Origin of the sequence: Streptomyces rimosus subsp. rimosus, from assembly GCF_000720725.1 — a bacterium.
Lineage (GTDB): Bacteria > Actinomycetota > Actinomycetes > Streptomycetales > Streptomycetaceae > Streptomyces > Streptomyces rimosus_A.
The window spans coordinates 1-56,711 of the sequence record NZ_JOCQ01000029.1 but is presented as its reverse complement, the minus strand read 5'-3'; the positions used below and the strand labels follow the sequence as shown (position 1 = coordinate 56,711).

The window sequence follows — 56,711 nt, the reverse complement described above, 5'->3', positions numbered from 1 at the left end:
GGTCGAGCGGTGCCGCGCGAACTCGTCCAGCTCGACGAACGAGCCCTCGTCGAGCAGCAGCTCCACGCGCTCACGCGCCGTCAGCTTGCCCTTCGCGTGCTGCTTTTCCACGGCCCGCGCGGACCCGGCGTGGGTGGCCTCCTCGATCCTGCGCTGAAGATCGGCCAGCTTGCCCGCGGTCGTGGTGATGTGTGCTTCCGGCTCGGACATCGGGATGCGGCTCCTGCTCGTCCTGGACTGGTGCTCGTACGGGGGTGATACGGAGGGGGGTACGGGAGGTGGTACGGGGGTTGAACGGGATGGGCTACCGATTCGTAGCGTATCGGCGGGACTGCTCAGCGGCACTGCGTCGTTGACCACACCTAGGCTGGGGCCATGACGCCTCAACCACCGGAAAACCAGGACAAAGACCACTCGGGGGCCGGCGCCGGAGGGCGCTGGTCCGACCTGGAGCGGCCACCGCTGAACCGGACGGCGCTGCGGCGTGCCCTGCTGCGGCCCGGCTCGCTGTGGACCGATGTCGACGTCGTGCCCGCGACCGGCTCGACCAACACCGACCTCATCGCGCGGGCCGCGGCCGGACTGCCGGAAGGGGCGGTCCTCGTCGCCGAGGAGCAGTCCGCCGCGCGCGGGCGGCTGGACCGGCGGTGGTCCGCGCCGCCGCGCTCGGGCCTCTACTTCTCCTTCTACCTGACACCCAAGGTGCCCGTGGAGCGCTGGGGCTGGCTGCCCCTGCTCGCCGGGGTGGCGACCGCCAGCGCGGTGGCCCGTACCGCCGGCGTGGACACCGCCCTGAAGTGGCCCAACGACCTGCTGGTCACGGTCGGCGACGAGGAACGCAAGGCCGGCGGCATCCTCGCCGAGCGCGCCGGGGACGGCGTGGTGATCGGCATCGGCCTCAACGTCACGCTGCGCGCCGAGGAGCTGCCCGTACCCGGCGCCGGTTCGCTGACCCTGGCCGGCGCCAAGGTCACCGACCGCGACCCGGTGCTGCGGGCGGTGCTGCGGTCGGTCGAGGACTGGTACGGGCAGTGGACCGCGGCGGACGGCGACGCGGCGGCCTGCCGCCTCCAGGACGCGTACGCCGCCGGGTGCGCCACGCTCGGCCGGACCGTACGGGCCCAGCTGCCCGGTGACCGGGAGCTGCGCGGTGAGGCGGTGGCCATCGACGGGGACGGGCGGCTGGTGCTCGCGACGGAGGAGGGGATGCAGCGTCCGGTCGACGCGGGCGACATCGTGCACCTGCGGCCGGCGGGGCAGGACTAGCGGAGCGGGGTGGCAGGGAGGGGGCCGACGGGGACCGGCTGGCGGGGCTGACCGGGCCTGTGTCCACGCATGCGTCCGTATAGCGGTCAAGAACGATCAGATCCTGGTCAAGAAACCTCGGGAGCAATCGCACTTATGTGCCGTTGGGGGCGAAAGCGACGAGGTGGGAGAGTGAGCCAGAGCACACCTGCCGTATCGTTGAGGCGGTCCGCCGTGCAGCGGACGACGAGCGAGCAGTGATCGGAAGGGCAGTGCGCAGGGAACGGACAGGGAGCGAGCGGTGACCGCCGACGACTCGGGCGCCGGCCCGCGCGAAGCGGACATCGCTCCTCGTGAGACGGGGGCTGCTCGCAGTGAGGGGGATCCGGCGCGGACGGACGGCGGCGCGTCCGCCGACGGCGCCGCCACGCGTACCGGCGGCCGTACGGCGGGCGCCGCGGCCGCGGACGGCGCGGTGAACGGCGTGGCGCGGGCCGACGGCGCCGGTGACGCGGGTGACGACGGTGACGACGACACCATCGCCATCCGCCTGGAACAGCTCATCCTCGGCGCCGACCGCCGCTACACCCCCTTCCAGGCCGCCCGCAGCGCCGGCGTCTCCATGGAGCTGGCCTCCCGCTTCTGGCGCGCCATGGGCTTCGCCGACATCGGCCAGGTCAAGGCACTGACCGAGGCCGATGTGCTGGCGCTGCGGCGGCTGGCGGGCCTGGTGGAGGCCGGTCTGCTCAGCGAGGCCATGGCCGTCCAGGTGGCCCGCTCCACCGGACAGACCACGGCCCGGCTCGCCGACTGGCAGATCGACTCGTTCCTGGAGGGCCTGACCGAGCCCCAGGACTCCGGCCTGACCCGTACGGAGATCACGTATCCGCTCGTCGAACTGCTCCTGCCCGAGCTGGAGGAGTTCCTGGTCTACGTCTGGCGCCGCCAGCTCGCCGCCGCGACCGGCCGCGTCGTGCAGGCCCAGGACGACGCGGAGATGGTCGACCGGCGGCTCGCGGTGGGCTTCGCCGACCTCGTCGGCTTCACGCGGCTGACCCGCCGCCTGGAGGAGGAGGAACTGGGCGAACTGGTCGAGGCGTTCGAGACCACCGCCGCCGACCTGGTCGCCGCGCACGGCGGCCGGCTCATCAAGACGCTCGGCGACGAGGTCCTGTTCGCGGCCGACGACGCGGGCACCGCGGCCGAGATCGGCCTGCGCCTCATCGAGACCATGGCCAACGACGAGACGATGCCGGAGCTGCGCGTCGGCATCGCGTTCGGCACGGTCACGACGCGGATGGGCGACGTCTTCGGTACGACCGTGAACCTGGCCAGCCGGCTCACGTCGATAGCGCCGAAGGACACGGTGCTGGTGGACGAGGCGTTCGCGGAGGAGCTGGGGCGGATGGGCGAGGCGCCGGTCTCCGAGGCCGACGCGAAGGCCGCCGCCGAGGCCGCAGAGAGCGGCGACGGGCCGCTGCCCGAGTACCGCTTCGCGCTCCAGCCGATGTGGCAGCGGCCGGTGCGCGGCCTGGGCGTCGTGGAGCCGTGGCTGCTGAACCGGCGTACCTGAACTTCCGGCCTGTCGGCGCTTCCGGCCTGTCGGCACTTCCGGCCTGCCGGAACCTCCGGCCTGTCGGCACTTCCGGGCTGCCTGAACCTCCGGAGTGCATGATCCGTGCCGTTCCCGCCGCGGCACCCCCTGGCTAGAGTGGCGAACGATCGTTAACGAGCCACCGTTGACCAGGGAGGGTGCTGCATGGACACGCAACGCTTCGGGGAGTTCGTCGGCGTACACCGCCACGGCCACGTCGCCGAGCTGCGGCTCGACCGGCCCAAGGCGATGAACGCGGTGTCCACGGCCATGGCGGACGCCGTCACCGCCGCCTGCGACGCCCTCGCGGCCGACCGCGACGTCCGCGTCACCGTGCTGACCTCCACCCACGAGCGCGCGTTCTGCGTGGGTGCCGACCTCAAGGAGCGCAACTCCTTCAGCGACGCCGACCTGATGCGGCAGCGCCCGCGCGCCCGGGCCGCCTACACCGGCGTACTGGAGCTGCCGATGCCCACCATCGCCGCCGTCCACGGCTTCGCGCTCGGCGGCGGTTACGAGCTGGCGCTCGCCTGCGACCTGATCGTGGCGGACCGTACGGCCGTGGTCGGCCTGCCGGAGGTGTCGGTGGGCGTGATCCCGGGCGGCGGCGGTACGCAGCTGCTGCCGCGGCGCGTCGGCGCGGCCCGCGCGGCGGAGCTGATCTTCACGGCGCGGCGGGTGGAGGCGGCCGAGGCCCGCGACCTGGGCCTCGTGGACCAGCTGGTCGACGAGGGCAAGGACACCGAAGAGGCCCTGGCCCTGGCCGGGCGCATCGCCGGGAACTCCCCGGTCGGCCTCCGCGCCGCCAAGCGCGCCCTGCGCCTGGGGCACGGCCTGGACCTGCGGACCGGCCTGGACCTGGAGGACGGCGCGTGGCGCAGCGTGGCGTTCTCGGGCGACCGGGCCGAGGGCGTGGCCGCCTTCAACGAGAAGCGGCGTCCGGAGTGGCCGGGGGAGTGAGGCCCGCCACCGGCCTCGCGTGACGGCCGGGCCCGGCCTCGCCCCCCGCGGCCCGGCCCGCCCGACGGCCGTGTGACGCAGCGTGTCCATCCGGAAAAGGCGAACGGCCCCGAACATTCCTACGCTGTAGTGATACGAAGCGCGCGCGGTGACGGAATGTGAGGTGCGGTGACGGACGAGGGTGACGACAGGCTCCGGGCCGTGGTGGCGCTGGCACAGGCGATGGCCGCCGCGTACACCCCCCGCGAATCGGTGCGCGCCGCCGCGGAGGGGGTGCGGGCGGCCCTGGGGGGCTCCTTCGCGGCGATCTCGGCCTGGGAGCGCGAGCTGGGCCGGCTCAAGGTGCTGGTCAACGTCGGTGAACTGGCCGAGGGCGAGGAGGAGTTCCCCCGCGGCGAGGCGTACCCGGTGCACGAGTTCCCGGAGATCGTCGGCTTCCTGCACGAGCGGTGGGCCGGGGGCGGCCGGCCCGACGCGTGGGTCGAGACCGCCGAGGGCCTGGTGCGGGAGGGCCCGTACAACCACCAGCGGGTGGCCGCGCTGCGCCGCCGCGGCCGGGGCTGCTGCGTGGTCGCGCCGATCGTGCTGCACGGGCGCGCGTGGGGCGAGCTGTACGTGGCCCGCTCGGCCGGGGAGCCGGTCTTCACGCGGGCGGACGCGGATTTCGCCACCGTACTGGCGGCGGTGGCGGCCGCCGGGATCGCGCAGACGGAGCGGCTGGCGGAGGCGCGCCGGCTGGCGTTCACGGACTCCCTGACCGGCCTCGCCAACCGTCGCGCGGTGGACATGCGGCTCGACGAGGCGCTGGAGCGGCACCGCCGGGACGGTGCGGTGGTGAGCCTGGTGGTGTGCGATCTGAACGGGCTCAAGCGGGTCAACGACTCGTGCGGGCACGCCGTCGGCGACCGGCTGCTGGAACGTTTCGGTTCGGTGCTCTCCCTGTGCGGCGCCATACTGCCGGGCGCCCTCGCGGCCCGGCTCGGCGGTGACGAGTTCTGCCTGCTCACGGTGGGTCCGTCGGCCGACGAGGTGGCCAAGGTGGCCGCCGAGCTGTGCGACCGGGCCGCGGAGCTGGAGCTGGGCGAGGGGGTCGCGGTCGGCGTCGCCTCGACCGGCGACCCGATCGGCCCGGTGCGCTCCGCCCGGCGCCTGTTCCGGCTGGCCGACGCCGCCCAGTACCGGGCGAAGGGCGCCGGATCGCGCGGCCCGGTCGTGGCGGGCCGGGACGGCGGAACGGACGACCCGGTGGTACGCCTGGCGGACGCCCCGGAGCGCGCCTCGACGACGGAACGGCGCCGGTTCCGGCGGTGAGATGCCCGTACGGTGGCCGGAGAGCCGGCCGGTGACGGGGTCGGGCGGCGGCCATGGCCGGGGCCGCTGCGAATCCAGTGGTGACATCCAGGGATTCAGCTTCTAGGGTGCCTGAATATGGATATGCACACTGTGATGCTGGGGACGTCCGGCACGACCGCAGAGGACGTCATCGCCGTCGCCCGCGGCGCCGCCCGTATCGAGCTGTCCGAGGAGGCCACGGCCGCGGTCGCCGCCGCCCGCGCGGTCATCGACGACCTCGCCGCCAAACCGGACCCGGTCTACGGCGTCTCCACGGGCTTCGGCGCCCTGGCCGTCCGCCACATCAGCCCGGACCTGCGGGCCCAGCTCCAGCGCAACATCGTGCGCTCGCACGCCGCCGGCATGGGGCCGCGGGTGGAGCGCGAGGTGGTGCGCGCGCTGATGTTCCTGCGCCTGAAGACCCTGGCCTCCGGACACACCGGCGTGCGGCCGCTGGTCGTCGCCACCATGGCCGAGATCCTCAACGCCGGGATCACCCCGGTCGTCCACGAGTACGGCTCGCTCGGCTGCTCCGGCGACCTCGCGCCGCTGTCGCACTGCGCGCTGACGCTGATGGGCGAGGGCGAGGCGGAGGGCCCGGACGGCGTCGTACGGCCGGCCGGCGAGCTGCTCGCCGAACACGGCATCGCGCCGGTCGAGCTGCGCGAGAAGGAGGGCCTGGCCCTCCTGAACGGCACCGACGGCATGCTCGGCATGCTGATCATGGCCTGTGCCGACCTGGCCCGGCTGTTCACCACCGCCGACATCACCGCGGCGCTCTCCCTGGAGGCGCTGCTCGGTACGGACAAGGTGCTCGCGCCCGAGCTGCACGCCATCCGCCCGCACCCCGGGCAGGCTGCCTCGGCCGCCAACATGCTGAAGGTGCTGGCCGGTTCGGGACTCACCGGCCACCACCAGGACGACGCGCCGCGCGTCCAGGACGCGTACTCCGTGCGCTGCGCCCCGCAGGTCGCGGGCGCGGGCCGGGACACCCTGGACCACGCCCGCCTGGTCGCGAGCCGCGAGCTGGCCGCCGCCGTCGACAACCCGGTGGTCCTGGCGGACGGCCGGGTCGAGTCGAACGGCAACTTCCACGGCGCGCCGGTCGCCTACGTCCTGGACTTCCTCGCCGTCGCCACGGCCGACCTCGGCTCGATCGCCGAGCGCCGTACGGACCGCCTGCTGGACAAGAACCGTTCGCACGGCCTGCCCGCGTTCCTGGCCGCCGACCCGGGCGTCGACTCCGGCCTGATGATCGCTCAGTACACGCAGGCCGCACTGGTCAGCGAGCTGAAGCGGCTGGCCGCGCCCGCTTCGGTGGACTCCATCCCTTCCTCCGCCATGCAGGAGGACCACGTCTCCATGGGCTGGTCGGCGGCGCGCAAGCTGCGTACGGCCGTGGACAACCTGACCCGGGTGCTCGCCGTCGAGCTGTACGCGGCGACCCGGGCGGTGGAGATGCGCGACGGCCTGACCCCGGCACCCGCCACCCGCGCGGTGCTGGACGCCGTGCGCGCCGCGGGCGTCCAGGGCCCGGGGGAGGACCGTTTCCTCGCACCGGACCTGGAGGCGGCGTACGACTTCGTGCGCAGCGGCCGGCTGGTGGAGACGGTGGAGCAGGTCACCGGCGAGCTGGCCTGAGGGGCGGAGCCGCGCGCGGTTCGGTCCGCGCGCGGTCCGGCGCCTCCCGCGCTAACCGCGCGTGGTCCGGCACTTCCCGGGTCCGGCGCTTCTTAGCCATGTCTCTTCGTCAAGTCTCTTTGCCGGGCTCATCGCAGCCTGAGCTGCGCGAACGCCCCTGGGCTCCGCTCGGGCCCCGATCGGTCTCCGCTCGGGCCCCGCTCAGACCTCGCTGCCGCGCGTACGGCGGACGGAGAAGCCGACCAGGCCGGCGCCGATGCCGAGGAAGGCTGCGCCGCCGATGGCGTACGGCGTGGTGTCGAAGGCGCCGGTGTCCGCGAGCAGATCATCCGGCCGCTGTTCCGGACCCTGCTGCGCCTGGCCGGCGGACTGCGGCTGGATGGCCGGGTCCTGCTGGGCCGGGCGGGGGGTGTGCGTCGTCCGTTCGCCGTGTTCGACGGTGGCGTTCGCGGACGGGACGAACCACAGGGCGAGCAGTACCGATCCCGCGGCTGCGGCGGTCAGCAGTGGTCGACGTGCGGTCACGGGCACGGAAACGATCCCCCTTGTGGGCTCGGCAAATTGACCGTTGACAACAGATGTTAGTGACAGCCGCGGGTCGTGGGGAAGTCAGGACCGGCTGGTGCTTACGCTCCCAGACATGAGCAATGACGAGACATCACGGTTTGTCCGGCTCCATGTCGAACTGGTCATGGAGGTCACGGACTCGGACCGGCTGACCGGCGCCGCACTCGACCACATCAACGCCGACCCGTCCCTGCCCGCCGAGGAGCGCGGGCATGCGCGGGAGACGGTACAGGGCGATCCGGCGGAGGCCCTGGCGTACCTCGTGGACCCCTTCGACCTGGTCGAGGACGTGCCCGGGGTGGAGCTGACCCAGGCGTCGTGGAGCAGTGAGGAGATCGACTACGACGCGGACGCGGAGTGGGTCCTCGGCGACGACGCGGAGGACGAGGACTATCCGGAGGACGACGAGCCGGAGGGCGCGGAGACCGCGGACGGGGTGCGGGTCCGCTTCTGAGCGGGACGCGCACGCCGGGGCTCTTCGCCACCGGCGGCGCCCATCCCGCCGCGCACTCCTGCCGCGCGCCCCCGGACGACGTCCCGCCCCGTCCGGGGGTTGCGTGGCATTTGCCACAGCTGTCCTACGTATGGAACGGACGAAACGGAACAGACGTTCCTGAGGTGTCGCCCGGCAGTCTGCGGTGCGACGCCCGGCTCGGGGGTTTCCGGGTTCGGCAGCAAGGCAATGGAGAGTCGTGTGATGACGGACAGCAAGCGTCGCAAGGGCCTGATAGCCACTGCCGCGCTGCTCGGGGGTGTGCTGACCCTCGGAGCGTGCGGTGGTGGCGACGGCGGTGACGATGGCGGCCACGACAACACGAAGAAGGTCGACGAGGCGGCGGCGAAGGACGCCTCCGAAGCCAAGATCAAGATATCGCCGGCGAACGGTGCGGCCGACGCGGGCATCAACAGCGACGCCAAGGTCAGCGTCACCAGCGGCAAGCTGACCGACGTCCGGATGACCGCGGGCGAGGACAAGAAGCCCGTCGAGGGCACGCTCGCCGCCGACGGCTCCTCCTGGAAGCCGAAGAAGCAGCTGGAGCGGTCGACCAAGTACACGATCACCGCCCAAGCCGCCGACTCCGAGGGCCGCAAGGCGGTGGAGCACTCGACCTTCACCACGGTCTCCCCGAAGAACAGCTTCATAGGGAACTACACGCCGGAGGACGGCTCGACCGTCGGCGTCGGCATGCCGGTGTCGGTCAACTTCGACAAGCCGGTGAAGAACAAGAAGGACGTCCAGTCCGCGATCAAGGTGGCGTCCAGCAGCAACCAGGAGATCGTCGGCCACTGGTTCGGCGACCAGCGCCTGGACTTCCGTCCGAAGGACTACTGGAAGCCGAATTCCAAGGTCAGCGTGGACCTGAAGCTGGACGGCGTCGAGGCCGCGCCCGGCGTCAAGGGCGTCCAGAACAAGAAGTTCAGCTTCCAGATCGGCCGTTCCCAGATCAGCACCGTCGATGCCAAGACGCATCGGATGACGGTGGTACGGGACGGCAGGACCATCCGTACGATCCCGATCTCCGCGGGCAGCACGGACCACCCGACGTACAACGGCAAGATGGTCGTCTCGGAGAAGTACCAGCAGACCCGCATGGACGGCTCCACGGTCGGCTTCACGAACAACGACGGCAAGGGCGAGTACGACATCCCCGACGTGCCGCACGCCATGCGCCTGTCCAGCTCCGGCACGTTCCTGCACGGCAACTACTGGGGCAAGGGCATCTTCGGCAACGCCAACACCAGCCACGGCTGCATCGGCCTGGAGGACGTCAAGGGCGCCGGCGACCCGGGCACGGACGGCGCCTGGTTCTACCAGAACTCGCTGGTCGGCGACGTTGTCCACATGGTCAACTCCCCCGACAAGACGATCAAGCCGGACAACGGCCTCAACGGCTGGAACATGGACTGGAACGAGTGGGTCGCGGGCAGCGCAGTGAAGTAGCGCACCCCTGACCTCTTAAGGGCGGGCCCCCGCCGGTGCCTAGGCGGGGGCCCGCCCTCCGTATCGTGACCATGTGAGCAAGCGCAAGGACGGACAGCGGCAGCAGGACCGGGCCGCGGCCCGCGAACTGGTCGGCACGGTGCTCGGCAGCGTCCGGTACGCCGAGGACGGGCCGCCCGCCGAGGACGCCCTGGAGGCCGGTGCCTCGATGCTGGCGGCCGCCCCCGCGGGCCCGGAGGCCGTCGGCGCCGCGCTGCTGGCGGCGGCGGAGGACGCCGTACGCCGCTGCTGGCAGGGCGGCTGGCAGCCCGCCGACCTGGAGCGGATCGTACGGAGGGAAACGGGCGGCGGCCCGCGTACGGCAGTCGTCGTGGATGCGATGGCCGTCGAGTCACAGCGCGCGGGCCGGGCGGCGGAACGGGCCCGGGGCCCCCGCTGGGCGGACCAGCTGCGCGACCTCGGAGCTGAGATCTGGTGGTCGTCCGAGACCGCCTACCTGGAAGACCTGACACGCCGCCGCCGCAGTTCACGCTTCGAGACGACCTACGACGTACTGGCGGCGCTGCGCGTGCTGGCACGCCTGCCCCGCATCACCCCCCTCCCGACCGCTCAGCCCGTACGCGGGGGCGGCACCTCCACCCAGCCGCGACTCCTCGGTCGTATCCGCGGCCTGCTGGCCAAGGCCGAGGCGACGGACTACCCGGAGGAGGCGGAGGCGCTGTCGGCCAAGGCCCAGGAGCTGATGGCGCGGCACAGCATCGACGAGGCGCTGCTCGACCACCACGCCGGGGCCGACGCGGGGTCCGGCTCCGGCCGGACCGCCGCCCCCGCCGCCATCCGCATCGGCATCGAGGGCCCGTACGAGCAGGCGAAAGCGCTGCTGCTCGACGCGGTCGCCGCCGCCAACCGCTGCCAGGCCGTCTGGTCCGGCGACGTGGGCTTCTCGACGCTCATCGGCTTCAAAGCCGACCTGGAGGCCGCCGAACTGCTCTACACCTCCTTGCTCCTCCAGGCCACCACCGCCATGCACCGCGCGGGCGACGCCCACCACAGCCACGGCCGCTCCCGCCGCACCCGCGACTTCCGCCAGACCTTCCTCGTCGCCTACGCCGACCGCATCCGCACCCGCCTGACGACAGCCACGAAGGAAGCAACCACCGAGGCCGCGACCAGCACCCCGGACCTCCTCCCGGTCCTGGCCGCCCGCGAGGTCGCGGTGGCGCAAACCGCCGGCGAACTCTTCCCCGAGACCGCTGCCGTCCGCATGCGCGGCGTACGCGACGCGGCGGGCTGGGAGCAGGGCAGGGCGGCGGCGGACCGGGCGCGGCTGGGGAGGCGGGGAGAGGCGTAGGCCCTTACCCCGCCTGGGCGGCCGCGGCCGGGTGACGTGTTCGAGCCGTACCGCATCGGCCGGATCTTGCTCCTGCTCACGGAGGATGGCGGGCCCCGCCGCGCCCGCGAGAATCATGGTCCGCACTCGCCGCGGCCGGACAACGGCCGCGGCTGACCGTTGTCCGGGCCTGGCCACGTGTGTCCGATTCCGCCCGGCCCGCACACCGGGCCCGCAGACGCTCCACAGGAGGCCGGCTCCATGCCCTTACCCATACCTGCCCCACTCCGCCGCTTCGGCCGCCACCGCGGCAGATGGCGCTCCGCGGGAGCCGCAGTGGCAGTCGCCCTCGCGCTGACCGCCACGGCGGCGGCCCCGGCGTCCGCGGCGACACCCGCCCCCGCATCGCACAACCCGGTCACCAAGGGCCTCGACCGCAAGGACCTCGACCGGTCCCTCGCCGCGATCCACTCGGCAGGCATGTACGGCGTCTACTCGGCCGTACGCGACGGCAAGGACGAATGGCGCGGAGCCGCCGGCGTCGCCGACATCGACACCGGACGCCCGGTCCGTTCCCAGATGGAACACCGCATAGGCAGCATCACCAAGACCTTCGCCGCCGTCGGCATCCTCCAGCAGGTCGCGCGGGACCGCATCGAACTCGACGCGCCGATCGCCCGCTACCTCCCCGGCGTCGTCCCCGGTGACCTGGGCCGCCGGATCACCGTACGGATGCTGCTCAACCACACCAGCGGCATCGGCGACTACATACCGGGAGCTTTCCCGTCTCTGCGCCGACTGGACCCGCAGAGCATCGACGACAACCGTTTCCGCCACTTCAGCCCCCTGGAACTCGTCCGGTACGGCCTGGCGGAACCGCGGACCGGGGAACCCGGCGCCGTGCACGTGTACTCCAACACCAACTACGTGCTCGCCGGGCTGATCCTGACCAAGGTCACCGGCCAGGACGCGGAGAAGTACCTGACGCGGCACGTCATCCGCGCGGCCGGACTGCGCCACACCTACTTCCCGCGCACCCCGTACATCGAGGGTCCGCACGCGAAGATGTACGAGTCCCTGTACGGCCGGATCGATCCGCCACGTGACTACAGCGTCTACGACATGTCCTGGGCCTGGGCCCTCGGCTCGCTGGTCTCGACCACCGCCGACCTGAACCAGTTCTACCGCGCGCTGCTCACCGGAAAGCTCCTGGCGCCCGCGGAACTGCGGGAAATGCAGACCACCGTCCCGGTCCGGGACGCCACGGGCCGGGTGCAGGGCTACTACGGACTCGGGCTGGCCGCGCAGGACCTGCCGTGCGGCCGGTTCTGGGGCCACAGCGGTGCAGTGTTCGGCGCCGGCACCTACGCGCTGACGAGCCAGGACGGCCGACGCCAGGTGTCGCTGGGCATCAACCTGATGAAATACCAGCGGCTGGACGCCGATCCGTCACAGTCCCACCCGGTCGACGCCGCTCTGAACACACACATCGTCCAGGCGCTGTGCGGCAAGGCCACGGCGGGAGCCGGCGCCACCGGCGCTCTCCTCAGCCCCATGGAAACAGCAGTACCGGCAGCAGCGGCACAGCACTGAGCCAAGGGCGCGCGGCCCCGCAACGGTCCGCGCGCCCCTTCGCCCTACAACCCCAGCACCCCTGCATCCCCCGCCAACGCCCGGAAGTACTCCACCGGATCGACGACCAGCTTGCGCGCTTCCAGGTCCATCAACCCGCCCACCGCCGTCACCCGGGCCGCCACGCTGCCGTCATCAACCCGCCGGACCTCCTGCTCCATCCGGAACGTCTTGCCCTCACCCCACACGAAGCCGCAGGTCACCTCGACCTCATCCCCGGCCCGCAGCTCCCGCAGATACCGGACGGTGGTCTCCAGCGTGACCGGCCCGACCCCCTTCGCCAGCAGATCACCCTGCCGTATCCCGGCCGCCTGCAACACCGACCACCGGGCATGCTCCGCGTACTGCAGATACACACTCCCGTTCAAGTGCCCCTGAGAATCCGTCTCGTACCCCCGCACGGACACCCGCACAGCAAATGCCTCACGCCCCGCACCCACGCGCCCTCCTCCACCCTTCTGCCCTGGCCTTCGGCCTGTCCCGGCCTACCCCCGGGTGATCGCCTCCAGCCCTCTGCCCCGCCACAGTGACAACAACAAGCAACTCCCACAAGTCACTTACGGGGGCCCCGCACCCGCTTACGCCCCCGCCCGAGGGCCTCAATGAACGACGACACCGGGAACGAGAGCTGCGAGCCCGGAAATGAAGCTCCCCACACCGGCCAGCGTGACGACTGTCGCCTTGCCGTCCGAGAACAGACCGGCACAGAAGGCGCGCACCTGCCGGCGGACGATCAGCATCTTCAGCTTCTGCCAGCGGTGTTGACGGATGTGGCAGCCGAGCAGCAGACCTGATGCGTTGTTGCGGCAGCCGTCCGCACGCCCTCGTACGGGAGCGCCACACGTCACCGGTGCCTGGAAGAAGCTCCACAGGAGCACGACGGCGGACAGGGTGATCACCAAGGCCGGTCCGGCGGCGGAATCGACCCACGCCGCGATCAGCAAGCCACCGGCCAGAACGCCCCACCATTGACCCAACCCGCCCAGCCGACCGCCGCGTGCCCCCGAAGATGCCATGGACAAGATGGTGGCGCTCCAGGGCCGCGGCCACACTGCCAAGAGGCTTCTCGTCCAAAAGTGAGACTCGCCGCATGGCAGTGGAGAGACGTGAGTTCCTCGTGCGGCCAGTCGCACCGGGCATCAGCGTTTGCCGTACACAGACCGGCCGTCATTCGCCGGCCGGCGCTACCCCCACCGGGCACGAAACCCCCGTCCCCCCGATCCCGCAGTACCCTGCCGGATTCTTGTCGAGGTACTGCTGGTGGTAGTCCTCAGCCGCATAGAAGGGCCGGTCCGGGGCGGCCGGAAGAATCTCCGTGGTGATGTCGCCGTAGCCCGAGGCGCGGAGGACAGCCTGGTAGGCCGCGCGTGAGGTCTCGGCCGTCTGCTGGTCGGCGGGGGAGTGGGTGTAGATCGCGGAGCGGTACTGGGTGCCGGTGTCGTTGCCCTGGCGGAAGCCCTGGGTGGGGTCGTGGGATTCCCAGAAGAGCTTCAGGAGGGCGTCGTAGGAGGTCTTGGCGGGGTCGTAGACGACGCGGACCGCTTCGGTGTGGCCGGTGAAGCCGCTGCACACCTCTTCGTAGGTGGGGTTCGGGGTGTGGCCGCCCTGGTAGCCGGCCAGGGTCGTCCAGACGCCCTCGGCCTGCCAGAACTTGCGCTCGGCGCCCCAGAAGCAGCCCAGGCCGAAGTCGGCGACGCGCAGGTGCTCGGGGTACGGGCCGAGCAGCGGGGTGCCGAGGACGGTGTGGCGGTCGGGGACGGTGAAGGCGGGCTCGGGGCGGCCCTTCAGGGCCTCGTCGGGGGAGGGGAGGGCGGTCTTGAAGCGGTTGAAGAGCATGGCGGCGGGCTCCAATGGCAGGAGGAGGGGAAACCGTACGGGGGTAGGGCGGCCGACCGGTTCAACGTCGGGCGGGCGCGTGAGCATTCCGGTGCGGGCGTTCGGCGCCCCACCTGCTACGACCGCGACCGGAAGCCCGCCGATGTCCCCCCGCCCTGCTCCCACCCCGCCACGGCCCGGGCCCGGTATGCGGCGTATTCGGCGGCGGGGCTGGGGCCGTACGACCACGGGACCGCGCCGACGTGGCCGTCCACCAGGCTCAGCTGCTCCATCGCTTCCTCGTAGCGCTCCGCGTGGACGAGGAACCAGATGAGCAGGTGCCGGACGTGCGGGGCCATGGGGTGGTCCGCCGGGGCCTCCCGCAGGGCGAAGTGCGCGCCTTCTATCGCGCGTTCCACGACCGCGCTCTGGAACAGGCCGCGCACCATGTTGGCCTCAGGGAGGTGGTCGTGGACGGCGAACAGCGGGAGGGCCGGGAGCAGGCTCTTGGCGGGGGCGGCCGCCGCGGCGGCCTCGGTGAAGGCGGCGGCCTCCTCCTTGGAGCCGTGCCACTTCTGCGACCAGTAGGGCAGCGCGGCGAGGTGGGCGCCCATGTGGTGCGGGGCGCGCTGGGTGACCTTCGACCACAGCGCGTCGTAGTCGGCGCGGCGCTCGCCGAGGCCGCGGACTACGGCCAGCTCGGTGATGTACGGAATGGGGCTGCCGGGGGCCAGCAGGGCCGCCTCGTGGCAGACCGTACGGGCCTCCTCCAGGATCATGCGGAAGTCCTGCGAGCCGGGGTCGCGCAGCGCCTGGATGACCAGGAACTGGGCGTGCGTCTGCGCGCCGCCCGGGTCCTTGGGCGCCTCGGAGCGCCACGTACGCAGCCAGATGCCGCCCTGTCCCGGCCGTTCCGCCAGCTCGAACGCCGCGGCCCCGGCGAGCGTCTGCACGCGCTGCCAGCGCCGCTCCCAGTCCTCTCCGGTCGCGCTCAGCAGCTGCGCGGCCGGGCGCCAGTCGTGCGCCCGCCGGATCTCGTCGAGGGCCTCCTCCAGCTCCGGGTCGGGTCCTGGCAGCCGTACGTCCAGCTCCGGGGCCGGTACGAAGCCGTAACCCGCCATGGGGTCGGCGGCCACCGCCATGCCCTGCTCGGCCTGCTGCGCGGCCTGCCTGCGCCGCAGCCACGGCAACAGGACGAGACCGCCGAGAGCGGCAGCGGCGAAGAGAACCAGCAGAGCGTCCATGGGGTCAGTCTCGGATTCCGGTCGTGGGGTGGAGGTGCGGGCGGTGGTACGGCCGTGGTGCGGATCGGCGGGGATGTGTCTTGTATGTATCCACTATCCAGCGAAGCAGAAAGTTCCGAAAAGTTCGCGGGTGTGGACGACTACCCTCGGCAGACATGAGCGATCAGCGCGAGCAGCGCCCCCAGAATTTCGAGACCCTTGCCATTCACGCAGGTCAGGAGCCCGACGAGGCGACCGGCGCGGTGGTACCGCCCATCTACCAGGTGTCCACCTACAAGCAGGACGGCGTGGGCGGGCTGCGCGGCGGCTACGAGTACAGCCGCAGCGCCAACCCGACCCGTACCGCCCTGGAGGAGAACCTCGCCGCCCTCGACGGCGGCCGCCGCGGCCTGGCCTTCGCCTCCGGGCTGGCGGCCGAGGACACCCTGCTGCGCACCCTCCTGGTGCCCGGCGACCATGTGCTCATCCCCAATGACGCGTACGGCGGCACGTTCCGTCTGATCTCCAAGGTCATCGAGCGGTGGGGTGTGGAGTGGTCGGTCGCCGACACCTCCGACCCCCAGGCCGTACGGGACGCCCTGCGCCCCCGTACGAAGGCGATCTGGGTGGAGACGCCCAGCAACCCGCTCCTCGGCATCACGGACATCCCCGCCCTCGCGGCCGTCGCGCGCGACGCCGGGGTGCGCCTGGTCGTGGACAACACCTTCGCCAGCCCCTACCTCCAGCAGCCGCTGGCCCTCGGCGCGGACGTGGTGGTCTACTCCACGACCAAGTACATGGGTGGCCACTCGGACGTGGTCGGCGGCGCGCTCGTCGTCAACGATGCCGAGCTGGGTGACGAGCTGGCCTACCACCAGAACGCGATGGGCGCGGTCGCCGGGCCGTTCGACTCGTGGCTGGTGATGCGCGGCCTGAAGACGCTGGCCGTACGGATGGACCGGCACAGCGCCAACGCCGCCCGCATCGCCGACCTGCTCGCCGCGCACGACAAGGTGACCCAGGTCTACTACCCGGGCCTGGAGACGCACCCCGGCCACGAGGTCGCCGCCAAGCAGATGCGTTCCTTCGGCGGCATGGTCTCCTTCCGTGTCGCGGGCGGTGAGCAGGCCGCGGTGGAGGTGTGCAACCGCGCCGGGCTGTTCACCCTCGGCGAGTCGCTCGGCGGCGTGGAGTCGCTGATCGAGCACCCGGGCAAGATGACGCACGCCTCGACGGCGGGCTCGCTGCTGGAGGTCCCGAACGACCTCGTACGCCTCTCGGTCGGCATCGAGTCGATCGACGACCTGGTGGCGGACCTCACCCAGGCGCTGGGATAGCCGTAATAGCCGTAATGCCCGGCTCACCACCCTTCCAGCGGAGGGGTGGTGTGCGTCGGCGGCGGCAGCCACGGCTGGTCGACCGCCGCCCAGATCAGCAGCACGGCCAGCGCCGCCAGGGTCAGCAGCCACAGCGCGCGGCGGGCCAGTCGCCGGTGGGACAGCAACCGGCGGCCGTCGGCGGTCGCGCGCCGTGCGAGGTCGGGCGGGACCGGCGGATGCGGCCCGTCCAGCATCCGCCGCACCTCGGCCTCCTTGCGGTCGGGGAGGCTCATGGCGCCGCGGTTTCCGTGTGCCGGGGTGCTGGGGGTGCTGGGGGTGCTGGAGGCGATGACTCCGGTACGTACGGTGAGTCCGGCGGTGAGGCCGGTACGTCCCGCACCTTCCGTGCGGGATGTACCGCCTCGCCGACGGGTACGGGCGGCCCGGCACCCCCAGGCGGCGGCTTGCTCCGCATATGCCCCACGGCCCGCAGGCACAGCGCATGGACGCGCTCCGCGGGCAGCCCCAGCTGCGCCGCGGTCTGCTCCTCGGCCACGCCCTCGTAGAGCCGCAGCACGAGCACCAGCCGTTCCTGCGGGGACAGCCGCTCCAGCAGGCCGCCGGGCGGCGGGGGCGTCCCGGGCCGGAGGGGGCGGGGGAGGCGCGCCCGCCAGGCGGAGTGCGCGAAGTGGGCGGCCATCTCCTGGCGCGCGCGGTCGTACGGGTCCTCGCCGCGCAGCCGGTCCCAGACGGCGTACGTACGGGCCAGGGCCAGCGTGAGCAAGCGCTCGGCGGCGGGCGCCGGCTGCCCTTCGGGCTCGGCGGTCAGGAGCGTGGCGGCGCGCAGCAGGCGCCCGGCCGCGCCCGCGACGAACGCCTCGAACTCCCGGGCACGACGGCGTTCCTGCGCTGCCCGCCGCTCTCGCACAGCTCTATGGCACGGCAGGCCCGGCACCGGGTCAAGAGGCGGCCGGGGAAAACCGCGGCCCCAGGATGCGCTCCGCCGCGGAGCGGGTGGGGGGAGCGCGCCGTGCCGGCGCACCCTCGCCCCCGTTCAGGAATTCGACGGCACCGCCGGCAGCGTCGCCGTGACCGTGGACAGCGAGGCGTTGAAGCGCGTCAGCAGGGCGCAGAAAGCGTCGCGTTCCTCCTCCGTCCACTCCTCCGTGACCAGCGCCATCAGGGCGCGGCGGGAGGCCCGTACCTCCTCCAGGCGGGACTGGCCGCGCTCGGAGAGCTGGAGCACGACGGCGCGCCCGTCCTCCGGGTGCGAGGCGCGGTTGACCAGGCCGGAGTCGACCAGCGGGGCGACCTGCCGGGTGACGGTGGAGGAGTCGATGCCCATGCCGGCGGCCAGCGCCTTGACACCCATCGGCCCCTCTTTGTCCAGGCGGTTGAGGAGCAGGTAGGCGGCACGGTCCATGGAATTGCGCGCCTGGCCGACGCCGCCGAGCCGGCTCTGTTCGGCGCGGCGGGCGAAAACGGCTACTTGGTGTTGCAGCGCGTCGAGAAGAGCGGTGTCGGTGTGGGTCGTCATGTCCGAAGAGGTGGGCATGGCCGGGAGCTCGCTTCATGGGATGCGTACGGATTGGGGGACAGAGTACGCGGCCCGGACGCGGCCCGTACCGGCGCTGTCCAAAGACGTGCCCCAGTGGCACCGGACCGGCGGCCGGACGGACCCGCCGCGTGCCGAACTGTAAGACTGGGCTCCATGGCCGATCACACGCCGCACGAGTCCACTCCTGCCCCTGGTTCCCCTTCGGATTCCGCTTCCGGTTCTGCGGCCGGTCCGACACCCGGGCCGGCATCAGGCCCGGCAGGTGCGGCGGCGTCCGGTACGGCCCGGACGCCGGAGCCGGGTTCCGGTTCCGCCTCCGTTTCGGGGCCGGACGCGGGCGGGGTGTCCACCGCCTCCGCCGCGCTCACCGTCGAGGACGTACGGGAGGCGCAGAAGATCCTGTCCGGCGTCTCCCGGTCCACCGCCTTGGAGGGGAGCCGGCACCTGTCCGCTTTGGTGGGGGCGCCGGTGCATCTGAAGTGCGAGAACCTGCAGCGCACCGGCTCCTTCAAAATACGTGGCGCGTACGTGCGGATCGCGGGCCTGTCGCCGCGGGAGCGGGCGGCCGGCGTGGTCGCCGCCAGCGCCGGCAACCACGCGCAGGGCGTCGCGCTGGCGGCCTCCCTGCTGGGGGTGCGCTCGACGGTGTTCATGCCGGTCGGCGCCCCGCTGCCGAAGGTTGCCGCGACCCGCGAGTACGGTGCCGAGGTACGGCTGCACGGCCATGTCGTGGACGAGACGCTGGCCGCCGCCCAGGAGTACGCGCGCAAGACCGGCGCGGTCTTCATCCACCCCTTCGACCACCGGGACATCATCGCGGGCCAGGGCACGGTCGGCCTGGAGATCCTCGAACAGTGCCCGGAGGTGCGCACGGTCGTCGTGGGCATCGGCGGTGGCGGGCTGGCGGCGGGTGTCGCACTGGCGGTGAAGTCGGTACGGCCGGACGTGAAGATCATCGGGGTGCAGGCGGAAGGCGCCGCGGCCTATCCGCCCTCGCTGGCGGCCGGGCGGCCGGTCTCGATCGAGGCGCCGACGACGATGGCGGACGGCATCAAGGTGGGGCGGCCGGGTGACGTGCCGTTCAAAATCATTGGCGATCTCGTGGACGAGGTCCGTACCGTCACCGAGGACGAGCTCTCCAGCGCCCTGCTGCTCTGCCTGGAGCGCGCGAAGCTGGTCGTGGAGCCGGCGGGGGCGAGCCCCGTGGCGGCGCTGCTGTCGCGTCCCGGCGCTTTCGAGGGACCGGTGGTCGCGGTGCTGTCCGGGGGAAACGTTGATCCGCTGCTGATGCAGCGCACCCTCCGGCACGGCATGGCCGCCGCGGGACGCTATCTGTCCCTGCGCCTGCGGCTGACGGACCGGCCGGGCGCCCTGGCGACGCTTCTGGCGGTGCTGTCGGAGGTCGACGCCAATGTCCTGGACGTGAGCCACGTGCGGACCGATCCGCGCCTCGGACTCACGGAAGCGGAGGTGGAGTTGCACCTGGAGACCAAGGGCCCGGAACACTGCACCGAGGTCGGCGCGGCCCTGCGGGAGGCGGGTTACACCGTCATGGGCTGAGGCCCTGTGCCGGCCGGGCGGCTCTGCCGCCCGTCGGGCCGGAATGTGGGGCCGAAGTATGGGGCCGGGGTGCCGCGCGGGCCGGGGCGCCGCGTGTACGTAAACGCCTTCTGACGTATATCGCGATGTATCGCGTGTGCGCTATCGTTCGGGTCAACGGGGTCGTGCCGTCGTGCGCTGGACGCATGCCTCGTCGCCGGGCATATGCCCATAGCGCAGGCGTTGTCCGAAAAGTAAAATTCTTCCTGGAGTTAACCCATACCTTGGGAGTACCCACATGCCAGGCGCCATTTACGCCGAGGGTCTGGTCAAGACCTTCGGCAAGGTGAGGGCTCTGGACGGCGTCGACCTCGACGTCCCCGAAGGAACCGTCCTCGGACTGCTCGGCCCGAACGGTGCGGGCAAGACCACCGCCGTACGCGTCCTCACCACCCTGCTCCGGCCCGACCGGGGCACCGCGGTCGTCGCCGGTATCGACGTCCTCAAGCACCCCGACGAAGTGCGCCGGTCCATCGGCCTGTCCGGGCAGTTCGCCGCCGTGGACGAGTACCTGACGGGGCGTGAGAACCTGACCATGGTCGGCCGGCTCTACCAGATGGGCGGACGGGACGCGAAGGCCCGGGCCACCGAACTGCTGGAGCGTTTCCACCTCGCCGACGCCGGTGACCGGCCGGCCAAGACCTACTCCGGCGGCATGCGCCGCCGGCTCGACCTGGCGGCCGCGCTGGTCGTCAGCCCGCCCGTGATGTTCATGGACGAGCCCACCACGGGCCTGGACCCGCGCAACCGCCAGCAGTTGTGGGAGGTCATCCAGGAACTGGTCGCCGGCGGCACGACGTTGCTGCTCACCACCCAGTACCTGGAAGAGGCCGACCACCTCGCGCACGACATCTGCGTGGTCGACCACGGCAAGGTCATCGCCCGCGGCACCTCCGACCAGCTCAAGGCGCGTACCGGCGGCGAGCGGGTCGAGGTCGTGGTGCACGCCGCCGAGCACATCGGCACCGCCGACGAGGTGCTGCGCGGCTTCGGCAAGGGCGAGAGCAAGATCGAACAGCACACCCGCAAGATCACCGTGCCGGTGGCCGGCGGCGCCAAGCTGCTCGCCGAGGTCATCCGCGAACTGGACGCGCGCGGCGTGGAGATAGACGACATCGGGCTGCGCCGCCCGACCCTGGACGACGTCTTCATCTCGCTGACCGGCCACGTCGCGGAAGTCGCGGAATCCAGCGGCCAGGACGGCGGCGGCGCGGACGGCGACGCCGGACCCGGCCGGGCATCGCGCCCGGGACGCCGCGCCCCGAAGCGGGCACCCGAGACCAAGGAGGGCGCCAAGTGACCACCGTGACCCCAGCGGCCCCGCGCATCGGGGTGCCCAAGCGGCGCGGCGCGGTCAGTCAGTCCGTACGGGACTCCCTGACCGTCGCCAAGCGGAATCTGATCCGCATGCTGCGCATACCGGAGATGGTGATCTTCGGGCTGATCCAGCCGATCATGTTCGTGGTGCTGTTCAGCTACGTCTTCGGCGGTTCCATCACCGTCGGCGGCAGCACCTCGTCCGCGGCCTACCGCGAGTTCCTGATGGCCGGCATCTTCGCGCAGACCGTCACCTTCGCCACCGCGGGCGCGGGCGCCGGCATCGCCGACGACATGCACCGGGGCCTGATCGACCGGTTCCGCTCGCTGCCCATGGCGCGCGGCGCCGTCCTCACCGGCCGTACGCTCGCCGACCTGGTGCAGACCGCGCTGACGCTGGTCGTCCTGGCGGTCGTCGCCTTCCTGGTCGGCTGGCGCTCCCACGAGAACCTCGGCAAGGTCCTGGCCGGCTTCGGGCTGCTGCTCCTGCTCGGGTACGCGTTCTCCTGGATCGGCGCGCTCATCGGCCTGTCCGTACGCACCCCGGAAGCCGCCACCTCCGGCGGGCTGATCTGGCTCTTCCCGCTGACGTTCATCTCGAACGCCTTCGTGCCCTCGGACAACATGCCGACGTTCCTGCGGCACATCGCCGAGTGGAACCCCTTCAGTGCCACCGTCCAGGCCGCCCGCGAGCTGTTCGGCAACCTGCCGCCGAACTACCAGGCCCCCGACGCCTGGCCGATGCAGAACCCGGTGTGGGCGTCGCTGATCTGGTCCGTCCTGATCATCGTGGCCTTCCGTACGTTCGCGGTGCGCAAGTACCGGTCGGCCACGGCCTGAGCCGCGGGCCTGCGGGCGGGGCGGGGGCCCTGGGCGGGGCGTCACCGCCGTACGCCGTCGCCGTCACCCCGTACGCACACGGCCGGCCCGGAGCCGCTGGGGCTCCGGGCCGGCCGTCGTCTGCTGCGGGCGGGCGCCGTGGGGCGCTCAGCCCTGGTACGGCTGGGCGTCGAGGATCTTCACCGACGCCTTCTTGCCGTTGGGGAGCTCGTACTCGGCGGTCTCGCCGACCTTCTTGCCGTTCACGCCGCTGCCCAGCGGGGACTGCGGGGAGTAGGTCTCGATGTCCGAGCTCGCGTACTCCCGCGAGGCCAGCAGGAACGTCAGCGTGTCGTCCGGGTCTCCGTCGAACGCGATGGTGACGACCGTGCCGGGGGCCACGACACCCGTGGCGGCGGGAGCCTCGCCGACCTTCGCGGTCTCCAGCAGCTGCTTGAGCTGGCGCATGCGAAGGTCCTGCTTGCCCTGCTCCTCCTTGGCCGCGTGGTACCCGGCGTTCTCCTTCAGGTCACCTTCCTCGCGGGCCGCCGCGATCTTCTCGGTGATCTCGGCGCGTGCGGGACCAGACAGGTACTCCAGCTCGGCCTTGAGCTGGTCATACGCCTCCTGGGTCAGCCAGGTGACGTTGTCGCTGGTCTGGGTCACAGGTGCTCCTCGTCGGTGCTGGGGATAAATCAAACGCCCTACCAGGAAGGCTGCGCCTCCACGGGTGGGCGAAACCACGAGCCTAACAATTCCGGCACAAAACGGGGAAGAGATATTTTGCCGAGAACCGGATCGGCCCGGATCGTGGCCGGTCAGCGCGCCGGCGCGGGACGGGCCGGGCGACACACCGGACGGTGTGCGCGGGGGCGGTCCGCCGGAGCGGCCGCGGGGCGGCAGGCGGCGGTCAGCCGCGGTCCCCGGACGTGCAGCCGACCAGTACGGCGTTGGTCGCCCGCGCCGTCGTACGGATCGTGACCTCCACGTCCACCTGCTCCTTCGGCGCGTCCACGGTGACGTCCTTGCGCCCCACCTCGGCGCCGCTGTCGGACTGCGAGCGCAGCGTGCACACACCGGTGTCGTCCTTGCCCTTGACGACTTCCAGGTGCACCTTGACCGCGTGGTCCGACACCCGGTCCCAGGTGATCACCCGGCCGCTGAGGTCCTGCCCGGTGATGTAGGAGAAGCCGGACCAGCCGACCACACCGAGCAGTGCCACGCCCAGCACGGCGCCGACGATCTTCAGCTTGCGGTCCGCACGCTGGTCGGCGGAGCGGCCGTAACGCCCGTCGGGCAGCCCTGCGCGCGCCGCAGTCATGATCGACCTCCTGCCGGGGACTCCGGAATTAATCGCCCCGTGCTTCGGTCACTATAGGAAACATCTACTCCGGCCTTTCACTGAGGATCGAGTCTTGACTGAGCAGCTGCGACTGATGGCAGTGCACGCCCACCCCGACGACGAGTCGAGCAAGGGCGCGGCCACCATGGCCAAGTACGTGTCCGAGGGGGTGGACGTGCTGGTCGTCACCTGCACGGGCGGGGAGCGCGGCTCCATCCTCAACCCGAAGCTCCAGGGTGACCCGTACATCGAGGAGCACATCCACGAGGTGCGGAAGAAGGAGATGGACGAGGCCCGGGAGATCCTGGGCGTCAAGCAGGAGTGGCTGGGATTCGTCGACTCCGGGCTGCCCGAGGGCGACCCGCTGCCGCCGCTGCCCGACGGCTGCTTCGCCCTCCAGGACGTGGAGGCGGCGGCCGAGCCGCTGGTGAAGCTGATCCGCGAGTTCAAGCCGCAGGTCATCACGACCTACGACGAGAACGGCGGCTACCCGCACCCCGACCACATCATGACCCACAAGATTTCGATGGTGGCGTTCGAGGCGGCCGGCGACCCGGAGAGGTACCCGGACGCGGGCGAGCCCTGGCAGCCGCAGAAGCTCTACTACAACCAGGGCTTCAACCGGCCGCGCACCGTCGCGCTGCACGAGGCGCTGCTGGAGCGCGGGCTGGAGTCGCCGTACGGGGAGTGGCTGGAGCGCTGGAAGGAGTTCGAGCGCCGGGAGCGCACGCTGACCACGTACGTGCCCTGCGCCGACTTCTTCGAGATCCGCGACAAGGCGCTGATCGCGCACGCGACGCAGATCGACCCGGACGGCGGCTGGTTCCGGGTGCCGATGGACATCCAGCGGGAGGTCTGGCCGACGGAGGAGTACGAGCTCGCCAAGTCTTTGGTGGACACGTCCCTCCCCGAGGACGACCTCTTCGCGGGCATCCGCAACAATTGACTCCATGATGAGCGCGACTAGCACCCTCGCCGTGACGCACTTCGTCACCCTTGCCGACAGCTTCGACAAGGACAAGGTGACCCCGGGCGTCCTCGGCTTCATCGTGTTCGCGGTCATCGGCGGCGCCGTCTGGCTGCTGATGAAGTCCATGAACAAGCAGATGAAGAAGGTCGACTTCGAGGAGACCCCGGAGGCGCCCGCCGCCTCCGGCGGTGCGGAGGCGGCGAAGGGCTCCGCCAAGCGGACCTCGGGCAAGGCGCAGCCGAAGACCGGCTGAGCGGCGCCCTCGGGCGCCGGACGGGGTGGGCGGTGCCCCACCGGCCCGTCCGGCGTCACAGCCTGCGTCCGCACCCCGGCTTCCCGGCCGGGGCCCGGACGGAGGTGCTCACTGCGCGGGGGGTATGGACACGCCCATGACCTCGCGCGCGTGGCGGTTCGGAACCATGCCGAGCCGCCATGCCTCCCACCCCGTTTCCGGCTGCACGCCGCGGTCCAGCAGCAGCGCGAAGGTCTCCGCGCAGTCCTCCAGCTTCGAGTCGCGGGTCGGGTGCCGGTCCTGTACGAGCTGGGCCAGCTCCTCCTGTGCCACGGCCGTGCCGACCACCGAGCCGCCCGGCGAGGCGAACGGCAGCAGCGTGCAGCGCAGGAAGCGGGCCCAGTCCTCGCCGCGCCGGTCGCCGTAGCCGGCGAAGGTGCGCGCCGCCTCGTCGGCCAGTTCCAGCGCCTGCGCCGGGCGGCCGTTGCCCGCGTCGATGATCACCAGCTCCAGGCAGGACCAGGCTTCACCGTGCGGTACGGCGATCCGCTGGAAATCCTTGCGGGCGTCCTGCAACAGCTGCCGGGCGAAGCCGCTGTTGCGCAGCGAGCCGGTCTGCGCGGCCCGCAGGTCCCTGGTGACCCGCCCGGAGTGGTGCCGGGCGCAGGCCAGGCCGTAGCCGTCCTGCATCCGGCTGAACATCGTCCGCGACCGCTCCAGGTGCCGCAGCGCCGCGTCCAGGTCGCCCTGTTCCTCCAGCGACTGGCCGAGGTAGTACAGCGTCCAGGCCTCGCCGCGGGCGTCTTCGTACCGGCGGTGCAGGGGCAGGGCCTGGCGCAGCTGGTCCACCGCCGGGTCCGGGTCGCCGTCCACCAGGCGGGCCCGCGCCAGCTGGGTCATCGCCCACGCCTCGCCGCGGTCGTCGTGCGTACGGCCGTACAGGTCCAGAGCCGCGTGGAACTCGCGCTCCGCCTGCGGGACCTCGCCCATGCGCAGATACACCTGGCCGAGCTGGAAGTGCGCCCACGCCTGGCCGTGCAGGCTCTCGCTCACCCGGTGCAGCTCCAGGGACTCGCGCAGCAGCGCCAGCGCCTCCGCCACCTGCGCGCGGTCGCGCTCGACCGCCGCGAGCGCGTGCAGCGTCCACGCCCGGTCGCCGCGCATGTCCTCGCCGGACTGCATCTCCAGGGCCTCGCGCAGCTTGGCCGCGGCCTCCGTCAGATTGCCCTGCTGCTGGAGCGTGATGCCCAGGTCACGCAGGGCACGCGCGGCGCCGACCGGGTGCTGCGCCTCGAAATACAGGTCGACCACCGAGGTCAGGGTCGTACGGGCCTTGTCCAGCTCGCCGAGCTGGCGGGCCGCGACGCCGGTGCGCCACTGCACGGACCGGACGAGCAGGCCCTGGTCGGCGGCCTTGGTCAGCTCGCTCAGCTCACCGAGACGGTAGAGATCGCCGCGCAGCAGGCAGTAGTCGGCCAGTGCGCCCAGCAGGTGGGAGACGGTCGCCTGGTCCACGTCCTGGTCGGCGTGGCGCAGCGCGGCCGTGATGAAGCTGGTCTCGTCGTCCAGCCACTGGAGGGCCGCGTCCAGCGAGGTGAAGCCGTGCGAGCCGAAGCGGTCGGCGCGGGTGGACGTACGGCCGTCGACCAGGCGGATCACCGAGTCGGCGAGCTCCGCGTAGCTGCGGATCAGCCGCTCCTGGGCGGTGCCGCGCTCGGCCGGGTCCTCCTCTTCGACGAGGCGGGCGTGCGCGAAGTGGTGCACGAGGGCGTGCAGGCGGTAGCGGTCGCTGCGTACGTGTTCGATCAGCCCCGCGGCGGCCAGGTCGGCGAGCTGCCGCTCGGCTTCCTCCTCGGTCACGCCCAGCAGCGCCGCCGCGGCAGCCGCCCCCAGGCTGGCCCGCCCCACCAGCGCGAGCCGGCGCAGCAGGCGGCGGGCCGTCTCCGACTGGTCCGCGTAACGCAGCCACAGGGCCGCCTCGACGGGGGCCGTCCGGTCCCCGGCGGCCGAGCGCGCGGCGCTCTCCTCCAGGGCCGCGGCCAGCGTCGCGGGCGACCGCGGGCCCAGCGACGAACCGGCCGCCCGCAGCGCCAGCGGCAGCCCGGCGCACAGCTGCGCGATCCGCTCGACGGACTGGTGGTCGTACGGACCGGTCTCGCCCTCGGACTCGTCGGCCGCGGCCCGCAGCAGCTCCTCGGTGCCCACCGAGTCCAGCGCGCCCACCGGCAGCTGGTGCACCCACGCCTGGAGATCGCCGGGCAGCCGCATCGGCTCCCGGGTGGTCACCAGCACCAGGCTGTCGGAGCGGTCCGGCACCAGGAGGCGCACCTGCTCCGGGTCCGAGGCGTCCTCCAGGAGGACCGTCACGGGCAGGCCCGTCAGGTGCTTGTGGTACAGCTCCGTGAGGCGTTTGACGTGCTGCTCCTGGGAGGGCCGCTCGCGGAACAGCAGCTGCTCGCGCGGCGCGCCCAGCCGGTTGAGCAGGTGCAGCAGGGCGTCCCGTGTCGGCAGCGGCGTCTCGCCCGGCGTGTCGCCCCGCAGGTCCACCACGCACGCGCCGCGGAACTGGTCCCGCAGCTGGTGCGCGGCCCGCACCGCGAGCGCCGAACGCCCCGAGCCCGGTTCGCCGTGCAGCACCACGACCGTGGGCCGGGTGTCCGTGCTCGCGCGGGCCGCCTGCACCCACTGCGCGATCTGCCGCAGATGCGCCTGCCGTCCCGCGAACGGCTCCGTCGGCCGCGGCAGGTGGGCGAAGGACTGCTCCAGCACGGACCGCTGGCGGGCCGCCGCGCTGCGGTCGGCGCCGCGCAGCTGCGGCACCCGGGACGGCCGCGGGGTGGCAGCCGTGCCGGAGGAGCTGCCGCGCGTCGCCGCCGTCAGCATCCGCTGCTGGTCCAGGAACGGCCGGATGCCGCGTACCTCCAGGGCCGTCAGCCACTGCAGCCGCAGCTGCTCGGGGCCGCCCGGCTGCCCGCGCATGCCAGCCTGGCGGTGCGCGGCGGGCCAGTGCCCCGCCGTCAGTTTCACGACCGTCGCCGCGGCACCCGCGGCCACCGCCGCGACACCGACGCCGAGGGCCGGCCCGGTGCCCGTGCCGTACGCCAGATCCGTGCCGAACGCGGCGACCGCCGCGACCAGGGTGGCCACCACGGGCGTCGCCAGCTCCTTGCGCGACAGCCGCTCGGAGAGCGGCCGCTGCCCGGCCGCCGACTCGTCCAGCGCGTGGACGTACGCGCCGTACTCCTCGGCCGCCTTGCCGGCCAGCTCGTCCAGCGCCGCGTTCGCCCGGGACAGCAGGACGCCCCGGTCCAGCGTCCCGCCCGAGCGGCGGACCTCTTCCTCGACGGCCCGCGCCAGCAGCCCTTGCGCCTCCGCCCGGTGGCTGTCACGCAGCACGGCCAGTGAGCCCGGCATGCCTTCCCCCTCCTGCAGTTCCCAGCGTCCCGGCGGATTCCGGTCCTTCCGCAACCCCCGGCCTCCCGGCCCACCCCGACAACCGTGGCAGCCCCCCCGCCCCGGCCCCCGCCGATCGGCTCCGCACCCCCAGTCTTCCGCTTCCCCGCCCGATTCGGCAGCCCTGTGGATAACTCCCCGGTGGGTGGGGTGGGTATCCATGGGGCGGGGGAGGCCCGGTTGGGGAGGCTTCCCCGATTCGGCCGCGGCATGGCGGACAGGGGTGGGCCGGAGAAGCGGACGGGGGTGGGCCGGAGAGGACCCGTTTCAGGCGCGCGAGATCCGTCTTCCCGCGGGCCGCTTCGACCAAGGTCAGCGCTGACACCAGCACCGGGACACCGGCCCGGCGCGAGGCTTCGGTGCGGACGGTCAGCTGCCTCACGCGCCACCGTGATCCGTGGCCTGCGCACCCTCGCCGCCGAACAGTTCCTGGTGTGCCGCCTCGATCTCCTGCTCGGTGAGCGCGCCGTGCTCGGCCTCGTGGGAGGCGACGATTTCGGCGAGACCGTCCCATGCGAACGAGGTCGCCGCGCAGAGGCCGGCCGTCAGACGGCTCCCAAGTCCACGATGACGGAAAAGGGCGCGGCAGCCTTGACGGCGCCCGTGAACATCTCGCCGTCCCGGTAGGCCCTGGTGGCGGGATCGAGAACGTAGGTGTAGACGATCGGGACGCCGGTGGCGGCCTGTTCGACGCGCCAGTAGAAGGGGATGCCGGCCTTGGCGTACTGGTCCGCCTTCACGATCCGGTCGGTGGTCTCCGAGCCGGGCGAGACGATCTCGGCGACGAGGAGGATGTGCTCGGGGCGGGTGGGGGTGAGGTCGATGGTCTCCGCCCGGTAGACGACGACGTCCGGACGGCGGTTGGTGAGCGGGACGTCCTGTAGTCGGACGTCGAAGTCCGTGTCGGCGTTCCAGTCCGGGCCCGCGGCGGCGTCCAGGGCGTTGGCCAGGAGCCGGGCCAGCCGGTTGTGCCGCTTGGAGGCGCTCGGGCTCACGACGACCATCCCGTCCACGATCTCGATGCCGGCGCACTGCTCCTCAGACCAGGAGTCGTACTGCTCCGCGCTGACCTGGGTGTGCATCCACGCGGGCGCCACCATCTCGGCGGTCATGGTGTGCCTCCTTTGAGGAGCTTCCACAATTCCAGCCTTGCTGGGCTCAGCCTACTGTCCTGCGGTTCCGAGACGCCTGCCTCGGCGAAGGAGCGATCTCCGCTTCGGCGCCGTTCGGCGAGCGGGACGGAGTCCGTGCGGTCTCCATGGCGGGGGATGGGCGCTGTGAGAGGCTGGATCGCATGAACCGGCTAGCTGGTGTGACCTCGCCATATCTGCTTCAGCACGCTGACAATCCGGTCGACTGGTGGCCTTGGGGACCGGAGGCTTTCGAGGAAGCGAAGCGACGCGATGTGCCTGTGCTGCTGTCGGTCGGTTACGCGGCGTGCCACTGGTGTCACGTCATGGCCCACGAAAGTTTCGAGGACGAGGCCGTCGCCGCGGTGATCAACGAGCACTTCGTGGCCGTGAAGGTAGACCGCGAGGAGCGGCCCGACGTGGACGCCGTGTACATGGAGGCGGTGCAGGCCGCCACCGGGCAGGGCGGGTGGCCGATGACGGTCTTTCTGACGCCCGACGCCGAGCCGTTCTACTTCGGTACGTACTTCCCGCCCGCCCCGCGCCACGGCATGCCGTCCTTCCCGCAGATCCTCCAGGGTGTGCGCGGCGCCTGGGCGGACCGCCGGGACGAGGTCGGCGAGGTGGCCGGGCGGATCGTCGCCGATCTGGCGGCGCGGTCGGTCTCGGAAACGTTGGCCAAGGGCGGTCAGGTGCCGCCCGGGCCGGAGGACCTGGCCGCCGCGCTGCTGGCCCTGACCAGGGACTTCGACGCCGTGCACGGCGGCTTCGGCGGCGCGCCCAAGTTCCCGCCGTCCATGGCCCTGGAGTTCCTGCTGCGCCACCACGCGCGTACGGAATCCGAGGCGGCCCTCCAGATGGTGCAGGCGACCGCCGAGGCGATGGCCCGGGGCGGCATCTACGACCAGCTCGGCGGCGGTTTCGCGCGGTACGCGGTGGACGCGACCTGGACGGTGCCGCACTTCGAGAAGATGCTCTACGACAACGCGCTGCTGTGCCGTACGTACGCGCACCTGTGGCGCGTCACCGGATCGGACCTGGCCCGGCGCGTCGCCGTCGAGACCGCCGACTTCATGGTGCGTGAACTCCGCACGGAGGAAGGCGGCTTCGCCTCCGCCCTGGACGCGGACTCCGACGACGGCAGTGGCAAGCACGTCGAGGGCGCGTACTACGTATGGACGCCCGGCCAACTGCGCGACGTCCTGGGGGAGAAGGACGCGGCCATCGCCGCGCACTACTTCGGCGTGACGGAGGAGGGCACCTTCGAGGAGGGCGCTTCCGTCCTCCAACTCCCGGACACCGACGACCTGGTGGACGCTGAGCGGATCGTGAGCATCAGGGAGAGGCTGCGCGCGGCCCGCGACGCCCGGCCGCGCCCCGGCCGGGACGACAAGGTCGTCGCCGCCTGGAACGGCCTGGCCATCGCCGCCCTCGCCGAGACCGGCACCTACTTCGACCGCCCGGACCTGGTCCAGGCCGCCACGGACGCCGCCGACCTGCTCGTCCGCGTCCACATGGACTGGCAGGCGCGGCTGCACCGCACCTCGCGCGACGGTGAGCCCGGCGCCAACACCGGCGTCCTGGAGGACTACGCGGACGTCGCCGAGGGCTTCCTCGCGCTCGCCTCGGTCACCGGGGAGGGCGTCTGGGTGGAGTTCGCGGGCCTCTTCCTGGATACGGTGCTCGTCCACTTCGCCGCCGAGGACGGCACGCTGTACGACACCGCGGACGACGCCGAGCAGCTGATCCGCCGCCCTCAGGACCCGACCGACAACGCCACGCCGTCCGGCTGGACCGCGGCCGCCGGCGCGCTCCTGTCGTACGCGGCCCTGACCGGCAGCGGCCCGCACCGGGACGCCGCCGAGCGCGCCCTGGGCGTCGTCAAGGCGCTGGGCGGCCGGGCGCCGCGCTTCATCGGGTGGGGGCTGGCCGCAGCCGAAGCCGCGCTGGACGGGCCGCGCGAGATCGCGGTCGTCGGCCCGGACGGCGACCCGGCCACCCGGGCGCTGCACCGTGCCGCCCTCCTGGGCACCGCTCCCGGAGCGGTGGTCGCCCTCGGGGCGCCCGGTTCGGACGAGGTGCCGCTGCTGAAGGACCGCCCGCTGGTCGACGGCCGGCCCGCCGCGTACGTCTGCCGCCACTTCACGTGCGAGCGCCCGACGACGGACCCGGAGGAGCTGGGGGAGAAGCTGCGGGGGTGAGGGGCCGGGTGGCTCAGGACACGGAAGCCGCCTGAACCTCCGCGGCTCCGTACGGGGGGTGCGCCCCTCCGTCCAAAGTCCTAGGCCCGGAAGCCGACTTGTACTTCACGCGGGCGTCAAGTTCTAGCGTGACGGCATGATGAACCGTACCGAGGGCGGCCTGCCCGCCACCCACCGCGAAGTCCGCCTGGCCGCCCGCCCGCAGGGGCCGATCACCGACGACCTCTTCGAGGTGGCCGAGGTGCCGGTGCCCCGGCCGGGCCCGGGGCAGGTGCTCGTGCGCAACACGACGATGGCCGTCGCCGCCGTGATGCGGACGCTGATGGACGAGGTCACCGCCGTCCCGATGCCGTCCTTCGTGGTCGGCGAACCGCTGCACGGCTCGGCCATCGGCGAGGTGGTGGAGGCCCCCGGCACCGACTTCGCCCCCGGTGACCTGGTGGAACACCACTCCGGCTGGCGGGAGTACGCCCTCGTGGACGCGGCTGCCGTACAGCGCCGGGACCGTGACCTGCTGCCCGACCCGGCCGCGTACCTCTCCCAGGGCCCCACCGCCTACATGGGCGTCGTACGAGGTGCCGAGGTGCGCGCCGGTGACACGGTGTTCGTGACCGGCGCGGCCGGCGGCGTGGGGTCGCTGGCCGGCCAGATCGCCCGTCTGCAGGGTGCCGCACGGGTCATCGGCAGTACGGGATCGCAGCGCAAGGCCGACATCCTGGTCAAGGAGCTGGGCTACGACGCGGTGGTGATCCGCGGTGCGGGCCCCATCGAGGAGCAGCTGCGCGCGGCGGCCCCCGATGGCGTGGACGCGGTCTTCGACAACGTCGGCGGCGAGCAGTTGCAGGCCTCCATCGCGCTCGCCAACCGCGGCGCCCGGATCGCGCTCGTCGGCGCGCTGTCCGCCCAGCTCTCCGATTCCGCAGCGCACACCACCGAGATCGACACCCTGTCGCTGCTCTCCCGCAGCGTCACCCTGCGGGGCGTCGCGCTCTACGACCACCTCGGCCTGATCCCCGAGTGGAACGAGTACTTCGGGCGCGGGCTGCGGGACGGCACGCTCACCTTCCCGCACGCCCGGCTGCACGGCATCGAGGAGGCCCCGCGCGCCCTCATGGAGCTGATCGAGGGCCGGCACATGGGAGCCGTGCTCGTGGAGCTGTGAGCGGGTCCCCCGCGTACGCGTGGGGCTGTGACGCGGCCCCTCCGCGGCGCGGGCCCGTCGCTCGCGCCCCCGGTCGACGACGTACGGTCTCAGTGAGCCGACGTACGCAACGGGGCGCCACCGACCGGGCCCCGTCGGGGGAGGACCGGATGCGCATCGGGGACGCCGCGGCCGCCGCGGGCATGACGGCCAGGGCACTGCGCTACTACGAGGAGCAGGGGCTGGTGACCGCCCGGCGCACGCCGTCCGGTCACCGGGTGTACGCGCCGGAGGACGTACACCGCCTGCGTACGGTGCGCGAACTGCTCGACGCGGGGCTGACGGTGGGCGACATCCGGTCGTTCGCGCCGCTCCTCGACTCGCTGCCGCCGGGCGGCGTCTCCGCCCTGTTCGCCCCGGGGAACGGCGCCCGCGACGGCGCGGGGGACGACGCCCCCACGGACGGTCCCGGACGGGACGACTGCCGGGTGGCGGAGGCGGTGGCCCGCCGCCGGCTGGCCGACCTGGACGCCCGGATAGAACGGCTGACACGGCTGCGCGGGCGGCTGGCCCGGCAGCTCGGGGAACCGGCGGCCAGGGTGCCGGGGCGGGTGGCGCCGTATGCCAGGGCTTTGAGGGAGTGACGAGGGGACTCCCGGAAAGGTTGGGGCTGGCCGTTCCGGCCCTTTGAATCCGCTAAAGCCGCAACCCCCGCGCCAGCACGTCCATCGTCCGGCCGATCAGCTCTTCGAGGTCATCCCGCTGCCCGTCCGCGACCCAGCGCATCAGCGCTTCCTGGAGGGCGGCCAGGACGGCCGCCGCGATCACCCGGATCTCCAGGTCGTCGGCGGGCCGACCGGACCGTTCCGCCAGTACGGCGCTGATCATCCCGGTGTCCCGCGCGGTGTTCTCCGCCAGCCGGCCGCGGATCGCCGGTACCTCCCGGACGAGGCGGATGCGCTGCACCATTTCGGTGCGCTCTTCGGCGGCGAAACGGTGCAGCGACCCGATGAAGACGTGCCGCAGCGATTCGACCATCGGCTCGTCGGCCGGCCGGGCCCGCAGCCCGGCCTCCAGGAGCGGGTCGTACTCGTCGGTGAGCACGATGTCTTCCTTGGTGGGGAAGTAGCGGAAGACCGTGCTGGGGGAGACGTCGGCGGCCTCGGCGATCCGGTCGACGGGGGTCGCGTCGTACCCCTGCTCCTCGAAGAGCCGGTAGGCGGCCCGGCGGATCGCCTGCCGGGTCTGGATCTTCTTCCGCTCGCGCAGCCCGACCTTGGGTGCGGCGGGCTGCGCGGCGGATTTCTGTGCAGAGGCCATGAAGGTCATTGTCGGGCATCGTCCGGAGCGGGGGCCACGGACGCGGAACGGGCGGTACGAGTGCCCTGGCCGGCAGGGCCGGCAGGGTCAGCGTGGTCGGTGCTGGAGGGCGGCGGGTCGGGTGGCATCCCCTCGTACGGGACGTACGGGCCGCGGATTCGGCAGGAAGGCCGCCACGAGCGTCGCCGCCGCCAGCGCCGCGATCCCGCACACCAGCAGGGCCAGACCCATACCGTGCACATACGCGGCGTCGGCGGAGGCAGCCAGCTGCGCGTCCCCGACGCGGTCCGCGACCAGGTGGGCGGCTACCACCGACTTCTCGGCGGCGGATGCCGCGGGCGCGGGCAGGTGGGAGACGTCGAGCCGGTCGGTGTACGCGCCCGCGAGCAGGCTGCCGAGCACCGCGATGCCGAGCGCGCCGCCGAACTGCCGTACCGTCAGCAGCAGTCCGGAGCCGCTGCCCGCGCGCTCCCGCGGCAGCGTGCCCAGCGCGGCGTCCATGGCGGGCACCACCGCGAAGCCGAAGCCGACGCCCGCCACGGACAGCCAGAGGGCTGTCGTGCCGTAGCCGTCCGACGCCTCGGTGGTGGAGCCGAGGAGTGCGGCGGCGGCGAGGACGAGCAGGCCGCCGGTGACGACCGGGCGCGGTCCGGTACGGGCGACCAGCGGCCCGCTGCCCTTCGCCGCGACGATCAGCCCGGCCATCATCGGCAGCATCCGCACACCGGTGGCGAACGCGTCGTACCTCAGGACGGCTTGCAGGTACTGGGGGAGGATGAACATCAGCCCGGACAGCACCAGCGTGACCAGGGTCGCCGCGACGCAGTTCCACAGGAAGCCGCGGTCGCGCAGCAGCCGCAGGTCCAGCATCGGGCGGGACCGGCCGCGTTCCCGGAGTACGAGGCAGCCGAGCAGGACGGCGGAGGCGCCGAGCACGCCGAGGACGAGCGGGTCGGTCCAGCCCCGGGCGGGCCCTTCGATCACGCCGTACACGAGCGCGCCGAGGCCGGTGACGGTCAGCGCGGTGGACGGCGCGTCCACTTCGGGGGAGGCCGGGTCGGACGTCTCGGGCAGCAGGAACGCGCAGCACACGATGCCGGCCAGGACCAGCGGGACGTTCACGAGGAAGACCGAGCCCCACCAGAAGTGGTCGAGCAGCCGGCCGCCGATCAGCGGGCCGAGCGGCAGGCCGAGCGCCGAGGCGGCGGAGATCGCGCCGACCGCCCTGGTCCGCTCCTCGGGGCCGAACAGGGACGGCAGTACGGACAGGGCCAGCGGCATGACCAGCGCGGCGCCGACGCCCATGACCGCACGGGCGGCGATGACCGGTCCCGGACTGCCGACGACGGTGCCGAGCAGGGAGCCGGCGAGGAACACGGCGAGGCCGGTGATGAGCATCCGGCGGCGTCCGAACCGGTCGCCGAGCAGTCCGGCCGGGAGCATCAGGGCGGCGAAGACGACCAAGTAGGCGTCGGCGATCCACTGTTGCTGTCCGCTGTCGGCGCCCAGTTGGGCGGCCATCGTCGGCAGCGCGACGTTGAGGATCGTGGTGTCGAAGCCGAGGACGAGCATCGAGGCGACCAGGGCGGCGAGAGCCCACCAGCGCCTGGGGGCGGGGGCGGCTTCGGCGTGCGGACCGGTCTCCTGGCCCGGGAGGAAGTGCTGCGGCACGGACACGGCGGCACACCTTTCGAGAGGTACTGGCTATTGGAAGTAACTCTCAAAAGATGGCGACTGTCAATCGGCACCCCTTGACGCCCCCTTGCTCTCTGGAGGGCTGTGGTTTGTCAGTGGCGTGTGTAACGCTGTGGCAAGAGCAAGGTCACTGTCAGTGATGCTTGGAGGGGGTGTTGCGGGTATGCGTACCGCGATCGATGTGTTCGCCGTGTTCGCGGCGGCGCTGTGCGTCGGGGGTTTCCTCGTCGGGGGCACGGCCGTGGTGGTGGGGCTGGTCCTGGCCGGGGTGGCCGCCCTGACATGGCAAGTGGCCGCGGCGTCGAGACCGCGGCCACGTGTGGGCGGAGGAGGCGCGCGCCGGCGCGGTGACAGCGCCGGCGCGCGGGGTGGAAGAGGGGCTGCGGGCGGACCGGATGCCGCGCCGGGCGCCTCAGGCGTGCGTATAGGCCACCAGTGAGATTCCGACGTAGTGCACGGCGAACGCCGCCAGCGTCAGGGAGTGGAACACCTCGTGGAAGCCGAACCAGCGCGGTGAGGGATTGGGGCGCTTGATGCCGTAGATGATGCCGCCGGCGCTGTAGAGGACGCCGCCGACGATGACGAGGACGAGGACGGCGATGCCGCCCTTGCGCAGGAAGTCGGGCAGGAAGAAGACGGCCGCCCAGCCGAGCGCGATGTAGCAGGGCGTGTAGAGCCAGCGTGGCGCACCCACCCAGAAGACGCGGAAGGCGATGCCGGCGAGGGCGGCCCCCCAGACGGCCCACAGGAGTATCTGTCCGCGGCTGCCGGGGATCAGCAGCATGGTCAGCGGGGTGTAGGTGCCCGCGATGATCAGGAAGATGTTGGCGTGATCCAGCCGGCGCAGGATCGCTCCGGTGCGCGGCCCCCAATTGCCGCGGTGGTAAAGGGCGCTGATCCCGAAGAGCAGACAGGCCGAGAGGGTGTAGACGGCACAGGCGATCCGGCCGCGGGTGCTGTCGGCCAGCGCCGTGAGCACCACACCGGAGACGAGGGCGGCGGGGAACATCCCCGCGTGCAGCCAGCCCCGCAGTTTGGGCTTGAGCGGCGCGGCCGCCGCGGCGACCGCGGATACTGCGTCGGCGGCCGCGCTGGTCACGGGGGAAGTGCGGCTTTCGGCGGCGTCGGGCGCGGAAGTCATGGCCGCAATGCTACCTACGCGACCGTAAGTTACGGATTGGTCCGGAAGTGGTGACGGTCACGAGAACCTCCTCTGGACAGATGTGGATCGGGGTCGGATGATCAAATGAGTGCGGTCGGCACCGGATGAGCGGTCGCGAAGCATCCGGGTCGCAGCCCCCAAGGGGCAGACACCTTCATCAAGCGGGCGCTGCCGGCATGTGCGCAGACAGTGGTCCGACCAAACCCTCATCTAGGAGCGATCGTGGCGCGCGACAACGCGGCTCCCTCCCCCGTCCCGACCAACCACCAGGAACTGATCTCCTGGGTCGATGAGATCGCAGCCATCACCGAGCCGGACCGCGTCGTGTGGTGCGACGGCTCGGAGGCGGAGTACGAGCGCCTGTGCGAGGAGCTCGTCGCCAAGGGCACCTTCACGAAGCTGGACCCGATCAAGCGCCCCAACTCGTACTACGCCGCGTCCGATCCGTCGGACGTCGCCCGGGTGGAGGACCGCACCTTCATCTGCTCGGCGAAGGAGGAGGACGCGGGCCCGACCAACCACTGGAAGGCACCGGCGGAGATGCGCGACATCTTCACCGGTGAGCAGGGCATCTTCCGTGGCGCGATGCGCGGCCGGACGATGTACGTCGTCCCGTTCTGCATGGGCCCGCTCGGCTCCCCGCTCTCCGCGCTCGGCGTGGAGATCACCGACTCGGCGTACGTCGCCGTCTCGATGCGCACCATGACCCGGATGGGCCAGGCCGTCCTCGACGAACTGGGGACGGACGGCTTCTTCGTGAAGGCCGTGCACACCCTCGGCGCCCCGCTCGCCGCCGGCGAGGCCGACGTGCCGTGGCCGTGCAACTCGACCAAGTACATCTCGCACTTCCCCGAGGACCGCGAGATCTGGTCCTTCGGCTCCGGCTACGGCGGCAACGCCCTGCTGGGCAAGAAGTGCTACGCGCTGCGCATCGCCTCGGTCATGGCCCGCGACGAGGGCTGGCTCGCCGAGCACATGCTCATCCTCAAACTCACCCCGCCGCAGGGCGAGTCGAAGTACGTCGCCGCCGCGTTCCCGAGCGCCTGCGGCAAGACCAACCTCGCGATGCTGGAGCCCACGATCTCCGGCTGGACGGTCGAGACCATCGGCGACGACATCGCCTGGATGCGCTTCGGCGAGGACGGCCGCCTGTACGCGATCAACCCCGAGGCCGGATTCTTCGGCGTCGCGCCCGGCACCGGCGAGCACACCAACGCCAACGCGATGAAGACCCTGTGGGGCAACTCGGTCTTCACCAACGTCGCGCTGACCGACGACGGCGACGTGTGGTGGGAGGGCATGACCGAGGAGAAGCCCGCGCACCTGACGGACTGGAAGGGCAACGACTGGACCCCGGAGTCCGGGACCCCGGCGGCCCACCCCAACGCCCGCTTCACCGTACCGGCCGGGCAGTGCCCGATCATCGCGCCCGAGTGGGAGGACCCCAAGGGCGTGCCGATCTCGGCCATCCTCTTCGGCGGCCGCCGCGCCAGCGCCGTACCGCTCGTGACCGAGTCGCTGACCTGGCAGCACGGCGTCTTCCTCGGCGCGAACGTGGCGAGCGAGAAGACCGCGGCGGCCGAGGGCAAGGTCGGCGAGCTGCGCCGCGACCCGTTCGCCATGCTGCCGTTCTGCGGCTACAACATGGGCGACTACATGGGCCACTGGATCAAGGTCGGCGCGGACAAGGACCAGTCGAAGCTGCCGAAGATCTACTACGTGAACTGGTTCCGCAAGGACGACGCGGGCCGCTTCGTGTGGCCGGGCTTCGGTGAGAACAGCCGGGTGCTCAAGTGGATCGTCGAGCGCCTGGACGGCAAGGCCGAGGGTGTCGAGACGCCGATCGGCATCCTGCCGACGAAGGAGGCGCTGGACACCGACGGCCTCGACCTGGCCGACGCGGACCTCGACTTCCTGCTCACCGTCGACAAGGACGTGTGGCGCGAGGAGGCGTCGCTGGTCCCCGGCCACCTGAACACCTTCGGTGATCACACACCGAAGGAGCTGTGGGACGAGTACCACGCGCTGGTACGCCGCCTGGGGTAGCACGGCGAAACGGTCCGGCAATGGGATGGCCGGGCCACCACGGCTGACGGCCGGAGCCACGTGCACGAACACGTGGCTCCGGCCGTCTCTTTGCTTCCGGCGCGGCCGCTCAGGCCGTGGCCAGCTCCGGTACGGCGGCGTCGGCCTCGTGGGCCTCCATGCGCTCGGCCGCCAGCGCGGCGGCGGCGCGGTCACCCCGCGAGGTGGCCACGGCCAGGGCGCTGCCGGCCAGCATCCGCGCCCGCCGGTGCAGCCGGGGCGCGCGGGCCGGGTCGCCGCCGCCGCTCGGCGCGGCCCGCAGCGGATACACCCCGCCGCGCAGCCGGGTGACTTGCTCGGCGATGCGCTCGGCGGCGTCGTCCAGCGCGGGACCGGGCACGGCGGCGCGCAGTTCGTCGGTGACGGTGAGCAGCGCGGTCAGATGGCCGGCGAGCCGGATGTCCAGCTCCTCCGCCCGGGAGCGGTGCGGGACGTCCTGGTCGGCGGCCATGGAGTGGACCGACTTGGTGCGGATCGGTTCGTACATGGGACGGCCTCCTGGCAACGCGGAACGGCGGCTGGGAGACCATCCTAGCTTAGACAGTGTCTAAAGTTGTGATCCGTACAGTCGGGATTCGGGTGTGGCGTCCGTCTTGCGGATGCTCAGTACTGCCCGTAGCCGTCCAGGAACGTGCCGATGCGGGTCACCGCGTCCGTCAGGTCGTCCTTGTTCGGCAGCGTGACCAGGCGGAAGTGGTCCGGCTCCGGCCAGTTGAAGCCCGTACCGTGCACGATCATGATCTTCTCGGCGCGCAGCAGGTCCAGCACCATCTGCCGGTCGTCCTTGATCTTGTAGACCTTCGGGTCCAGCCGCGGGAAGGCGTACAGCGCGCCCTTCGGCCTGGTGCAGGTGACGCCGGGGATCCGGGTGAGCAGCTCGTACGCGGTGTCGCGCTGTTCCAGCAGCCGCCCGCCCGGCAGCACCAGGTCGTTGATCGACTGCCGGCCGCCGAGGGCGGTGGCCACGGCGTGCTGGGCGGGCATGTTCGCGCACAGCCGCATGTTGGCGAGGATCGTCAGACCCTCGATGTACGAGGCGGCGTGCGCCTTCGGGCCGCAGACCGCCATCCAGCCGCTGCGGTAGCCCGCCACCCGGTAGGACTTCGAGAGCCCGTTGAAGGTCAGGGTCAGCAGGTCGGGGGCGATCGCGGCGAACGGGGTGTGGGTGACCCCGTCGTAGAGGATCTTGTCGTAGATCTCGTCGGCGCAGACGATCAGGTTGTGCCGGCGGGCGATCTCGGCGAGGCCGCGCAGCAGCTCGTCGTCGTAGACCGCGCCGGTCGGGTTGTTCGGGTTGATGACGACGAGGGCCTTGGTGCGGTCGGTGATCTTGCGCTCGATGTCGGCGAGGTCCGGCATCCAGTCCGCCTGCTCGTCGCAGCGGTAGTGCACCGCCGTACCGCCCGACAGCGAGACCGCGGCCGTCCACAGCGGATAGTCGGGCGCCGGTACGAGCACCTCGTCCCCGTCGTCCAGCAGCGCCTGCATCGACATCTGGATCAGTTCGGAGACGCCGTTGCCGAGGTAGATGTCGTCGACCGACAGCTCGATGCCCTTGGTCTGGTAGTGCTGCATGACCGCGCGCCGGGCGGAGAGCAGGCCCTTGGCGTCGCCGTAGCCGTGCGCCGTGCCGACGGTGCGGAGGATGTCCTCCAGGATCTCCGGCGGGCACTCGAAACCGAAGGCCGCCGGGTTTCCGGTGTTCAGCTTGAGGATGCGGTGTCCCGCTGCTTCGAGCCGCATCGCCTCCTCAAGGACCGGTCCCCTGATCTCGTAGCAGACGTTGGCGAGCTTCGTTGACTGGATCACCTGCATGCCAGCCACCTTACGGGCGCGTAACACGCCCTGCCTGGTGTTCTTGTTCACGCCGGGGCAACCGGTGGTGTGGGGTTGCTCACCCGGCGTCATGGCGAGCGGGGCGTATGGGCATACATGCGGGCGGACTCCGCTGCCCGCGCGCCGCGGTACGCTCCGGGGCATCCGACCACGGGGGCGACATGGTGTCATCGGAGCGACCTCTCGCGCTGCTCAACGACGAGCCGGTGGACTCCACCGGGGGCGACCTGCTGGGCGCGGGCCGCGCCGCCCGGCAGCTCGCCGACCTGCTGATCGCCTCCCGGTCCGCCACCCCGTTCACCCTCGCCGTCGACGCCGGGTGGGGCATGGGCAAGAGCAGCCTGATGCGCCTGGTGGACGCGGAGCTGAGGGCGGCGCCCGAGGTGCACACCGTCTGGTACAACGCCTGGACCTCGACCGGCGCGGACGCCCTGGAAGGGCTGATCAAGTCGGTGCTGATGCGCTTCGACCGGCGGCTGCTGCGCCGGGCCCTGCACCGGGTCTCCGAACAGCGGGCCCTGTTGCGCGTCCTGCGGGCGCTGGCGACCGTCGCGGCCGGCCCGCTCGGCGCCGCCGGGCTGGTCGACGAGCTGTGGAGCAGCATGTCGGCCGACTCCCAGGCCCGTAACGAGATGCGCGACGCGATCCGTGACCTGGCCCAGGAGTGGGCCGAGAACGCGGCCTACTCGCCGCGCCGGATGCTCGTCGTCTTCATCGACGACCTGGACCGCTGCTCCGAGGAGACGGTGCTGGCGGTGTGCGAGGCGGTCAAGGTCTACCTGGACGTGCCGGGGCTGGCGTTCGTCATCGGCTGCGACCGGTCCGTGCTGGGGCCCAGCGGTCTGCTGCGCGATCTGTCGCCGGCCGGCACCGCCTTCATGGAGAAGATCTTCCAGACCAGTTACCGCATCCCGGTGGCCGACGGCCAGGACGTACGGGACTACATCGCGTGGTGCGCCCGCACCGCCGGAATCGAGCAGTTGCTGGACGAGCCCCTGGTCGGCCTGCTCGCCGAGCGCTCGGCCCGCAACCCGCGCCGCATCAAACGGCTGGTCAACGGCTTCGTCCTGGAGGCCACCCTGAACCCGATGTGGGCGGACCACCCGCCGGAGGCGGTGCTGCGCACGTTACTGATCCAGTACTTCTACGCCGACTTCTACCGGATGATGACCAGCCCGCCGGGGGCCGACGACGGCGATGTGGTCGCGGATTTCTGTACGTACCGGCGGGTGCGGACGCTGCTGCGGGCCCCGGAGGCCGTCCCCGAGGAGATGCGGCCGCTGGTGAACACCTACCTGGAGCAGCGTGACGTGACGCCCGACCCGGCGAACCGGCGGGCGGCGCTGGAGCGGCTGGAACGCGAATTGCCCACCGTCTTCCCCGACATGGCCACCGACGCCGCGTTCAACTCGCTGCTCGACGGCCTGCTCGGCCTGCCACGCTCCGACAAACTGGTGCGCAGGCTGCGCGAGGGCGCGCCGACGCTGGTGGCGGCGCCGCAGCGGGAGCCGGACCTCGGGGCCGGGGCGATACCGGACGCGCGGACCGGTGTCGTCGTACGGCACGGGGACGGCTTTCCGGACATCGACCCGCAAGCGCCCCTGGCCGGCCGCACGATCCTCTGGGTCGACGACCGTCCTGAGAACAACGCCTCCCTGGCCGCCTGGTTCCGCCGGGAAGGGGCGACCGTGGAGATCGCCGTGAACTCCGGGGCCGCCGACGCCGCCATCGCCGCCCGGACGCCGTCCCTGATCATCTCCGACATCGCCCGCGGCACGCACGACCGGGCCGGGTTCTCGCATGTGGAGGCGCTGCGCCGGTACGGGCGCTACACCGGCCCCGTCGTCTTCTTCGCCGGCCGGGTCACCCCCGCCCGCCAGGACACCGCCCGTGACCTGGGGGCGCTGGGCGTGGCAGCCGACGCGGACGAGCTGATACGGCTGATCAGAGGCGCGTTCTCCGCACCGCCCGCCCCGCCAGCACATCCGTCCGCCGCCCGTCCTCGATGACGAACCGCCCGTCGATCAGTACGTACGGGATGCCCGTCGGCAGGACGCGCGGCGCGTCGAAAGTCGACCCGGCCGCGACCGTGTCCGGGTCGAAGAGGACCAGGTCGGCGCGGTGACCCTCGCGGACCAGGCCGCGGTCGGGCAGCCGCAGCCGCGCCGCCGGGCGCCCGGTCAGATGCGCCACGCACTCCTCCAGCGACAGCACGCCCAGCTCCCGCGCGTACGTCCCCAGATACCTGGGGAACGTGCCGTACGCCCGCGGGTGCGGCTTGGCGCCCTGGAGGATGCCGTCGCTGCCGCCGGTGTGCACCGGATGGCGCATGATCGCGCGGACGTTCTCCTCATGGCCGACGTGCTGGAGGATCGTCGGGCCGAGCCGGTCCTGGACCAGCAGCCGGCGGGCCGTCGTCCACGGCTCCTCGCCGCGCTCCCGCGCCGATGCGGTGACCGTCCGGCCGACGTAGCCCGCCAGCGCGGGGTCCGAGACACCGGAGATCTCGATGGTGTCCCACTCGATCGGCACGCCGTGGCAGCCGTCCGCGCCCTCGACCTCCATGACGTGCCGGATGCGCTCCGCCGTCGCGTCGTCCCGCAGCCGGGCCAGGATCGCGTCGGGGCCGCCCTCGCTCGCCCAGCTCGGCAGCATGGCGACCAGCGTCGTACAGCCGGGCGTGTACGGGTACGTGTCGAGGGTGATGTCCGCGCCGGACGCCAGGGCCTCGTCGAGCAGGGCGAGGAGTTCGGGGGCGCGGCCCTTGTTCAGGCCGAAGTTCATGGTGGCGTGGGCGAGGTGCAGGGCGCAGCCCGCCTGGCGGGTCAGGCCGACCATCTCCTCGTACGCCTCCAGCGCGCCCGCGCCGTACGAGCGGTGGTGCGGGCAGTAGTAGCCGCCGTAGCGGGCCACGACCCGGCACAGTTCGGTGAGTTCGGCGTCGTCCGCGTACATGCCGGGGGTGTACGTCAGGCCGGAGGACAGCCCGACGGCGCCCTGCTCCAGGCCCTCCGCGACCAGCTGCCGCATCCGGGCCAGCTCGTCGGGCGTGGCCGCGCGGTCCTCCCAGCCGAGCGCCAGCATCCGTACGGTGCCCTGCGGGACGAGGTACGCCGCGTTGACGGCGATGCCCTGACCTTCGAAGCCGTGGTCGAGGCGGTCCAGGTACTCGCCGACCGTGCGCCAGCTGAAGTCGATGTCCGAGCCGTCCCCGTTCCAGCCGGTGATCTGGGCGCGGACCTCGGCGAGCGTACGGTCGTCGACCGGCGCGTACGACAGGCCGTCCTGCCCGATGACTTCGAGGGTGACGCCCTGCGCGGCCTTCGCCGCGTGCGCCGGGTCGCGCAGCAGCGCCAGGTCGCTGTGCGCGTGCATGTCGATGAAGCCGGGGGAGAGGGCCAGGCCCGCGCCGTCCACGACGTGTGCGGCTCCGGGGCGCGGCCCGGAGTCCGTCTCCCGGCGGATCTCGGCGATCCGGCCGCCGTCGAGGGCGACGTCCGCCCGGTAGGAGGGGGTGCCGGAGCCGTCGATGACGCGTACGTCGCGGACCACGGTGTCCATGACCGAACCGCCTTTCCTGTCGAACAAGGGCCGGGGGCCAGGGCCGCGGCGTGCGGCCGTGGCGTACGGCCCCCGCTCCGGCGAAGGGGGGTGCGCCGGAGCGGGGACCTGGCGCGCCCGGGGCAGGGGGATGCCCCCGGCGCTCGGCGCGGGGCTCGGGGGTGGTGCTCCGCGCCGGGATCGTGGGGCCCCGGTGGTACGGGGCCGCGATGGAGGCGCCTCAGAAGAACGTACGGACGTAGTCGACAACCGTGCCGTCCGCCTCGGCCACCGGGATCAGCTGCCACTTGTCGAAGGACGTGCACGGGTGCGAAAGCCCCAGGCCGACCCAGTCGCCGACCTCCAGGGCGTCGCCCCGCTCCGTACGGACCCAGGCGTGCTGGTCGGAGAGCCCGGTGACGGTGACGCCGTCCGCGGCCCGCTCGCTGCCGTCCCGGCCGGACCGTACGACCTGGGCCTGCGGCAGGTCGAGGTCGTACGCCGCGTCCCGCTTGCCCGCGTTCAGGAACGCCTGCTCCGGGGTCGGCCGGGAGACGACCTGTGCCCACAGGCGGAAGGCGGGCCGCAGGGCGCCCTCGTCCGGGACGCGGTTGAAGGGGGTCAGGCGGCGGTAGTGGCCGTCGTCGTGGGAGACGTACGCGCCGGAGCGCAGCAGCTTCAGCAGCGGCCGGGACAGCTCGGGCGCCTCGGCGAAGACCTCGGCGACCGCGTCGAACCAGGCGCTGCCGCCCGCGCTGAGCACGATCTCCTCCAGGTCGGCGAAGCGCCCGGCCCGGTCGAACGCCACGGTCAGCGCGAGGAGGCGGCGCAGCCAGACCGCCACCCGCTCGTGCGTCGCGTCGGGCACCTCGCCCTCGTACCCGGCGATGCCGACCAGGCGCAGGGTGTCCACGCCCGCGACGGCGTCGGCCAGTTCGAAGCACTCGGCGTCGGTACGGACACCGGTCCGCGCGCCCTCGCCCGCGGCCAGTTCGATCACCACGTCCAGCGGGCGGGTGGCGCCCGCCGCGCGCAGGGCGGCGTCCATCAGCTCGATGCCGCGCAGCGAGTCGACGTAGCAGACGCAGCGGAAGCCGGGGTCGGCGTCCAGTTCGGCGGCGAGCCAGCGCAGCGCGACGGCGTCGACGACCTCGTTGGCGAGGAAGATCCGCTGGATGCCGTAGGCGCGGTAGACGCGGGCCTGGTGGGGGACGGCGGCGGTGATGCCCCAGGCGCCGCGGGCGAGCTGGCCGGCGAAGAGCTGCGGCGCCATCGAGGTCTTGCCGTGCGGGGCGAAGGCCAGGCCGTGCCGCTCGGCGTAGCTCTCCAGCAGCGCGAGGTTGTGCTCCAGCGACTCGGCGGACAGGGCGAGGACGGGGGTGGTGAAGCCGCCGGTGAACAGGTTCCGCCGCTCCGCCGCGAGCTCGCCGACGGTACGGCCGTCCGCGTCCGGGGGAAGGCCCTTGAAGCGGTGGTCGACGCGTTCGTCCGCGAGGGTCTTCGCGTGTCGTGCGGCGGTGGCTGCGTCGGCGCCGGACGCGGCACCGGTGGCGGTGCGGTCGGCGTGGGGCGCGGCGGCCATGGGGGCCTCCTCCAGTTCATGTTGCACTGTGTGCAACACCCATTGCGCATATCGCTTACTGCTGTCTAACATCCGAGCCATCGCCGGGTCAATGGTGCGTAACACGTCGCGGAACGGCTCAACGAGCCCGTACGCAAAGGAGTGCAGGAGATCGTGACCACGTCCCAGAACGTCCGCACCGATGGCACCGACCGGAACGTCCGCACCGATGGCACCGACACCACGGACGGCACGGAGCCCGAGGCCCCCGGCACCGACGTCGTCTGCCTCGGCGAATCCATGGTCACCTTCATGCCCACCGAACCCGGGCGGCTCGCCGACGTACCCTTCTTCGAGCGCGGCATCGGCGGCGCCGAGTCCAACGTCGCCTGCGCCCTCGCCCGTACCGGCCACCGCGCCCGCTGGGTCTCCCGGGTCGGCGCGGACGCCTTCGGCGATCACCTGCGCGCGGCCGTCGCCGCCTGCGGCGTGGACGTCTCCCACGTCCAGCGCGATCCGGACCGCCCCACCGGCGTCTACTTCCGTACGGCCGGTGAACGCGCCACCGGTACGCGGACGGCCGCCGGCGAGGCCGAGGTGGCGTACTACCGCGCCGGGTCCGCCGCCTCCGCCCTGTCCCCGGACCTGCTCGACCACGACGTCCTGCGCGACACCCGCGTCCTGCACCTCACCGGCATCACCGCCGCCCTGTCCGACAGCTGCCTCGACGTGCTGCGCACCCTCACCGCACCGTCCCCCGGACGCCCGCTCGTCTCCTTCGACGTCAATTACCGCGTCGGCCTCTGGCGCGACCGCACCGTACGCGGCCCCGAGACGGTCCTCGACCTCGCCCGCCGCTGCGACCTGGTCTTCGTCGGCGAGGACGAGGCCGCGGCCGCCTGGGGCCTGCACGGGCCCGAAGCCCTGCGTGAAGCGCTGCCCGAGCCCGCCGTCCTCGTCGTCAAACAGGGGGCCGACGGAGCCACCGCGTACGCCCGCCGGTCCGACGGCAGCGACACGGTCACCACCGCCCCCGCCCTCGCCGTCGACGTCGTCGCACCCGTCGGCGCGGGCGACGCCTTCGCCGCCGGTTTCCTCTCCGCCACCCTCCGCGGCCTGCCCGTGTACGAGCGGATCCGGCACGGCCACCTCATGGCCGCCGCCTCCCTCACCGTTCCCGGCGACCTCGGCACGCCCCCGTCCCGCGACCTCGCCGACCACCTTGCGGGCCTCGACCCCGCCGCCTGGGGGAGACTTCGACTCGGCCCCGGCTGGACGACCGACGGTGACACACCCACCGACCGCAACGGTGACACCACCAGCCACGGGGTGCACAACCCACGGGTGGAGGTCCGTACACGATGAGTCAGACAGTCGACCGCGCACTGAGCATCCTGCCGCTGCTGGCGGAGGGCCCGGCCAACCTGGAACAGGTGGCCGGCCGCCTCGGCGTGCACAAGTCCACCGCGCTGCGGCTGCTGCGCACGCTCCACGAGCACGGCATGGTCTACCGGCAGGGCGACCAGCGCTACCGCCTCGGCGCCCGGCTCTTCGCGCTCGCCCAGCAGGCCGTGGAGAACCTGGACGTACGCGAGATCGCCCACCCGCACCTGGTCGAGCTGAACGAGAAGTGCGGGCACACGGTGCACCTCGCGGTGTACGAGGAGAACGAGGTCCTCTACATCGACAAGGTGGAGAGCCGCTATCCCGTACGGATGTACTCGCGCATCGGCAAGCCCGTCGCCATCACCGTCGCGGCCGTCGCCAAGCTGCTGCTCGCCGACCTGCCCGAGGCCGAGCGCCGGGCGCTCGCCGAGAAGCTCGACTACCCCCTCTACACGTCCCGTTCGACACCCAACGCCACGGCGTTCCTCGCCGAACTGGCCAAGGTGCGCGAACAGGGCTGGGCCACCGACCTCGGCGGCCACGAGGAGTCCATCAACTGCGTCGGGGCCCCCATCCGCGGCGCGGACGGCCGGGTCGTCGCCGCCATGTCGGTGTCCGCGCCGAACGTGGTCGTCACGGCCGAGGAACTCCTCACCCTGCTTCCGTCGGTACGCCGTACCGCGGACGCCATCAGCCGGGAGTACTCCGGCAACACCCCGCAGAAGGACCAGTAAGGAAGCCTGACCATGACCGAGAAGACCGCCCTCACCCCCGCCACCCACACCACCCCGCCCGCCAAGTTCTCGCACGGCGTGAAGAAGGGCAACATCCTCCAGGTCGCCGGCCAGGTCGGCTTCCTGCCCGCCGTCGAGGGCCAGGCCCCCACCCCGGCCGGCCCCACCCTGCGCGAGCAGACGCTCCAGACCTTCGCCAACGTCAAGGCGATCCTCGAAGAGGGCGGCGCGACCTGGGACGACGTGATGATGATGCGCGTCTACCTCACCGACACCGACCACTTCGCCGAGATGAACGAGATCTACAACGCCTACTTCGAGGCCGAGGGCCTCAAGGAGGCGCCGGCCGCCCGTACCACCGTGTACGTCGGCCTCCCCAAGGGCCTGCTCATCGAGATCGACGCCCTCGCGGTGCTGGGCTGACCGGGACATCCCCTTGCCGTTACCGCTGCTGAACCCGCCGCACGGTGCGGCGCCCCGTCCGACCGGGGCGCCGTGCCGCGGTCCCCCCTGCCTGGAACTTCCCTGTACGACAACGGAGTCATCACATGGTCCACGCTGTCCTCGCTGCCGCGGCCCCCGCCACACCACCGACGCCACCCCACACCGGCGGCCTGCTCGCCCTCATACCGGGCACACCCGGCCTCCTCACGGTCGCCGCCCTGGGCATCCTCCTTCTCCTCTTCCTCATCATCAAAGTCCGCCTCCAACCCTTCGTAGCGCTGCTGGGTGTCTCCATAGCCGTAGGGCTGGCCGCGGGCCTCTCGGTGACCGAACTCTTCGGCACGGTCCAGAAGTCATCCCTTCCCTCCCTCATAGAGAGCGGCATGGGCGGCATCCTCGGCCACGTCGCCATCATCATCGGCCTGGGCACCATGCTCGGCGCGATCCTCGAAGTCTCCGGCGGAGCAGAGGTATTGAGCGCGCGCCTGCTGGGCGTGTTCGGCGAACGCCGGGCGCCGCTGGCGATGGGCCTCACCGGCCTCATCTTCGGCATCCCGGTCTTCTTCGACGTAGGCATCTTCGTCCTGGCCCCCATCGTCTACGCAGCAGCGAAGCGGAGCGGCAAATCCATCCTCCTCTATTGCATGCCGTTGCTCGCCGGCCTCTCGATGACCCACGCGTTCCTGCCGCCCCACCCCGGCCCCGTCGCCGCCGCCGGCCTGTTCAAGGTGGACCTCGGCTGGATCATCCTCATGGGCATCGTCTGCGGCATCCCCGCCGTCCTGGCCGCCTGGGCCTACGCCGCGTGGATCGGCAAGCGGATCTTCGTCCCCGTACCGCAGGACATGGTCGAGGCGGCCGAGGAGGCCCGCGCCGCGGTGATCGCCGAACAGACAGCGGCAGGCGTCGAACCCCACGAGAAGCCGGCCGCCCTGGGCACCGTCCTTACCATCATCGGCACCCCCCTCGTCCTCATCCTCCTCGCCACCTTCTCCTCCATCGCCCTGGCCCCCTCCACCCTCCGCTCGGTCGTCGAGTTCTTCGGCAACCCCTTCGTGGCCCTGACGATCGCCCTGCTCCTCGCGTACTACCTCCTCGGCATCCGCCGCGGCTGGTCCCGCAAGTCCCTGGAAACCGTCTCCACCGCGTCCCTCAAGCCGGTCGGCAACATCCTGCTGGTGGTCGGCGCGGGCGGCATCTTCGGTGCCGTCCTCAAGGGCAGCGGCGTCGCCGACGCCCTCTCCGACACCTTCCACAACGTCGGCCTGCCCGTCATCCTGCTCGCCTGGCTGGTCTCCGTCGTCCTCCGCGTGGCCCAGGGCTCGGCGACCGTGGCCATCGTGACGACCGCCGGCATCGTCCTCCCCCTGGTCGACGGCCAACACCTCTCCCAGCCCCACCTCGCCCTGATCATCATGGCCATCTCGGCCGGCTCGATCTTCGCCTCCCACGTCAACGACGGCGGCTTCTGGATGGTCGCCAAGTACTTCGGAATCTCCGAACGCGACACGCTGAAGTCGTGGACGGTGCTGGAGACGGTGCTGTCGGTGGTGGGGTTCGTGGTGGCGGCGGGGGTGAGTCTGGTGTTCTAGTCCGCGGCACCGTGGACGGCCCGGACGGGACGCGGGCCCTGCTGACGTACAAAGGAGCGCGGGTCGATGCGGCGTCGGGGTCGAAGCCCGAGTACGAGACGGGTGTTGGTGATCCGGAGGCTGTGCGGGCGATGCTCGGTGGGCTCGGTTACGTCGAGGCGATCGCCTTCGCGAAGTACTGCCGGAATTACGAGTTCACCGCGTATGGGCGGCCGATGCTCGCCACGGTGGTGCGGATTCCGGAAATCGGCGGTACATATGTCGAGGTGGAGACTCAGGTCCCGGAGGAGAAGGAGTTGCGGGCGGCTCTGGAGGATGTGCGCGGAGTCCTCGCCGAATTGGGGATTCGGGAAGGTGACCTGACCACCGAGCTGTACACCGACGCCGTCCGGGTGCGGCGTACCGGGGAAGCCTGACGGCACCGGGGCCCGCCGCGCGGCGGGCCCCGGTCACAGGCTCAGGGGCGACGCGCTCAGGCGTCCGGGTTCTTGCCCACCGCGACCTTCTTGATGCGGTTGATCTGGAGTTCGGCGAACTGGGCGTAGGGTTCGTTCGCCGTCAGGTCGGCGGACTGGAGGCGGACCAGGACTCCGCCCAGGCGCAGGAAGACCTCGGTGTGCTCGCCGGTGAAGGCGTCCGTCTCCTCCGCGCCCGCGGAGATCTTCAGCGGCTTCGCGTCGGCGCCGGCCTTGCGGCGCTCCTCCTTGGTCAGGCCCTTCATGGCGACCTTCGCGTCTTCCGGGGTTCTGAAGGAGAAGATGGAGAAGTAGAGGTGCCCGGTCCGCCCGTCCGCGTCGAGCTTGTCCTTGAAGAAATAGGTCGAGCCGTAGCTGACGAAGCCGCCGCAGTTCGTTTCGGTTTCGTCCTGGCATTTGCGCAGGGCCTCTTTCGGTGACGGGAGCCCCGGGCTCCTGCCCTTCCACCCCTGGGGCGCACTGGACTTGCTCACGAGCGCGGCGCTCACCTGGTCCGTGGCCAGCACGATCGGTGCGTTCAGCTGCTGCTCGCCGCCGTGGTCCGTATCTTTTCCGGGCCCGTCGCCGCTGCCGCCACACGCGGTCAGTGACGCCGCGAGCACCGCTCCGGCCACGATCCCCCGTACCGGTCTGAACACTTTCGTCCCCTCTCGGATGATCCAAAGATCAATTGGCATGTACCCAACCGCATAGGTGGGTCACTTGCCAACTCTTCGAGGGGCGGGTCCGCCCGGCGGCTTGTCCGTGCGACGGGGCCCGATCGCCGCCCTCACCCCTTCCGGTCGCGTACGGCCGCGACGATCGTCCCCGCGGTGCCGGCGAGCAGCGGTACGAGGATCGCGGGGGGAAGCCATCCGGGCACGTCCGGGTCGGGCGTGGAGCGCCAGAGCATCGCGCAGCCCGCGAGGATGGAGATACCGATGCAGGCGTTGAGCACCAGCACGGCGCGCGCGATCCGGCGGGCCGAGGCTCGGCTGCCCGGTCTGTTGACCAGGGACGAGGCGGCCCGCGCGGCGGCGAACGGTGCGGCGTCCGCGGTCGGCATCTCATCGCGCGGGGTCAGCCGCAGCATCAGTTCCGCGCAGCCGACGATCATCACCGTCGCTCCCGCGTACGCGAAGACCAGCGCGAAGGCGCTGCCGAACGACTTGTCCGTCCAGGTGTCCACCTGGCCGAGCCCGATGTGCTCCGGTATGTGCTCCGGTAGGTGTGGGTAGCGGAGCGCACCCCAGATCCACAGTGCGAGGAGCAGGACGCCGCTGGGAAGCAGCCAGAGCCGGACCTGTGCGGAAAAGATCGCCATGGGGCAATCATCCGATGCCGGCCGCCGGAGGAGAAGAAGCCGCCGATGCCGCGGCCGGAGCCCGCCCCGCGGCGGGCCCCGGCCACAAGGGGGATCACCTCACCCCGTCTTGCAATACTGCGCCTCCTTGCCGATCGAGCGGTACATGCAGTCGCTGTTCTCCAGGAGTTGGAGCACCGCGTCGCGGTTGCGGGAGGTTTCGCGGGCGATGACGGAGTCGCGCGGATAGAAGCCGCCCGCGCCCGCGGAGGACGGGTACATCTCGAAGGTGTAGGCGAAGATCTTCTGGTTGCCCCAGAGCCAGTCGTCGATGGAGCCGTCGGTGATGTAGAGGTCGCTGGACTGTTCGGGGGTGTAGCCGTTGCTGGCGGCCATGGACTTGCCCACGGCGGCGAACGCGTCGCGGTCGTCCTGGGTCATGCCGGGCGCGGTGTCGCTGTAGGTGTACCCGTAGGGCCACAGGACCAGTTCGCTGTACGTGTGGAAGTCGATGGCGGTCTTGATCTGCTGGACGCCGCCGACGACCCGGCCGCGGACGAAGTTGGTGACGACCTTGACCTCGGGGGCCGAGGCGGCGGACGGGCCGCGGTAGGTCTCCGAGCCGGTGCTGCCCGAGGAGCCGCCGCAGCAGCCCCACTTGAAGTCCCAGTTGCGGTTCAGGTCGGTGCCGACGTTCGCCGAACCGCTGTTGGGCTGGCGGTTCTTGCGCCAGCTGCGGAACGAGCCGGAGGCGATGTCGTACGCGCCGCCGTCCGGGTTCACGTCCGGGATGATCCAGATCTCGCGCGAGTCGAGCATCTTGGTGACGCGCGGATCGCTGCCGTACTTGGACGTGTAGTCGTTGAGCAGGTAGAGCGCCATCTCCACGGTGAGGTGTTCGCGCGCGTGCTGGTGCGCGGTGAAGAGGACCTCGGGTTCCTGCTCGTCCTGGGCGACGTTCTTGCTGAGTTTGAGGGCCAGGATGTCCCGGCCCTCGTAGGACTTGCCGATGACGCGCTTGCTGAGAATGGCCGGGTACTTGGCCACGAGCGCGTTGATCTCGGCGGTGGCCTCGGCGTAGTTGTGGTACTTGCCGTAGCCGGAGGGGAAGTCCTTGACGCGGTCGCCGGTGCCGGACGGCGGTGCGGGCAGGGCCCGCAGGCGGTAGCCCAGCTTGCGTACGAGGGCGGCCTGCGCGGTGTCCGCGGTGATGACGACGGTGCGGCCGTGCACCTCGTCGATGGACACCCCGGTCGAGGCGAGCGCGCTGCGCTGCGCGGCGGTGGCGGGGCCGGTGATCTCGTACTGGCGGGGTGTGCCGGTGTCCGCGGCCGGGGCGCCGGCGGCGGTGTGCGTGGAAGTGCCCTGCAGAGGGGAGTCCTCGGCCTGCGCCGCGAAGGGGGCGGCCAGGGCGAGGGAGACGAGCGCGGTGAGGACGGTGGTCCGTCTGCCGCGTGGTCGTGGTCGTCGCATGGTGTCCTCCGTGGGGGTGTGAGGCGAGCGACGGCGCCAGTGTTCGGGCTTGGCATGCCTCGGTCAATCCCTCTCGTTGACGCAAACACGCCAATTTCACGCCGGTTTCCGGAAGATTCTTGTCAGCGGCCTGTGCCGCACCAACAATGCGCACGACAAGTCCGGCGCCACGCCGGACTCATCAGTGTGAGAGGACCCCCACATGAACAGACCTCTCGTCGGCGCCCTGGCCACGGCCGTCCTGGGCGCCACGGCGCTCGCGGGCACCGCCGGTACGGCCCATGCGACCACGACATCGGACGCGGCGGCCCGGGGAGCAACCCGGACCGCGACGGCGCCACAGCTCCAGGCCGTGGCGCAGGCCGCGGCTCCCAAGGCGAAGGCCGTCACCTTCGCGGGCACGGTCGCGCTCAGCAACTGTTCGGGATCGATCGTCCGGATGCCGAACTCGGCCGACAACGACCCGGCCCTGGTCATGTCGAACGGCCACTGCCTGGAGAGCGGCATGCCCGACCCGGGCGAGGTCGTCGTCGACCAGCCGTCCAGCCGCAGCTTCACCGTGCTCAGCGCCTCGGCCGGCAACCTCGGCACGGTCCGCGCCACCAAGGTCGTCTACGGGACGATGACCGACACCGACGTGTCCTTCTACGAACTCTCCTCCACCTACGCCCAGATAAAGCAGCGCTACGGCATCAAGGCGCTGGACATCGCCACCACCCACCCGGTCAAGGGCGCCGGGATCACCGTCGTGTCCGGTTACTGGAAGAAGACCTATTCCTGCAACATCGACGGCTTCGTGCACCAGTTGAAGGAGGGGGGCTATGTGATGAAGGACTCCGTGCGCTACACCCCCGCCTGCAAGACGATCGGCGGTACGTCCGGGTCGCCGGTCATCGACACCGCCTCCGGCAAGGTCGCCGCCATCAACAACACGGGCAACGAGAACGGCGGCCGCTGCACCATGAACAACCCGTGCGAGGTCGACGAGAACGGCAAGGTCACGGTGCGCAAGGGCATCAACTACGCGCAGGAGATCTACTCCATCCCCAAGTGCTTCGGCACCGGCAACAAGCTGGACCTGGGCCGCGCGGGGTGCGTGCTGCCGAAGCCGTGACGTAGGCGGTAGCGGGATGCGGTAAGGCAGGGAACGTGCGCCGGCCGCGCGGCGCTTCGGGCGCCGCGCGGCCGGTCGGCCCATCGGGCGGCCGGTCACCGTACGTACGGGTCACGGTGGTCACCGTACGTACGGGTCACGGCGTCCACCGCGCGCACGGGTTACGGCAACCCGTGCACGTGCGCCCCCACCTGCCCCGCGAACGCGTTGCCGTTCGCCGCGTCCCAGTTGGTGGACCAGGCCATCGCGCCCCGCAGCCCCGGGTACGTCTTCGACGGCTTGAACGAACCGCAGTTCGCGCCCTTCGTCAGGCAGTCCAGCGCCGCGTTCACCACGGACGGCGCCACGTACCCGCCGCCCGCCGCGCGCGACGACGCCGGTACGCCGATGCCCACCTGCGACGGCGCGAGCCCGCCCTCCAACTGGACGCAGGCGAGCGAGGTGAGGAAGTCCACGGTGCCCTGCGCGTACACCTTGCCGTCGCAGCCGTTCATCGAGCCGCTGTTGTAGTACTGCATATTGACGGCCGTGAGGAAGTCCTTGATCCCCAGGGCCGTCTTGAAGTACTCGTTCTGCGGTGACTGCATGTCGACCGTCTGCGGCGCCATCGTCACGACCACGCCATTGTGCTCGGCGTGCAGGGCCTTGAGCGCCTTCGTCATATAGGTCGAGTTGAGGCCGTTCTCCAGGTCGATGTCGACGCCGTCGAACCCGTACTCGTCCATGAGCTTGCCGACCGAGTCGGCGAAATTCTTCGCGGAGGCGTCGTCGCTGACCGAGACCGCGCCCTTTTCGCCGCCGACCGAGATGATCACCGACTTCCCGGCCGCCTGCTTGGCCTTGATGTCCGCCTTGAACGCGTCGGCCGAGCCGTAGCCGACCGCCGGGTCGAGGTGGAAGCCGACGGCGCCGGGCGTGCCGGTCGCCTCCGCGAAGGACACCGCGATGATGTCGTAGGCGTCGTTCACGTCCTTGAGCTTCTGGACAGTGGCGCCGTTGTCGAAGTTCTGCCAGTAGCCGGTGACGGCGTGCTTCGGTACGGCCGCGGTGCGGGCCACCGTGGGGGAGTGGCCGGTCCGGGATGCGGCGGACGTGGCGGATGTGGCGGCCTCGGACGCGTCGGCGGTGCCGGCCGCGACGACGCCGGCGGCGGTCAGGGCCGCGGCGGCGAGCCCCGCCAGCGCCCGCGCGCCGCGTCGTGCCGTGCGTCCCGGATGTGCTGCTCTTCCTGATCGTGCGCGTACCACTGGTGCCTCCGTGGGGGGAGTTGGGCTTGGTGGTTCTGCTGCGCGTACAGGGGCCCCTGAGCTGCTGTGGTGCTGATGTTGCACGTGGTGCGTCGTGCTGGCGTACAAGGTGGTCCAGACCAATGTCCCTGTCAAGAGGTCGCGCGGAATCCGGGATTCCCCGGGCGCGGGGAAGGGGAAGGCGGAGCCGGGGAAAAGGAGATGCCAAGACGGGGGCGAGTAACCCGGAACGTGTTCTCCGGGGCGGAACTCGTGGATAGGGTGCTGAGCCAACAGCAGTGCCGACAGCGCCAACAGTGCCGACAGCGCCAGCAGCGCAGTGGGGGACGCGACGTGCCGACCGCGATTGCAGTCACCAGCGCCGACCTCGCGCTGCCCGCCACCGACCGGCAGACCCCGGCCGCCGTGGTCGTCCGCCCGCCGCACGCCCAGCCGTTGGACGAGGCGCTGACCGAGCTGGGCGCGGTGCTGGAGCACCACGGCCACCTCGTCGCGCTCTACTCCACCGCCTGCCCGTCCGATCACGTACGCCGCCTGCACACCCTGCGCGCCGTCCTGGAGAGCGACCGGTTCGCGATCGTGCCGATCGACCTGCCGCCGCTCGGCCTCGCCGTACTGGCCCACCAGCTCCGGCAGTTGTCGCTGTGCGACTTCAGCCCCGGCCTGCTGGCCTGCGCGGCCCGCCTGCTGGCCCATTACGTGCACGCCGGCGCCCTGCTGGGCAGCGTGGCCCGGCTCGACCGGGTCACCACCGATCTGCGCTCCCACCTGCGCTCCTGGGTTCCCGGTACGTACTTCGCGGTGCTCGCCAACCCCGAACCGCACCTCGTCCACCTCGACCGGCACGCCGAACGGGCCGCCGACGCGGGCCTGCCCCCGCCCGGCTTCGCCACCCGCCTCGTCCACGCGCGCGGCCAGCTGGCCGGCGACTGGGTCGGCGGCGTCCTGGCCCGCTCCTGGCAGGTTCAGGGCACGTACGAGGTTCCGCTGCCCGCCGAGTCGGCGGCCTGGTGGGGTACGCGCAAACTGGCCGAGTTCGCGGCGGCCATCCCGGATCTCTCGGTGCTCTACCAGCTCGTGGCGTCCGTACGGAGAGAGGAGTGCCGCTGGTGCGGTCTCGAACTCATCGGCGACCGGTGCGCGTTCTGCTGCGCGCCGTCCGCCGCTCCCACTCCGGGCGCGGGCCCGGGCGGCGGGCGCCGTACGAACGGGGCCGCGCGCTCCCTCCCCGGCCCGGACACCGACACGCCCGCCTCCTCCCTGCTGCGGCGCCGCGGCCTGGCCCCGGTCTCCCCGGCCGGCGTCCCCGGGCCGGAGCCGGGCCGGCGGGCAGCCGTACGGGCACGCTGAGCAGCCCCGTAACGGACCCGCGGGTACCGGACCCACCCGTACCCGCCCCACC

50 protein-coding genes and 2 pseudogenes (1 of these 52 running past the window's edge) are annotated in these 56,711 nt (G+C 71.8%); 27 read left to right on the top strand and 25 right to left on the bottom strand.

Translation table 11 applies throughout. From position 1 onward, the window contains the following. Positions 1-210: the 5' end (the start) of an acyl-CoA carboxylase subunit beta gene (locus IH45_RS0117155; RefSeq protein WP_030668323.1), read on the bottom strand. Its footprint begins 1,380 nt before the window's first position; only the first 210 of its 1,590 coding nucleotides appear in the window; it begins with the start codon at positions 208-210; its stop codon lies beyond the left edge, outside the window. A gap of 165 nt (positions 211-375) precedes the next feature. Between IH45_RS0117155 and IH45_RS0117150 the strand changes: the two genes are divergently transcribed. The 5 genes from IH45_RS0117150 to hutH all read left to right on the top strand — a co-directional run bounded on the left by IH45_RS0117150 (position 376) and on the right by hutH (position 6,772). After that, complete coding sequence (locus tag IH45_RS0117150; protein WP_030668320.1) at positions 376-1,266, top strand: biotin--[acetyl-CoA-carboxylase] ligase; 891 nt, start codon at positions 376-378, stop codon at positions 1,264-1,266. Between the two features lie 280 nt (positions 1,267-1,546). Continuing rightward, entirely contained in the window at positions 1,547-2,818 is a 1,272-nt protein-coding gene (locus IH45_RS0117145; RefSeq protein ID WP_030668317.1) for an adenylate/guanylate cyclase domain-containing protein, read from the top strand. A gap of 186 nt (positions 2,819-3,004) precedes the next feature. Further along, positions 3,005-3,799 (top strand): enoyl-CoA hydratase/isomerase family protein, encoded by a 795-nt coding sequence (locus IH45_RS0117140; RefSeq protein ID WP_030668315.1) that lies wholly within the window; start codon positions 3,005-3,007, stop codon positions 3,797-3,799. A 222-nt stretch (positions 3,800-4,021) separates the two neighbouring features. After that, positions 4,022-5,110, top strand: a complete 1,089-nt coding sequence (locus IH45_RS0117135) for a GGDEF domain-containing protein (RefSeq protein WP_050514925.1) — start codon at positions 4,022-4,024, stop codon at positions 5,108-5,110. A 117-nt stretch (positions 5,111-5,227) separates the two neighbouring features. Then, on the top strand, positions 5,228-6,772 hold the full coding sequence (gene hutH, locus IH45_RS0117130; protein ID WP_030668308.1) for a histidine ammonia-lyase: 1,545 nt from the start codon (positions 5,228-5,230) through the stop codon (positions 6,770-6,772). Positions 6,773-6,973: 201 nt separating this feature from the next. Here the strand turns inward: hutH and IH45_RS0117125 are convergent, their stop codons facing one another. Next, on the bottom strand, positions 6,974-7,297 hold the full coding sequence (locus IH45_RS0117125; protein WP_030668305.1) for a hypothetical protein: 324 nt from the start codon (positions 7,295-7,297) through the stop codon (positions 6,974-6,976). A gap of 115 nt (positions 7,298-7,412) precedes the next feature. On the opposite strand from IH45_RS0117125, the gene IH45_RS0117120 reads away from it, so the two are divergent. From IH45_RS0117120 to IH45_RS0117105, 4 genes are all read left to right on the top strand, one after another. Continuing rightward, on the top strand, positions 7,413-7,793 hold the full coding sequence (locus IH45_RS0117120) for a hypothetical protein (protein WP_030668299.1): 381 nt from the start codon (positions 7,413-7,415) through the stop codon (positions 7,791-7,793). A 243-nt stretch (positions 7,794-8,036) separates the two neighbouring features. Then, a complete protein-coding gene (locus IH45_RS0117115; protein WP_030668297.1) occupies positions 8,037-9,281 on the top strand; it encodes a L,D-transpeptidase in 1,245 nt (414 codons plus the stop codon). A gap of 73 nt (positions 9,282-9,354) precedes the next feature. Beyond that, the gene (locus tag IH45_RS0117110; RefSeq protein WP_234440571.1) at positions 9,355-10,632 is read left to right on the top strand and encodes a DUF2786 domain-containing protein; all 1,278 of its coding nucleotides are present in this window, start codon (positions 9,355-9,357) and stop codon (positions 10,630-10,632) included. Between the two features lie 240 nt (positions 10,633-10,872). Next, positions 10,873-12,204 (top strand): serine hydrolase domain-containing protein, encoded by a 1,332-nt coding sequence (locus IH45_RS0117105; protein ID WP_030668292.1) that lies wholly within the window; start codon positions 10,873-10,875, stop codon positions 12,202-12,204. Between the two features lie 44 nt (positions 12,205-12,248). Here the strand turns inward: IH45_RS0117105 and IH45_RS0117100 are convergent, their stop codons facing one another. The 4 genes from IH45_RS0117100 to IH45_RS0117085 all read right to left on the bottom strand — a co-directional run bounded on the left by IH45_RS0117100 (position 12,249) and on the right by IH45_RS0117085 (position 15,302). Beyond that, entirely contained in the window at positions 12,249-12,683 is a 435-nt protein-coding gene (locus IH45_RS0117100) for an acyl-CoA thioesterase (RefSeq protein WP_030668289.1), read from the bottom strand. A 159-nt stretch (positions 12,684-12,842) separates the two neighbouring features. Beyond that, entirely contained in the window at positions 12,843-13,259 is a 417-nt protein-coding gene (locus tag IH45_RS0117095; protein WP_030668286.1) for a hypothetical protein, read from the bottom strand. A gap of 151 nt (positions 13,260-13,410) precedes the next feature. Further along, positions 13,411-14,079, bottom strand: a complete 669-nt coding sequence (gene msrA, locus IH45_RS0117090; protein WP_030668283.1) for a peptide-methionine (S)-S-oxide reductase MsrA — start codon at positions 14,077-14,079, stop codon at positions 13,411-13,413. A 116-nt stretch (positions 14,080-14,195) separates the two neighbouring features. After that, positions 14,196-15,302, bottom strand: coding sequence for a membrane protein (locus IH45_RS0117085; protein ID WP_030668280.1), 1,107 nt, complete (start codon positions 15,300-15,302; stop codon positions 14,196-14,198). A gap of 155 nt (positions 15,303-15,457) precedes the next feature. Here IH45_RS0117085 and IH45_RS0117080 point away from each other — a divergent pair, with 155 nt between their 5' ends. Then, positions 15,458-16,618 (top strand): cystathionine gamma-synthase, encoded by a 1,161-nt coding sequence (locus tag IH45_RS0117080; RefSeq protein WP_030668277.1) that lies wholly within the window; start codon positions 15,458-15,460, stop codon positions 16,616-16,618. A 23-nt stretch (positions 16,619-16,641) separates the two neighbouring features. Here IH45_RS0117080 and IH45_RS0117075 read toward each other — a convergent pair whose 3' ends face one another. From IH45_RS0117075 to IH45_RS0117065, 3 genes and pseudogenes are all read right to left on the bottom strand, one after another. Then, a complete protein-coding gene (locus IH45_RS0117075) occupies positions 16,642-16,893 on the bottom strand; it encodes a hypothetical protein (RefSeq protein ID WP_030668275.1) in 252 nt (83 codons plus the stop codon). A 137-nt stretch (positions 16,894-17,030) separates the two neighbouring features. Beyond that, a pseudogene (locus tag IH45_RS01000000143715) lies at positions 17,031-17,528 on the bottom strand (sigma factor-like helix-turn-helix DNA-binding protein); the annotation flags it as partial. Between the two features lie 126 nt (positions 17,529-17,654). Continuing rightward, positions 17,655-18,155: a MarR family winged helix-turn-helix transcriptional regulator gene (locus tag IH45_RS0117065; protein WP_030668269.1), complete on the bottom strand. Its 501-nt coding sequence runs from the start codon at positions 18,153-18,155 to the stop codon at positions 17,655-17,657. Positions 18,156-18,500: 345 nt separating this feature from the next. Between IH45_RS0117065 and ilvA the strand changes: the two genes are divergently transcribed. The 3 genes from ilvA to IH45_RS0117050 all read left to right on the top strand — a co-directional run bounded on the left by ilvA (position 18,501) and on the right by IH45_RS0117050 (position 21,914). Further along, positions 18,501-19,718, top strand: a complete 1,218-nt coding sequence (gene ilvA, locus IH45_RS0117060) for a threonine ammonia-lyase (protein WP_030668266.1) — start codon at positions 18,501-18,503, stop codon at positions 19,716-19,718. Between the two features lie 277 nt (positions 19,719-19,995). Beyond that, entirely contained in the window at positions 19,996-21,057 is a 1,062-nt protein-coding gene (locus IH45_RS0117055; protein ID WP_030668263.1) for a daunorubicin resistance protein DrrA family ABC transporter ATP-binding protein, read from the top strand. Between the two features lie 5 nt (positions 21,058-21,062). Continuing rightward, positions 21,063-21,914, top strand: coding sequence for an ABC transporter permease (locus tag IH45_RS0117050; RefSeq protein ID WP_107058658.1), 852 nt, complete (start codon positions 21,063-21,065; stop codon positions 21,912-21,914). Between the two features lie 147 nt (positions 21,915-22,061). Here the strand turns inward: IH45_RS0117050 and greA are convergent, their stop codons facing one another. Both greA and IH45_RS0117040 read right to left on the bottom strand, forming a co-directional pair. Further along, positions 22,062-22,559: a transcription elongation factor GreA gene (gene greA, locus IH45_RS0117045; protein ID WP_003981950.1), complete on the bottom strand. Its 498-nt coding sequence runs from the start codon at positions 22,557-22,559 to the stop codon at positions 22,062-22,064. A 244-nt stretch (positions 22,560-22,803) separates the two neighbouring features. Further along, positions 22,804-23,214, bottom strand: a complete 411-nt coding sequence (locus IH45_RS0117040) for a DUF4307 domain-containing protein (RefSeq protein WP_030668258.1) — start codon at positions 23,212-23,214, stop codon at positions 22,804-22,806. Positions 23,215-23,308: 94 nt separating this feature from the next. On the opposite strand from IH45_RS0117040, the gene mca reads away from it, so the two are divergent. Both mca and IH45_RS0117030 read left to right on the top strand, forming a co-directional pair. After that, positions 23,309-24,181, top strand: a complete 873-nt coding sequence (gene mca / locus IH45_RS0117035; protein ID WP_030668256.1) for a mycothiol conjugate amidase Mca — start codon at positions 23,309-23,311, stop codon at positions 24,179-24,181. A 4-nt stretch (positions 24,182-24,185) separates the two neighbouring features. Beyond that, positions 24,186-24,458, top strand: coding sequence for an RAMP4 family protein (locus IH45_RS0117030; RefSeq protein WP_032917629.1), 273 nt, complete (start codon positions 24,186-24,188; stop codon positions 24,456-24,458). Positions 24,459-24,566: 108 nt separating this feature from the next. On the opposite strand, the gene IH45_RS0117025 is transcribed toward IH45_RS0117030, so the two are convergent. From IH45_RS0117025 to IH45_RS0117020, 3 genes and pseudogenes are all read right to left on the bottom strand, one after another. Beyond that, positions 24,567-27,851: a tetratricopeptide repeat protein gene (locus IH45_RS0117025; RefSeq protein ID WP_030668252.1), complete on the bottom strand. Its 3,285-nt coding sequence runs from the start codon at positions 27,849-27,851 to the stop codon at positions 24,567-24,569. 292 nt (positions 27,852-28,143) lie between these two features. After that, positions 28,144-28,272, bottom strand: a pseudogene (locus tag IH45_RS1000000151035) (DNA-binding protein); the annotation flags it as partial. A gap of 163 nt (positions 28,273-28,435) precedes the next feature. After that, the gene (locus IH45_RS0117020) at positions 28,436-29,002 is read right to left on the bottom strand and encodes a Uma2 family endonuclease (protein WP_030668250.1); all 567 of its coding nucleotides are present in this window, start codon (positions 29,000-29,002) and stop codon (positions 28,436-28,438) included. A gap of 182 nt (positions 29,003-29,184) precedes the next feature. Between IH45_RS0117020 and IH45_RS0117015 the strand changes: the two genes are divergently transcribed. The 3 genes from IH45_RS0117015 to IH45_RS0117005 all read left to right on the top strand — a co-directional run bounded on the left by IH45_RS0117015 (position 29,185) and on the right by IH45_RS0117005 (position 33,006). Next, the gene (locus tag IH45_RS0117015; protein ID WP_030668248.1) at positions 29,185-31,221 is read left to right on the top strand and encodes a thioredoxin domain-containing protein; all 2,037 of its coding nucleotides are present in this window, start codon (positions 29,185-29,187) and stop codon (positions 31,219-31,221) included. A gap of 136 nt (positions 31,222-31,357) precedes the next feature. Then, positions 31,358-32,383 (top strand): MDR family NADP-dependent oxidoreductase, encoded by a 1,026-nt coding sequence (locus IH45_RS0117010; RefSeq protein ID WP_030668246.1) that lies wholly within the window; start codon positions 31,358-31,360, stop codon positions 32,381-32,383. Positions 32,384-32,532: 149 nt separating this feature from the next. Beyond that, the gene (locus IH45_RS0117005) at positions 32,533-33,006 is read left to right on the top strand and encodes a MerR family transcriptional regulator (protein ID WP_030668242.1); all 474 of its coding nucleotides are present in this window, start codon (positions 32,533-32,535) and stop codon (positions 33,004-33,006) included. A gap of 52 nt (positions 33,007-33,058) precedes the next feature. Here the strand turns inward: IH45_RS0117005 and IH45_RS0117000 are convergent, their stop codons facing one another. From IH45_RS0117000 to trhA, 3 genes are all read right to left on the bottom strand, one after another. After that, complete coding sequence (locus IH45_RS0117000) at positions 33,059-33,691, bottom strand: TetR/AcrR family transcriptional regulator (RefSeq protein ID WP_050514918.1); 633 nt, start codon at positions 33,689-33,691, stop codon at positions 33,059-33,061. A 78-nt stretch (positions 33,692-33,769) separates the two neighbouring features. Continuing rightward, positions 33,770-35,254 carry an MFS transporter gene (locus tag IH45_RS0116995; protein WP_050514924.1) on the bottom strand — a complete coding sequence of 495 codons (1,485 nt, stop codon included), beginning with the start codon at positions 35,252-35,254 and terminating at the stop codon, positions 33,770-33,772. Positions 35,255-35,789: 535 nt separating this feature from the next. Further along, positions 35,790-36,518 carry a PAQR family membrane homeostasis protein TrhA gene (gene trhA, locus IH45_RS0116990; protein WP_030668233.1) on the bottom strand — a complete coding sequence of 243 codons (729 nt, stop codon included), beginning with the start codon at positions 36,516-36,518 and terminating at the stop codon, positions 35,790-35,792. A 243-nt stretch (positions 36,519-36,761) separates the two neighbouring features. Here trhA and IH45_RS0116985 point away from each other — a divergent pair, with 243 nt between their 5' ends. Beyond that, a complete protein-coding gene (locus IH45_RS0116985; protein WP_030668229.1) occupies positions 36,762-38,585 on the top strand; it encodes a phosphoenolpyruvate carboxykinase (GTP) in 1,824 nt (607 codons plus the stop codon). Between the two features lie 109 nt (positions 38,586-38,694). Here IH45_RS0116985 and IH45_RS0116980 read toward each other — a convergent pair whose 3' ends face one another. After that, complete coding sequence (locus IH45_RS0116980; protein ID WP_030668225.1) at positions 38,695-39,111, bottom strand: SCO4983 family protein; 417 nt, start codon at positions 39,109-39,111, stop codon at positions 38,695-38,697. A gap of 116 nt (positions 39,112-39,227) precedes the next feature. Then, entirely contained in the window at positions 39,228-40,439 is a 1,212-nt protein-coding gene (locus IH45_RS0116975; RefSeq protein WP_030668223.1) for a pyridoxal phosphate-dependent aminotransferase, read from the bottom strand. A 182-nt stretch (positions 40,440-40,621) separates the two neighbouring features. Between IH45_RS0116975 and IH45_RS0116970 the strand changes: the two genes are divergently transcribed. Next, positions 40,622-42,469, top strand: a complete 1,848-nt coding sequence (locus tag IH45_RS0116970) for a P-loop NTPase fold protein (protein WP_107058657.1) — start codon at positions 40,622-40,624, stop codon at positions 42,467-42,469. Here IH45_RS0116970 and IH45_RS0116965 read toward each other — a convergent pair. Both IH45_RS0116965 and IH45_RS0116960 read right to left on the bottom strand, forming a co-directional pair. After that, positions 42,405-44,021, bottom strand: a complete 1,617-nt coding sequence (locus tag IH45_RS0116965; protein WP_030668218.1) for an N-acyl-D-amino-acid deacylase family protein — start codon at positions 44,019-44,021, stop codon at positions 42,405-42,407. The two genes, IH45_RS0116970 and IH45_RS0116965, sit on opposite strands and share 65 nt — an antisense overlap. 220 nt (positions 44,022-44,241) lie before the next feature. After that, on the bottom strand, positions 44,242-45,582 hold the full coding sequence (locus tag IH45_RS0116960) for a type III PLP-dependent enzyme domain-containing protein (protein ID WP_030668216.1): 1,341 nt from the start codon (positions 45,580-45,582) through the stop codon (positions 44,242-44,244). A 153-nt stretch (positions 45,583-45,735) separates the two neighbouring features. Between IH45_RS0116960 and IH45_RS0116955 the strand changes: the two genes are divergently transcribed. From IH45_RS0116955 to IH45_RS0116935, 5 genes are all read left to right on the top strand, one after another. Continuing rightward, complete coding sequence (locus tag IH45_RS0116955; protein WP_030668214.1) at positions 45,736-46,926, top strand: sugar kinase; 1,191 nt, start codon at positions 45,736-45,738, stop codon at positions 46,924-46,926. Continuing rightward, complete coding sequence (locus IH45_RS0116950; protein WP_030373954.1) at positions 46,923-47,681, top strand: IclR family transcriptional regulator; 759 nt, start codon at positions 46,923-46,925, stop codon at positions 47,679-47,681. The genes IH45_RS0116955 and IH45_RS0116950 overlap by 4 nt, the downstream gene beginning before the upstream one ends. Before the next feature lie 12 nt (positions 47,682-47,693). After that, the gene (locus IH45_RS0116945) at positions 47,694-48,104 is read left to right on the top strand and encodes a RidA family protein (protein WP_030668212.1); all 411 of its coding nucleotides are present in this window, start codon (positions 47,694-47,696) and stop codon (positions 48,102-48,104) included. A gap of 125 nt (positions 48,105-48,229) precedes the next feature. Beyond that, positions 48,230-49,717: a GntP family permease gene (locus IH45_RS0116940; RefSeq protein ID WP_030668211.1), complete on the top strand. Its 1,488-nt coding sequence runs from the start codon at positions 48,230-48,232 to the stop codon at positions 49,715-49,717. 11 nt (positions 49,718-49,728) lie between these two features. Further along, a complete protein-coding gene (locus IH45_RS0116935; RefSeq protein ID WP_324607944.1) occupies positions 49,729-50,133 on the top strand; it encodes a class IV adenylate cyclase in 405 nt (134 codons plus the stop codon). A gap of 56 nt (positions 50,134-50,189) precedes the next feature. On the opposite strand, the gene IH45_RS0116930 is transcribed toward IH45_RS0116935, so the two are convergent. The 3 genes from IH45_RS0116930 to IH45_RS0116920 all read right to left on the bottom strand — a co-directional run bounded on the left by IH45_RS0116930 (position 50,190) and on the right by IH45_RS0116920 (position 52,948). Then, a complete protein-coding gene (locus tag IH45_RS0116930; RefSeq protein WP_158813124.1) occupies positions 50,190-50,831 on the bottom strand; it encodes a hypothetical protein in 642 nt (213 codons plus the stop codon). Between the two features lie 131 nt (positions 50,832-50,962). After that, a complete protein-coding gene (locus tag IH45_RS0116925; RefSeq protein WP_030668205.1) occupies positions 50,963-51,496 on the bottom strand; it encodes a DUF1648 domain-containing protein in 534 nt (177 codons plus the stop codon). A 99-nt stretch (positions 51,497-51,595) separates the two neighbouring features. Further along, entirely contained in the window at positions 51,596-52,948 is a 1,353-nt protein-coding gene (locus tag IH45_RS0116920; protein ID WP_030668203.1) for a M14 family metallopeptidase, read from the bottom strand. A 202-nt stretch (positions 52,949-53,150) separates the two neighbouring features. Between IH45_RS0116920 and IH45_RS0116915 the strand changes: the two genes are divergently transcribed. Then, the gene (locus tag IH45_RS0116915) at positions 53,151-54,062 is read left to right on the top strand and encodes a S1 family peptidase (RefSeq protein WP_030668201.1); all 912 of its coding nucleotides are present in this window, start codon (positions 53,151-53,153) and stop codon (positions 54,060-54,062) included. 161 nt (positions 54,063-54,223) lie between these two features. On the opposite strand, the gene IH45_RS0116910 is transcribed toward IH45_RS0116915, so the two are convergent. Continuing rightward, positions 54,224-55,309, bottom strand: a complete 1,086-nt coding sequence (locus IH45_RS0116910) for a chitinase (protein ID WP_050514915.1) — start codon at positions 55,307-55,309, stop codon at positions 54,224-54,226. Between the two features lie 333 nt (positions 55,310-55,642). On the opposite strand from IH45_RS0116910, the gene IH45_RS0116905 reads away from it, so the two are divergent. Further along, positions 55,643-56,659 carry a hypothetical protein gene (locus IH45_RS0116905; protein WP_234440569.1) on the top strand — a complete coding sequence of 339 codons (1,017 nt, stop codon included), beginning with the start codon at positions 55,643-55,645 and terminating at the stop codon, positions 56,657-56,659. The last annotated feature ends 52 nt before the right edge of the window (positions 56,660-56,711 follow it).

Excerpts from the sequence above, each read along its gene's own strand:
- IH45_RS0117150 (WP_030668320.1), top strand. The coding sequence starts at position 376 with ATGACGCCTCAACCACCGGAAAACCAGGACAAAGACCACTCGGGGGCC.
- IH45_RS0117140 (WP_030668315.1), top strand. The coding sequence starts at position 3,005 with ATGGACACGCAACGCTTCGGGGAGTTCGTCGGCGTACACCGCCACGGC.
- IH45_RS0117135 (WP_050514925.1), top strand. The coding sequence starts at position 4,022 with ATGGCCGCCGCGTACACCCCCCGCGAATCGGTGCGCGCCGCCGCGGAG.
- hutH (WP_030668308.1), top strand. The coding sequence starts at position 5,228 with ATGGATATGCACACTGTGATGCTGGGGACGTCCGGCACGACCGCAGAG.
- IH45_RS0117120 (WP_030668299.1), top strand. The coding sequence starts at position 7,413 with ATGAGCAATGACGAGACATCACGGTTTGTCCGGCTCCATGTCGAACTG.
- IH45_RS0117115 (WP_030668297.1), top strand. The coding sequence starts at position 8,037 with ATGACGGACAGCAAGCGTCGCAAGGGCCTGATAGCCACTGCCGCGCTG.
- IH45_RS0117105 (WP_030668292.1), top strand. The coding sequence starts at position 10,873 with ATGCCCTTACCCATACCTGCCCCACTCCGCCGCTTCGGCCGCCACCGC.
- IH45_RS0117095 (WP_030668286.1), bottom strand. The coding sequence starts at position 13,259 with ATGGCATCTTCGGGGGCACGCGGCGGTCGGCTGGGCGGGTTGGGTCAA.
- msrA (WP_030668283.1), bottom strand. The coding sequence starts at position 14,079 with ATGCTCTTCAACCGCTTCAAGACCGCCCTCCCCTCCCCCGACGAGGCC.
- IH45_RS0117085 (WP_030668280.1), bottom strand. The coding sequence starts at position 15,302 with ATGGACGCTCTGCTGGTTCTCTTCGCCGCTGCCGCTCTCGGCGGTCTC.
- IH45_RS0117080 (WP_030668277.1), top strand. The coding sequence starts at position 15,458 with ATGAGCGATCAGCGCGAGCAGCGCCCCCAGAATTTCGAGACCCTTGCC.
- IH45_RS0117075 (WP_030668275.1), bottom strand. The coding sequence starts at position 16,893 with ATGAGCCTCCCCGACCGCAAGGAGGCCGAGGTGCGGCGGATGCTGGAC.
- IH45_RS0117065 (WP_030668269.1), bottom strand. The coding sequence starts at position 18,155 with ATGCCCACCTCTTCGGACATGACGACCCACACCGACACCGCTCTTCTC.
- IH45_RS0117055 (WP_030668263.1), top strand. The coding sequence starts at position 19,996 with ATGCCAGGCGCCATTTACGCCGAGGGTCTGGTCAAGACCTTCGGCAAG.
- IH45_RS0117040 (WP_030668258.1), bottom strand. The coding sequence starts at position 23,214 with ATGACTGCGGCGCGCGCAGGGCTGCCCGACGGGCGTTACGGCCGCTCC.
- IH45_RS0117030 (WP_032917629.1), top strand. The coding sequence starts at position 24,186 with ATGATGAGCGCGACTAGCACCCTCGCCGTGACGCACTTCGTCACCCTT.
- IH45_RS0117025 (WP_030668252.1), bottom strand. The coding sequence starts at position 27,851 with ATGCCGGGCTCACTGGCCGTGCTGCGTGACAGCCACCGGGCGGAGGCG.
- IH45_RS0117020 (WP_030668250.1), bottom strand. The coding sequence starts at position 29,002 with ATGACCGCCGAGATGGTGGCGCCCGCGTGGATGCACACCCAGGTCAGC.
- IH45_RS0117015 (WP_030668248.1), top strand. The coding sequence starts at position 29,185 with ATGAACCGGCTAGCTGGTGTGACCTCGCCATATCTGCTTCAGCACGCT.
- IH45_RS0117010 (WP_030668246.1), top strand. The coding sequence starts at position 31,358 with ATGATGAACCGTACCGAGGGCGGCCTGCCCGCCACCCACCGCGAAGTC.
- IH45_RS0117005 (WP_030668242.1), top strand. The coding sequence starts at position 32,533 with ATGCGCATCGGGGACGCCGCGGCCGCCGCGGGCATGACGGCCAGGGCA.
- IH45_RS0117000 (WP_050514918.1), bottom strand. The coding sequence starts at position 33,691 with ATGACCTTCATGGCCTCTGCACAGAAATCCGCCGCGCAGCCCGCCGCA.
- IH45_RS0116995 (WP_050514924.1), bottom strand. The coding sequence starts at position 35,254 with ATGCTCGTCCTCGGCTTCGACACCACGATCCTCAACGTCGCGCTGCCG.
- trhA (WP_030668233.1), bottom strand. The coding sequence starts at position 36,518 with ATGACTTCCGCGCCCGACGCCGCCGAAAGCCGCACTTCCCCCGTGACC.
- IH45_RS0116980 (WP_030668225.1), bottom strand. The coding sequence starts at position 39,111 with ATGTACGAACCGATCCGCACCAAGTCGGTCCACTCCATGGCCGCCGAC.
- IH45_RS0116975 (WP_030668223.1), bottom strand. The coding sequence starts at position 40,439 with ATGCAGGTGATCCAGTCAACGAAGCTCGCCAACGTCTGCTACGAGATC.
- IH45_RS0116970 (WP_107058657.1), top strand. The coding sequence starts at position 40,622 with ATGGTGTCATCGGAGCGACCTCTCGCGCTGCTCAACGACGAGCCGGTG.
- IH45_RS0116965 (WP_030668218.1), bottom strand. The coding sequence starts at position 44,021 with ATGGACACCGTGGTCCGCGACGTACGCGTCATCGACGGCTCCGGCACC.
- IH45_RS0116960 (WP_030668216.1), bottom strand. The coding sequence starts at position 45,582 with ATGGCCGCCGCGCCCCACGCCGACCGCACCGCCACCGGTGCCGCGTCC.
- IH45_RS0116950 (WP_030373954.1), top strand. The coding sequence starts at position 46,923 with ATGAGTCAGACAGTCGACCGCGCACTGAGCATCCTGCCGCTGCTGGCG.
- IH45_RS0116945 (WP_030668212.1), top strand. The coding sequence starts at position 47,694 with ATGACCGAGAAGACCGCCCTCACCCCCGCCACCCACACCACCCCGCCC.
- IH45_RS0116940 (WP_030668211.1), top strand. The coding sequence starts at position 48,230 with ATGGTCCACGCTGTCCTCGCTGCCGCGGCCCCCGCCACACCACCGACG.
- IH45_RS0116925 (WP_030668205.1), bottom strand. The coding sequence starts at position 51,496 with ATGGCGATCTTTTCCGCACAGGTCCGGCTCTGGCTGCTTCCCAGCGGC.
- IH45_RS0116920 (WP_030668203.1), bottom strand. The coding sequence starts at position 52,948 with ATGCGACGACCACGACCACGCGGCAGACGGACCACCGTCCTCACCGCG.
- IH45_RS0116915 (WP_030668201.1), top strand. The coding sequence starts at position 53,151 with ATGAACAGACCTCTCGTCGGCGCCCTGGCCACGGCCGTCCTGGGCGCC.